Below are 57,671 nucleotides of genomic sequence, written 5' to 3' on the forward strand. Positions count from 1 at the left end.
TGTGATAGGTGGTTTTAGTTTATTAATAATATAAGCCATAATATCTCGCACGCAAATCTATTTTATTTTATATTATTCATAAAAATATTATCACTTTCATGAATATAATAGTATTCTTTGCTAAAACTATTATAAATATAGTTTATATATTATGAAAGGATGTTTTTATAATGTTTGGAAAAATAATAGATATGAGCAATACTGATGCTTTTATAAATTTTTTAAATGGGACTAGTATAAACGTAAGTGTTTCTCGTTTACCTAAAAATTCAAAAATAGGAGATACTATCGATTTAAATATTGATGCTCCTACTAATATGCTTAACGATACAATGATAAATTTTCTTTAACGACATTTCTGAAGGAAAGTCTCGCTCTTCTATAAGAGGGTTGGACACAGTCTATAACAAAGAAAAAACTTAAGCGGGAGTATAAATCTCCTTCTGAAGTCATTAGAGTCACTTAACAGAAGATGATTTAACAAAATTTTTAATAATAAAAAACTGTATTTATTCTACAAATACAGTTTTTTATTATTTTTTGGAATATTATTAAAATCCATTAGGTTTTTTATCTTCAAAAGTTTCACTCTTCCATACCCCTTTATCATATTTCGCTACTACGTAATATTTTTTTTCGTTCTCATTTGATTTATTCTTAATAGTCACAGAGGATTTGTATATAGTTGCTTTGTATCCTTCCGTTTTAACACTTATTAACTTATCATATCCTGTATTTTTATCTTTTACTAATAGTGCATTAAAATCATTTAACAGCTTACTTTTAAATGATTCTAAATCAGTTGATAGTATAAATTTAGCTACTTCATTATCTTCATTTATATCGACAAGTATTTTTTTGCTTTTATCATCATCCTTTATATACTTATCTAATACCTTTAAAATCGAATCATAATATACAGTTTCAAAATCTATAGGCTTTCTAATATTCCAAAAGTTTTCTATGATATCATTGTCGATCCTTTTAGATACAATATAACTTTTATCTGCACTATATAAATTAGCTCCATCTTTTTTATCAAGTCCCGCTATATAACTAAATTTATGGACTTTATCGACACCTTCATACATTTCAAAAATATAATCAGCCTCTAGTGTTGATTTTTCATTAACTTCCTTAGCTGAAGATAAAATTTCATACAAATCTTTTATAGCTATCTCATCCGTAACCACAAATCTAAAGCTTTTATCTCTAGTACTTTGTATTATTATTTTTTTAATTCTTCCCTGATTAATGTACTCAAAATCAACATTTTTCACTCCAAGCTTTACTTTAATTTCATTAAAGCTTTTACATCCAGTAAATATAAATGAAGATATAATTATAAAGCAAAATATAATGAGCTTGTTTTTATTTTTAATCATTTGTTATCCCCCTAGCTAATTCCTCAAATATTATTTCCACAAAGTTTCTTTTATTCTTTTAAAATTAAATATTAGAATTCCAATAATTACAATAAATAGACTAATGAATTGAGATGTGGAGAATATAGATACACTGCCTCTAGGGTCATCTCTTAAATATTCTATTAAAAATCTACCTATGCTATATACAATAAGATAAAGAGAAAATAATCTTCCATTCTTTCTTTCGCGTCTATCATACCAAAGTAAAAAAAATGCTAAAATAAAATCAAACACCGAAGAATAAATTTGCGTTGGATGAATATGCACATTCTCAGGCGCAAATAGTGAATTATGGAATTCTATTCCTATTGGTAGCGATGTAACCCTACCGTAGCAACATCCAGCTAGAAAACACCCTATCCTACCAAATCCTTGTGCCAAAGGAAGACTTGGAATTGCTAAGTCTAACACACTAAGTGTATTCCAATCTTTTTTCTTACTATATAAATGTACTGCTAATATGCCCCCCAGAATAGCTCCATAAATAACAAAACCATTCCCAATATTTTTTAATACTAAGGGGTGCCCTATTATGTACTTAATGTCTGTTATTATGTACATTACCTTTCCGCCTATTATCCCACAAATGATTACTAATATAGCCATATCCCAAATATTATCTTCACTATACTGTTTTTTCTTGCCTCTATATGATAATAAAAAAAGTGCTGCAATAATCCCTATCGTTATCATTAATCCATAACCGTAAATTTTGACAAAATAAAACTCAAATAATACTGGTTTCATTTCTATCCTCCCTATTAAAATTCATCACCCTTTTATTCGCTTTATTTAAGCTGATTAGCACAATAAAATACTAAGAGAAGCATGATTGCTCCTCTTAGCTCATAACTCGTTAAACCATCACCTGCGGTGGTGCAATATAGTAATGGACTATCTTTTAAATATCATTAAATAAATTATAATACTTTAAAAAGTTTTAAGCAACTCTAATTAATTTTATACTACATTTGGATAAATGTCTAAGCCACCTTATTGAACTTTTAAAGTCTCAACTATACTTTCAAAAATAGCTCCATAAGTTTCTTTAAAATTAACATCCCTAGTGAAAAATGAAACTCTATAAAACTCTTTTCCATCATCAATAAAATATTCATAGGCCTTGTACCAATTATCACCAGTTACATTAATTAAGTATTTCACTAAGTATGTTTTCTTGCCATTTATAATAGTGTCATCTATTTTATAATTTCTAATCGCATTTTGCTCCTGTGATATCTCTTTGCTATTACCTAAAAATGCTTTTAAGTCCTGTTTACCTTTCCAAACTTCTACAAAGCCATGAATCACTGCATCCTTTGATTGAAAATCATTATGATACATAATCTCACTACCAGAAAATTTTTTTTCTTTAGTTGTCCATCCAACCGGCAATTTATAACTTACCTTTCCGTCTATAGCTGTATAATCATTAAGCAACTTAATATTATTCTCCACAAGAATAGTAGTTTTTAACTTGTCATCAAATTGTTTTGATATCCCCAAAAGCGTGATCATCAGTCCGAGGATTATTACTATAATTCCAACTTTTTTTCTGTTTATAAGTATAACCTTCAACGTACCCCTCCACATATTAATATTAATATACTATATGATACACGTTAAAAGAATATTAAAAAATTAAATGTGCGACTAAATTATTTAGCCACACATTTAATTTTACATATATTATTTTTTTAAAGGTACAACAATTGTAGAGTTTTTAAAATCATAAAACATCAGCCAATATCCCATTTCATCATTTTCTTTATCTGAAATCCAACTTACAAAACCAGTTTTTCCTCCATAGGGTTGATGAGCTTTAGCTCTGCTTCCAGGTATTCCATAAACAATATATTTCATTTTCCCACTTGAGTCACATTTATATCCTAGCATAAATGATTTATAGTTTCTAATATACGGATAATAAGAAATCATAGGGTAATATGCTATTGAATATTTGTTATAGTCACTCAAATCATACATATTCTCTAAGTTTCTTACAGGTACTTTATACCATTTGCACCATTTAATTTCATTAGAAAAATCAGGTACTTCATCAAAATCTTGCGCTACCGCCTTGAAGAATCCTCCCATATCGCCTTTAGGATATTCCCCTTTACAAGAATTTTTCTCCTTATAATTACACTCATCTTTTTTATCTTCTTTATGTTGTTTTTTATTCATATCTCTATTTACATCCAAAACATCTTCAGGTTTCTTAACTTCAATTTTTTCCTCTAATTTGTCTGAAATCTCACCATCTTCGATATTAACCCTTTTCTTAATATCTTCTTCATTTACATTCTTTTGTTCTTCTATCGGTTCAACATTTTCAGCAATAACCTTTTGCCTAGTATCTACCTCTTTGTCAGCTTGTTTATCTACAGTTACTTGAGTTTTTAAAGGTCCAACCTTTTCGATATTAACTCTTTCCTTTGTATCTTCTTCATTTACATTCTTTTGTTCTTCTATCGGTTCAACATTTTCAGCAATAACCTTTTGCCTAGTATCTACCTCTTTGTCAGCTTGTTTATCTACAATTACTTGAGTTTTTAAAGGTCCAACCTCTTCGATATTAACTCTTTTCGTTGTATCTTCTTTTTTATCCGCTACTTCATCTACATTCTCCTGAACCTCTAAATGTTTAACTACTTCATCACTTTTCACTTTAATTAATTCAATACTTTTTTCATATTCATCAAATTCATTGCTTATATCATCTGTTCTAGTTTCCTTCTTTTCCTTATTACTCTCCGCTAGTTTATAGTTTTTCCACTCATTTGGTTTGTCTGTTGTTGAAAATCCGCTCATTATTGAAATCACATTGATATCTAAGAATTTTACAATTGCAGCCCCAATAATTCTCTCAGCAGAAATACCAGTATCTGCTATATTATCCATATCATATTCATGTGAAATATCTACCCTACCGTGATCGTCTATGTTCAATTTGCCAACTTTTATAATTTTGTTTACATCTTTTTTACCACATATTAAAATCATGTAATAAGGTTGTTTTTCCTTCCTTAGGTTTTGCACGTAGTATGAAACCTTACATTTACTGTTTTTCATTTCAAGCTTTGCATATCCAGATGGAATCTTATCAGCTTCTAATGAATAGCCTTTTTCATCTTCTTGTAATATAATAAAGTACCTACTATAATTTTTTTTAGGTGTCACCTGCATTTACCTCCATATAAAACTTATTCATTATAATATATGAAATATATTATAAAAAATGAACACTATATGGAAATTTATTTTACAAGTCCTATTTCATCCGAAAGCGTTGCAAACTCTTGCAGTGATAAAGTCTCGCCTCTCCTCTTAGGATCAATGTTTGCTCTTTCAAAACATTTCAGTAAATCTTCTTTAGGAATTCCTATATCTTTAACAGAATTCCATAAAATTTTTCTTCTCATATTAAAAGATTTTCTTACTATAGAAAAGAATAAATCTTCATCCTTCACCTTAACTTTAGGCTCTTTTAATCTATCTAATCTTATAACCATAGATTCTACTTTAGGCTCCGGCAAAAACGCTGAAGGCGGCACGAGCCGAAGTATTTTCGTGTTACAGTAGTACTGAACTAATATTGAAAAGGCTCCATAAGCTTTGCAATTTGGCTCCGAATCTATCCTCTGTGCAACTTCCTTTTGTATCATTATAGTTAAAGATTTAAAATTATAACCCCCAGTAAGTAAGTTAACAATTATTGGTGTCGTTAAATAGTATGGTAAATTAGCAACTAATTTCACAGATTTTTCATCTTTAATCAGTTCATTAAAATCGACTTTTAAAGCATCATTATGTATAAGTTCAAAATTATCGAACTCTTTTAGTTCATCTTGCAAAATCGGCAAAAGTTTTTCGTCTAGTTCTATAGCACAAACTCTTTTAGCTCTCCTTAAAAGTGCTCTAGTTAATGTTCCAAATCCTGGTCCTATTTCGATAATAAAATCTTCTTCATTAACTTCTGCCCCATCTACAACATCATCTAGCACAGAATCATCTATTAAAAAATTTTGACCTAATCCTTTTTTGAACCTAAATTCATATTTTTTGCTAACCTCACTAATCGTCAAATCTGCCATAATTCATCTCCTTGTTTATTTTTTGTACAGCATTTATAAATTCTTCTTTTATAATTCCATAATTGTTTAACCTAGTTATAAATTGCGCCGAATTACCGTATCCTATACCTAATTCGTTTCCTAGCGCATGGCGTCTTTCCTTAGCTCTAATATCGGCTGTTAACTTGAAAAATATCATATCTTGCACATCAAACTCTTTTCTTTTCTCTTGAACTTCAAATTTTGCAGTTTCGAGAGCCCTTAATATTGTTTCAGGTGATGCATTTTCAACACCTATATCTCCGTCCTTAGTACCTTCCTTTTGAGATATGTACGCATGTTTTACATTTGCTACTCTTTTGGTAATAATCTTTCTTATTTTTTCTCCAGCAAAGTCTGGGTCCGTAAATACTATTACACCTTTTCGCTTTTGAGCTTCCCTTATTTTATTAATTACCTTTTCGTTGATCCCAAAGCCGCCTACAGAAATCAGCTCAGCGTCTACCGCTCTTTTTACTGCTGTAATATCGTCTCTTCCTTCAACTACTATTACTTCTTTAATCATATTGTCCTCCTAATTCTTCATATCGCATGGCAGCACTTATTATGTGGTTATCTACCTGCTATGATAAACTAATGCATTTTCTTTATTATATATCATAAAAAACAAAAATATCCCTTAGTATTTCTTTTTATTGCCGTATCTATAATACCATTTTACTTATTAATAGTGAACTATAAAACAAAAAAAGGAGCTTGCGCTCCTATTTCACAATATAAATACTTACATTTCGTGCTCCCCAACCCCACATTTCATCACTGGAGTCGTAATATAAATCTATATGATTACCCTTTATAGCTCCGCCTATATCTTCTGCAATGCCATATCCGTACCCTTCTACGTAAATCTTGCTTCCTAATGGAATAACGCTAGGATCGACGGCTATAGTACTATACCCATCTGAGTTTCTTTTTGCCCTCACCCCAGTGCTAGTTATACCAAAGTCAGGGTCACCTGAACTCTTACCAGTGCAACTATAATCAGCAGTATATGCTGTTGCCCTAACCTTCAATTTCCTAGTATAACTAATATCTCCTCCACGGGATGGTGTATATACACTAGTAGTACCTAATGCAACTATTTCTTTAACAGGCTGTGATTTAAATTCTTCATTAACTAATTTTCTAGATACCTCTTTGCCATTTTCATAAACAACAGCTGAAGTTATAACCTTCTGACCTGTTATGCCTTTTTGAATAACTTTCTTAACACCTTTATTTAGTTCATCACTGCTTTTAGTTTCGGTTGCAAATTTCACTGCTTTAGTTTCCTTAATATTCTCAGTGTTTACTCTTGTTACCTTTACTTCGAGCCCTGATTTTAGCGAATCACTTTTTAATGGGGTAATCTTGTCTTCATCACCTAATACAATTTTTTCTGCTTTCAGCATATCTTCTACAGTCTTTTCAGCAGTTTGTATATTTAATTCTTTCCCATCAACTGTTACCTTAACATTAACAGCTTTTTTTATATATATTTTATCTCCGTCTTTTACTTTACTGTCTAAACTAACTGTTATTTGGTCTTTTGACCCTAATGCTATATTGTTACTTTTTAGTATTTGAGTAACATTACTTTTTAAAGTTATAACTTCTATAGACTTTCCATCAACAATAACAGATATAGCTTTTTTCATGTTAAACATAGTAACTGAAATGCATGTTAATAATAGCATTACTACAAAAAATGTCTTGGGACCATTTGAAAAATAGTTCTTAAAATTATTTTTCGCGTTTTTTATCATAAAAATTCCCTCCCTTAGTCAAGAATACTTGGGTATTATACCTTGAAGCAATAAATATGTCAAATTTCGACCCAATTATCCTTAATTTCGACTATTAATGCATCATTTTGCATATAATTAATTTTAAAAACATCCCAACTAGCCCGTTCTTGAGGGTAACCTAGCAAATTATTATTTACCATTAAAATTATATGCTGGAAATTTAATTTTAATTACCAATGATTTTCTGTAAATTTGTTGCACTAATTGGATTAATAACCATTCTACACTAATTGTTAATTTTTAGCAATTGTTTTGTATTATATATTGTTGCGTCTTCAATTTCTCCTATTGTTTTACCCTTAACTTCTGATATTTTTTCTATTATGTACTGAATGTAATCCGATTGATTTCTTTTTCCTCTATGTGGCACAGGCGCCATATATGGACAATCCGTTTCTACTAGTATCCTGTCCATTGGTACAACCCTTGCAACCTCTGCTGTTTTTTTTGCATTTTTAAAGGTTATAACACCAGTGAAACCTATATAATACCCTAACTTTAAACACTCCTTAGCAAATTCAACGCTTCCTGAAAAACAGTGAACTACCCCTACCACTTCCGGAAATTTCTTTAATATATCTAAAGTATCTTTATGAGCGTCCCTATCATGGATAACCACTGGTAATCCAAGTTCTTTTGCAAGCTCCATTTGAAGTTTAAAAGCCGCTTTTTGAATTTCTCTATCTGGGTTTTCGGCATAATAATAATCTAATCCTATTTCTCCTATAGCTCTAACCTTTGGGTAACGTGTTAAATTCCTTAATTCTTCAATAATTTCCTCATTAACAGTATTTGCATATTCAGGATGTATTCCTACTGCCGAGTATATAAGATCGTATTTATTCGATAATTTTACTGACATTCTTGCACCGTCCAGTGATGCACCACAGTTTAAAACCCCTATTACCCCTTTATCGTTTAACCCCTTTATTACTTCTTCTCTATCTTCATTAAAAGCCTCATCATCATAATGTGCATGTGAATCAAATATCATAATATATACTGCATTAAATCATCACCTGCGGTGCTGTATTAACGACTTCTGAAGGATATTTATACTCCCACCGAAGTTTTTGTCGTAATAGCATGCAACTCCCACTTATAAACTTGGTGACTTTCCTTCTGAAATGTCGTTAATCCGTTAATTCCAAAAGTTTAATTACAGTTCTCACCATCCTTTCTATGTAATAATAAATTCTTAAATATACTTCAAATGTCTGTTTGATATTATATCACTAATATTCAACTATTTGCAAAATTGTATAATAGATAATTTACTTAAATCATCTCCTGCGAAGCTGAAATAAGTAAAAGCCACTTTCCTACGAAAGTGACTTTTACCTATTAATTAGTAATGTACTAAAGTGACCCTAATACAGGTGATAATAATCCCATAATTGCGCCGAGCAGTGCTCCGAGCCAGGTTATAGCTCTTAACTCTTTGCTAGCAATGTCTAATATAATTTTTTCTGAAAAAGCTACATCAAATTCATTAATTTTGTCTTCAACTATTTTAGCTACATTCAACACTTCAATTACGTCAGCCGACTTGTTCTCTACGAATTTATTGTATAACTCGAGAACTACTTTAGAAATAGATTGGGATATTTTATCTCCATTTCCATCGAATATTGATTCGGTCCCCATGTGTAAGAATCTGTTAATCATTACAGATACTATTTCTGTGATTTTTATTTTTGCAGAATTGCTTTCTGCCATAGCTTCTATTCGACTTTTTATAAATTTTTCTATTTCATTTTTATAATCTATGCCTATCTTTTCGAGCAACTCCTCAATAGACATGTACTTATTAAATTTACACTCCAACTTATCAAAAGTTTCTCTAATAAATTTTTCATCTACAACCTTTGTTGTAAATAAATTAATCAAAGGCTCTATACCGTCGTCCATCCCTTTTTGGGGTAATTCAGAAAGCACACTAGATATTGAATTTTTGAGCAATTTATCTATTATATCATTAATAATTAAGGCAATATCATTATGATTTTTCGTGTCATCTAAGAATTCGTCTATTCCAATTGCTACTTTTTCATAAACACTATCCACATTCATAAACATTGCTATCATGGGGCTTAGTTTAGTACTTATTGTTTCCCCTATAATTTGTCTCAATTTCTGACTGTTTTTTTCTTCTTTCATTGTTTTTTTTATTTCCATGGCAATATTATACCTTTTCCCATAAACATATACTTTTAAATTGCTTATCATCGTACTCGGTATAACTTCCTCAAAATTCTTGTCTAAAACCACTAACTGAGCTACCTTATCTTTTAATATCTTTTGAATTTCCTTATAAAATTCTTCCGAATTTTTATACTCAATAGCCATATTTAACGTTTTATTTTTTATTGAATTATATAATTCGCTTTCACAAATGGTTTGTGGTTTAGCCTTTAGTTCTAGCATTATTTGTGCATATGCATATTTAGCAATACCTTGCTTAACATCTTCTTCATTCATATACTCTATAAGTAATTTAGAAAGATTATTGTTAGTATTCTTCAAAAAATCACAATATTCATCGCCTAATAGGGCTTTTATCTCATTTTCTACTATATTCTCGCTATTTCCCATAGTAGACACCTTACTTTGCACCCAAGAATCCAATTGCTGATTCATATCTTCGCTGCATAAGGACTTCATAATTGTTTCCTTTGTCAAAAGATGTTGCCCTATAGACTCACCCACACTTTTAGCAATTCTAGATTTTTCTTTTGGAATAAGACCTGGAGTAAATGGAACTTTAAATTTAAAAAGTCTAATCTCATTGTGAGGTCTAAACAACATTTTTATAGCTAACCAATTGGTTATGTACCCGATAACAGCTCCGATTAAAGAACCTATAATAAATTTCATATTATTTTCCTCCTTGTAATTCTTAGTAGTATTTATAACAACTAATTATAAATCTATCCTTATTAAAATTCAATAGGTTGATGTTACTCTAATAAGGCACATTCAAATGCAAAAGCATGAAGTCTAACTTACTAGCACTTCATGCTTTCTAAAATCAAATTAACTTACTGTACTTCCAGTAGGTAATTCACCCGGCACCGATATTGCAAATAGCTTGCTATCATCTTGCGACGCTGCTGCAATTATCATCCCCTGTGATAATTCACCCCTTAAAGTAACAGGCTTTAAATTAGCTACTAACACTACATACTTCCCAATTAGGTCTTCTGGCTTATAGTGCTGAGCTATTCCTGAAATTACTTGTCTTACTTCTCCACCTAAATCTACTTTTAACTTAAGAAGCTTTTTAGCTTTTTTCATTGGTTCGCATTCTAAGACTTTAACCACTCTCATATCTATTTTGTCAAAATCTTCTATAGTTATTTGTTCTTTTATTGGCTCCATAGTAGGCTTTTGCGCTACTTTTCTTTGCTCTTCTACAAGTTTGTTAAGCTCTTCTATTTTAGCTTCTACATCTATTCTTGGGAACATTATATCGCTTTTATTAACTTTTGTTCCCGCACTTGTTCCATCGAAGGATGCTAAGCTGTCCCAAGTAGTTATTTCTGCATTTATTTGATTATTTATTTTCTTACTTGTAGTTGGTAAAAATGCTGATATTAATACTGATGTTATTCTTAATGATTCTACTAAATTGTACAATACCGTACCCAATCTTCCTTTTTTTGTTTCATCTTTTCCAAGTATCCATGGGGTTGTTTCATCTATATATTTGTTCGTTCTTCTAATAAGTGTCCAAACATGATCCAATGCTTCAGAAATTTTAAGATCTTCAATAGCTTTTTCTACCTTATCTGGAACTGCAAGTGCTAGTTCTATTAATTCATTATCAACATCGGCTATATCAATAGGCGCTGGAATAACGCCGTCAAAATATTTTTCTACCATTGTTACTGTTCTTGATAATAAGTTTCCTAAATCATTAGCTAAGTCTGAATTTGTTTTCCTTATGAATATTTCGCTAGTAAATATTCCATCAGAACCAAATGGTATTTCATGAAGTAAATAATATCTTACTGCATCCACTCCAAAGTGATTAACTAGTGTTATTGGGTCGACTACATTTCCTCTGGATTTGGCCATTCTTACACCACCGTCAACAAGAAGCCATCCATGACCAAACACTTGTTTTGGAAGCGGTAGATCTAATGCCATGAGCATTATTGGCCAATAAATTGTATGGAATCTTAATATATCTTTACCTATTAAGTGTACATCCGCTGGCCAGAATTTCTCATAAAGAGATGTATCTTCGCCATTATATCCAAGGGCCGTTATATAGTTTGATAAAGCATCTACCCATACATATATAACGTGGCCTGGATCAAATTCTACCGGTATTCCCCAGTCAAAGGTTGTTCTTGAAACACATAAATCTTGAAGACCTGGTCTTAAGAAGTTATTTAACATTTCATTTTTTCTTGATTCTGGTTGAATAAATCCTGGATGGGTCTCTATATATTCTATAAGTCTGTCAGCATATTTTGACATTTTGAAAAAATACGCTTCCTCCTTTGCTTTCTCGACTGGTCTCCCACAATCAGGGCATTTCCCATCTACTGCCTGAGTTTCTGTCCAGAAAGATTCACAGGGAGTACAGTACCATCCTTCATATGCACTTTTATATATGTCACCTTGATCATATAGCTGCTTAAATAATTTTTGAACGGACTTTTTATGATACTCATCTGTAGTCCTTATAAACTTATCATAGCTTATATCCATAAGCTCCCACAATTCTTGTATGCCCGCTACTACTTTATCTACATACTGTTTTGGAGTAACCCCTTTTTCCGCGGCTATTCTTTGAATCTTTTGACCATGCTCATCTGTTCCTGTTAAGAACATTACATCATAGCCTGTAAGTCTCTTAAATCTAGCAATTGCATCCGCCGCAACAGTTGTATAGGTATTACCGATGTGCAGTTTTGCTGATGGATAATAAATTGGTGTAGTAATGTAAAAAGTTTTTTTTGTCATAATTTTCTCCTACCTCTCATATTAAATTATTTATAGTTTTCAGTTTTTAATCACATACAGATAATACAAGTATATTAACTAGATTATAATAATCTCCAAAGATTATAATTTCCCGGAAAATAAAAAAATCTCTAAACAGAAAAAAATTCTGTTTAGAGACGTATTTAACGTTTTACCACTCTAATTTATCTTTACATCACTATAAAGACCTCCATGGGTGACCATCATCACCAGTCAATATAACGGTTGCTCCCGTATTATCCTAACAATTAAATTTAAAAGTCTATTTTCAAAATAAGCTTTTAAATTTTTTACTCAGATAATATGCTTAAAGGCCATATTCATAAACTGCTTTGCTACTGATTTTCACCATTCTCAGCTCTCTTTTAACAATTAGGCTTATTACTCTTCTCATCATTGCATTTGTTTAATAACAATCATATTGCAAATAAATCACTATGTCAATATTTTTGACCTAAATTTCTAAAATTATACTTAAATAATCTTATTTTATAACCTATGACTCAATTTTCCCTAACATCCCTACCCCTTTTATTACTTCAAACTAGTACTAGAAAAAGAACTTAGCCATGTTAACCGCCATTATAATTGCTGTAATATCTGCTAATATAGCTGCCACTAGTGTGTGCCTAATTTTTTTTATATTTACAGCTCCAAAATATACTGTCAAGGTATAAAAAATGGTTTCTGTTGAGCCCATTATTATGGATGCCACGCGTCCTATGTAACTATCTGCTCCGTATTGTTTTATAATATCAGTAAATACTCCTAAAGCTCCACTTCCTGAAAGTGGTTTTATTAAAACTAAAGGAACAACTTCAGGTGGGAGTCCAATAAACACAACAACTGGTTTTACTAAATAAATAAAAAAATCTAAAGCCCCGGAAGCCCTAAATACATTAACAGCTATAATCATAGCCAAAAGATACGGAAAAATTTTCAGGCAAATAGTTATTCCATCCTTTGCTCCCTCAACAAAACACTCATATACCTTCACCTTCTTAATAACTCCATATATTACCACGAGAGTAATGATAATTGGAATTATTCCCTTTAAAATATACGATACTAAATTACCTATAATCACCCTATTTCACCTACCCCGTTTAAATTTAAATATTAAAAATACCTTTGTAGAATTTTACAATAAACTACACCTAAGACTGCAGCAGTACCCGTTGCAATTATTGCGGGTATTATAATAATTGCTGGATTTTGAGAATTATAAGCAGCTCTAATAGATATCACCGTTGTAGGTAGAAGCTGAATGCATGCAGCATTTAAAACTAAAAATAAAGCCATGTCATTACTAGCTATATCTTTTTCATTATTAATTTTCTGCATCTCTTCCATAGCTTTTATGCCAAAGGGCGTGGCTGCATTAGAAAGCCCCATCATATTGGCTGTTAAATTCATGGTAATACTAGACATCGCCTTCTGGTTTTCTCCAGCTTCTTTAAATATAATTTTTAATATTGGCCTAAGCAGCCTTGCCAATTTATCAGTTAATCCACTTTTTTCAGCAATTTTCATTATCCCACACCAAAGACACATCATTCCAACGAGTTCCATTACTAATTCCACAGCACTAGTTGTTGATGAAACAATAACCTTTGATAAAATCTCTCCTTTTCCTGTAGCAATACCAATAATTGCTCCTAACGATAAAATTAAGAACCAAATGATATTTATCATATATTTTCCTCCTAAACTTTAAATTAAATTATCATTGTTTAATTAATATATATGTAGTTATTTCTATAAAATTGCATATAATAATATTTATTCATCCCACGCACTATAAAAAAAACACTTTTTGTGTTATTATTTTCTTGTTCAATATACACTAAGCATAAAAAAGGGAGTTAATCTATGATCAATATGACTTTGTTAAATTCTAGCGTATTTGCGCTATTTTATTATTTTATTATCTATTCCTTTATGGGATGGTGTCTTGAAACAGTATATGCTACAGTTAAGAAAAAAGAATTCATTAACCGCGGCTTCCTCCATGGTCCCTTTTGTCCTATTTATGGCTTTGGTACTTTGGCAATAATTGTTTTGCTAAAACCTATTGAAACTAATTATATTTTTCTTTTTTTAGGTTCAGTATTCTTAACCTCTGCTCTAGAGTATATGACAGGTTATATTTTAGAAACTGCATTTAATAGTACTTGGTGGGATTACAGCGATGAACCATACAATCTTAAAGGTAGAATTTGCTTATCCTTTTCTATAATATGGGGCTTTGTTTCCATATTTATTTTGAAGGTAATTCATCCCTATATTATTTATATAGTAAATTTAATACCACCTACCCCAGGCATAATACTTTTTTATATTCTATTCCTATGTTTATTCATTGATTTTATAATTACGGCGAATACAATATTTAAATTAAGGTCCCTGTTAACCCAATTAAATACAGTATATTCAGAGTTAATTGATAAACTTCCAGATTTTAATTTAAACTTAGGGAATACTAAGGATATGTCTGAATTAAAAATTAAATTGGACCAGTTAATAGAAAGTGCCGAAATTAAGATGAGTAAGAAAAAATCTGACGTTGAGACTATTATAAAAGAATTGAAAGTAAAATATGATTCTTTGGTTTTCAAAAAATCCCCCGATTATTCAAGACTTATAAAAGCCTTTCCTGACGTAAAATTCAAAGGTTTCGATTCTATTTTGAAAGATGTTAAAAATAAAATTCTTAAGAATAAGAAAAGTTAATTTTTTCGATTTTACATAAAATAAAATTCGTTCTTAACTTGAAATTAGTAATTACTAATGCTAGGGTTTAAGTATATTTAACAAAATAACATAAGTTAAAGGAGATTAAAAAATGAAAGAAGATAATCTAAAACTAGCACAAAAGGGCATTGATGATGCACTCGACACTATAGACGTGTTAGAAAAAACTATAAAAGAAACTCCTCTTCCGAAAAATGTATTAAAAGAGAGTTTTTATATTCTCTCTAAAAAAGTTGATGAAATTGAAGATATATTAAAAAATGAAGGAATACTGTAGTTTGCCATCTGTAACTATATAAGGCACATTCAAATAATGATTTAACTAAAAATAAAACTTAAAAGAGGCACATAAGTTAATACTTATGTGCCTCTTTTAAATGATCACTTTTGGTGCTGTAATATTAACAATTTTATTAGTTTTTAATAGTTAACTTCTTCTAAAAACAAGCCTTTAGCTGGTGCAATATGTCCAGCATATTTTCTTTCTTTTTTATCTAAAATATCACTAATTTCATTTACAGATTTTTCACCCAAACCCACTTCAACAAGTGTTCCAACTATTAATCTTACCATATTTTTCATAAATCCATTTCCTTGAATACTAATTTCTATATTTCCATCATCATTTACAATATTTATTGTATAAATATTTCTTATAGTAGACTTTTTCTTTGTTTTAAGTGTTGTAAAACTTTGAAAATCATGTTCTCCTATTAAAATTTCTGATGCTTTTCTCATGTTTTCAATATTTAGAGGTTGTGGCACATGATAATCATATTTTCTAGTAAATACATTATGTGCTTTGTTATTACAAATATTATATACATATTTTTTAACTTTAGCATTATATCTAGCATGAAAATTGAGGTCCACTTCTTCGACTGTCTTCACTACAATGTCTTCTGGTAAATATTCATAGCAATAACTACGCATTTTATGATCAGGCATTGTACATTCTGTTCTAAAATTTGCTACTTGGTTTGTTGCATGTACTCCTGCATCTGTTCTTCCAGACCCAATAATTTCAATGTTTTCTTCTGCCATCTTACTTAAAACGGCTTCTACTTTGTGCTGAATCGTATTATCGCTATCTCCAAGTCTTTGCCATCCTTTATACCTAGTACCATCATATTCTATTACAATTTTTATATTTCTCATATTTATTATTTATCCTACTTTCTATTTTAGAATTTAATCTAATATTTTAACTATATTTTTTAATACTTAACTATATTTTTAATACAATGCTTATATTATATACATATATCGCAATTAATAAAACACACCATATAAAATAATTTTTAATTTTGACAATGCCGAATTTAATTTTACTATAGGATACCTTATTTCTGTTTTTAAAATAACCCTTCGCCTTAACATGCTCCACTTAGATAGCTTCCAAGTTATTTTTAAATCATTTTCATTTTTCCTTATAGCTTTTCTTTCTCTTTCACTACCATCATAAAATATTACAAAATCAAATTCTGCATTTTTACTATCAAATTCTTCATCAAATTTTTTAACAATATTATTAGGTGAAAGTAATAACCTGCCAGCTTTTGCTTCTAAGTTAAATGTAATCCCTTTCTTATTCCTTGAACATAAATACGACTTATAAATTAATTCACTACAAAACAAAGCATTATCTGTCATAATGTCAAAATTATAATCATATGCCTTTCCTAAAGATTCAAACGCTGTAAACAAGGCTTTTAATTTATCTTCTTTAGGTAATTTAGGACGTAATGCGGAAAAATAGTCGACTTTTGCAATAGCGTCTAGAGAATTTATTACCACACCAGGGGCAATAACTTCTATAATATATTCTCCATTCTCTTCATTGCATAAACAATCATACACTTTAGGATAAATTACTTTTACATACTCTGAAACACACAAACAATCCCCTAATGGGATGTCGTTAAAATACTTGTCCAATTTTTCTAAACAACCTATATAGATCCCAGTATGAGTCCAAAATCCTGGTAATCCCATGTTGGTTAGTTGGTAATTGTTTCTCTTTAAAAGTATATCCCCTGGTAACAATTCTTCTTTTATAATATTAATATCTTCATTACTAATATATTTCTCTTTTCTATTAGAGTAATCAACTCCAGTAATACTTATAGCAACCCATTTTTGAAATGGGAACCAAAAATCAAAAATATTTTTTCCAAAAAATTTAATCATATTATTTTTAACGATATTTCTATGATTTTTAACAAGTTTTATAACATTCAAATAATTATAACTTGCGTAATCTAATAATTCTTTTTCGCTTTCATCTCTTTCATATCCATAAACTTCATAGTGATTTACCATAAAATCAAAGTAATGCTTATTCCTAAACAAAGATATCATATAATAAATTTCTGTAATTTCTTGTGTAATATAATAATATTGTTTTTTATTAATATTGTATTCGGGCCTAGCCTCATTTAGCATTGACTCCAAATACTTATTTTTTTCTATAATATTAGCTAGCAATACAGCATTTTTACGTATCGCTATGGTAGAAGCATAAATTAATAATAAATTTTTATATTTAGTATGTGAATCTTCTGTATATTTTAATATAAGTTCATTTTTATACTTTTCCCTAATTCCATCTAATTCATTATAACATCCTACATAACTAACCCACTTATCTAATATACTTTGTTTGTTAGTTAAAGACATATTTTGAATATTAGAACCAAACAGATTTTCGCTACTTTGAATCTCATTCATCACAAGATCTAATTCTTTTATAAGCTCTAAGGATTTGTTTATTTCCTCATTAACTGTTCTATGAACTAACCCCATATCTTTATCCCCGATTCCATTTTCATTTTTAAAGTAGCATTCTAGTATAAACCTTCATGCACAAATAAAAAACAATACATATTATTAATATAATCATAAATTCAATTCAAAACATACTTCTTCACATAAATTGATTTCAGCAATTTAATTTTATTATACCATAAAACTTACTATTCCTTTAATAATATAAATTATAAAATTGAAATTTTTTAATAAAAAAAATAGATATTCTATTTTTGCATATTTTTAATGTTTTTTTATACGCTTTTATATGTATACTATCATTATAAGATAAAACGAATTTTTGGAGGCACATATGTTTACAAGTGAACTATTATTACATTTTTTAAATTTATTATTTATTATCAATATCCTCTTCGCCTTAGCAGTTGTATTTCTTGAACGCAAAAATCCTGCAAACACCTGGACTTGGCTTATGGTATTACTATTTTTACCTAGCATAGGGTTTATCCTATACCTATTTCTTGGTCAAAATTTGAAAAGAAAAAAAATATTTTCTCTAAGAAAAGAAGAAAAAGAGAATCTTACCTCGATTATTGATAAACAAAAAGATTTCTTAAATAATGAATATTTAATTAAAACCAATCCTTTTTTAAGTAAGTATTCTGACATTATGACACTTAATCTTTGCAGTGATAACTCCTTTTACACTAATAATAACAATGTAACCATATTTACTGATGGTAAATCAAAATTTGATCAACTTAAAGAAACCCTTAAAAATGCAAAAATATATATTCATATGGAGTATTATATATTTCAAAATGATAATTTAGGAAAAACTATTCTTGCAATTCTATCCCAAAAAGCTAAAGAAGGGGTGGAGGTAAAATTACTCTATGATGGCATGGGATGCCTTAAAGTGCCTAAGTGCTTTTTCGCTCCACTAATTGAGGCTGGTGGGAAAGTTGTTTGTTTCTTCCCACCCTTTGTTCCTTATATAAATCTAAGAGTAAATTTTAGAAATCATCGTAAAATATGTACTATCGATGGACAATATGGCTTTATAGGTGGTTTTAATATTGGTGATGAATATTTAGGACTTTCTAAAAAATTTGGTTTTTGGAGAGATACCCATTTATTCATACAGGGCGATGCAATAGATGCATTGGAATTGCACTTCCTAATGGATTGGAGATTTGCCGCCAATGAAAATTCAATTTTTGATAACAAGTATTTCCCTCACAGATCCCACCTTGGAAATACAGGTCTTCAAATAGTTTCAAGCGGTCCTGATTCCACTTGGATGTCTATTAGAAATGGCTATTTAAAAATGATTAGCAAAGCTGAAACCAATATTTTTATAGAAACTCCTTATTTTATTCCAGATGACAGTATATTAGAAGCTTTAAAAATAGCATCTTTATCCGGAGTCGATGTTCGTATAATGATACCGAGTAAACCAGATCATCCTTTTGTGTATTGGGCTTCTACATCTTATATGGGAGAGCTACTAGAATCAGGAGTAAAATGTTATACCTACACTAAGGGTTTTCTTCATAGTAAATTTCTTTCTATTGATAAGTCTATAAGCTCCGTAGGTACCGCTAATTTAGATATTAGAAGCTTCACTTTGAACTTCGAAATTAATGCTTTTATATATGATAAAGAAATAACTTCCGACTTAGAACGTTTTTTTATGGATGATTTAAAATTTTGTGATGAACTAACTCTTGAAAAATATACTAATAGAAGTTTTATTGTTAAATTTAAGGAATCTATTTCAAGATTACTTTCTCCTATATTATAATAAAAAATATCACAAACTTTTTTAATGTTTGTGATATTTTTTATTATAATATGCCTAATTTATTTTGCCCCTGAAATAGGTATATTAAATGAAAAATCGGTTCCCTTATCTATTTCACTTTCTACCCATAGCTCCCCACCATACTCTTCAATAATATACTTACATATAGATAATCCAAGTCCAGTACCTATAGGTTTATTTGTAAGAGCATCTCCAACTTGGCTAAATTTTTCAAATATATATTTTTTATCTTCATCCCTAATACCTACCCCTGTATCACTAATGCTTACTATTATATTTACGTGTACTCTTCTAGCTGTACATACTATACATCCTTCTTCTGTAAATTTTATAGCATTAGAAATAAGATTAATCATTCCCTGCATTAATTTATCTTTATCCGCCATAATTCTCGTAAGAGGTTCTCTTATGTTTTTTATAACTTGAAGCGATTTATTTCTAATAATTGGATTAGTTAATGTTATTACTTGAGTTATAATTTCTTTTATATCAACTTCTGCCATATTAAGGTTAATTTTTCCTGCTTCCATCCTTGATATATCTAGTAAATCATTTATGAGACATGATAATCTTTCACCTTCTGATAAAATTATATTTATATTTCTCCTTATTTTAACTACGGCACTTTGATTTTTTTCACATTCAAGATCTAGCTTGCAAACTATAGACCCTTCAAATTTTCGCTTCACCATTTCTGCAAAACCAATAATTGAAGTTAATGGCGTTCGAAGCTCATGGGAAACTGTAGACAAAAAATCCGTTTTCATCTTATCTATATCTTTTAATTTTTGAAAAAGCGTAGCATTTTCTATAGCTATGGCTACTTGACTAACAAACGAAAAAGCATTAGCCCTCTTAATTTTATTGTATGCTTACCTTTTATGATTTAGCATTATCACTAATCCATATTTCTTATCTTTATGAATTATTGGAATTATTAATAAGCTTCTCATGTGATATAATAATAATTGGAACTTAGTGCTATCCTTTGTATATTCTAATTTCCTTAAATCCTGAATATAATATGGCTTATCAGCCTCTATAATTTTTTCAATTAGTTCAATACATTTATTCTCCTGTAAATAGTTACTTAGGTTTATCTCCTCGCCATAACCATGACAGGCCATAAGTTCTAATCCATTATCATTTTTAAATATACATACAGCAGTGTCATAATCTAAAATTCATATAAATTTTTTAGTGTTTTATCGAAAATATCATGGATATCTGTTGTAGATTTAAATATATTAATAGTAGCATTAATAATTATTCCACCTTATGTCAAGGTATATTATCATATAAAAGGGGTGCCACTATGCAAAAATCCGGTAAAATAATTAATATTGAAAAAAATAAGGTCTATATCATAACGAAAAATAATGAATTTGTAACTCTTGAAAAGCATACGGCTAATCCTAAAATAGGCGAACTATATGTAGGTAAAGAATTTCGAAGCATTTCTGTTTGGAAGTACTTATTGGCAATCGCTTGCATCCTATTACTTTTATTCTCAATAAGAAAATTATATTTGGATAATAGATATAATTTTTCTGTTATAGTCGACATGAATTGTTCTCTAAAAATGGAGGTAAACGGTTCAAATAAAATCACAAACGTAGAAGGCATTAACTCTAAAGGCTATAACATAAAACGACATGTAGATTTAGAAAATAAATCCTTGGATGAAGCCTTGCATTTAATTTTAGATGAATCTCTTAAACAAAAATATCTAACTAAAGCACATGCAGATGATGGTTTTAAAATTTCTATATTTGTTTCTGAAAATAAAAATAGAACTCCAATTAACTTAACTGAGTTTAATAGATATGCTGGTACACATAATTTCAAGGTATCACTAAATAATAATGGTCAAGCTGTAATTGACTAATGGTATCCCGCTTAATATACCCTTAGAACTAATTGTATAATGATTTAAAGCTCCGCAGGAGATTATTTAACCATATAATATGAGTTGTTCACCTTAATCTTATTTTATAATTACAAAGGACGGTGCAAAATGAAAATCATACCTAATGAAAAAGAGAAGAACATTATTCAGCCCTATGAAAATAGTGCTTTAAAAATTAGATTAAATAAATTTATAAGCGAAACAGGTTTTTGCTCTAGACGTGAAGCGGATAAACTGATTGGTAAAGGCAATGTCACCTTAAATGGCAAAATCCCTGAAATGGGCACTCAAGTATCTGCAGCTGATTACATTGAAATAAATGGCAAACCATTAAAACATAAGGTGGAATTGATCTACTTAGCTTTCAATAAACCTGTTGGAATAACGTGCACTACAGAACATAAAGTTAATGGAAATATCATAGATTTTATAAATTTTAAAAAAAGAATTTTCCCCATTGGTCGTCTTGATAAACCTTCTCAAGGTCTTATATTTCTAACTAACGATGGAGACATTGTGAATAAAATTTTACGTTCAGGCAATAACCACGAAAAAGAGTATATTGTTACTGTAGATAAACCTATATCCCCTAATTTCATAAAGAGTATGGCAAATGGTATTCCTATATTAAATACTATAACTAAAAAATGTTTTGTAAAAAAAGAAAGCAAATATGTCTTTAAGATAATTTTAACAGAAGGCCTTAACCGTCAAATACGAAGAATGTGTGAGAATCTAGGCTATGCTGTTGTGAAACTCGAAAGGCTTAGAATTATGAATGTTTCTATAGATAACTTGCCCCTTGGGAAATGGAGATATCTAACGCAAAAAGAACTAGCCGGTATTAATAAGTTAATTTCTGATTCAATTAAAACTGAAAATGCTTAAACCATCAGTTTCTATGCTTAAATTTAGTTAAAAAGCACACAAATTCGTGTGCTTTTTGTCTTATATAAAAGTTATCAACATTATTCACACAGAAATTGTGGATAACTTGTTAATCTTAGTTAATAATAACTATCTTATTTAACTTCTGCTTTTTTTTGTAAACATCTCTTTAAAATCATTAGTAATTATTCCTTTATTCACCTCAACTTCAAATAATATTTTAGTCTCTTTCTATGAAAAGAATCCACAATTTTTCGTACTGATTCAAACATAATTTCTTCTATGGTCCTCCCTACAGTCTCCATCTTTTTAATTTTTTACTCCCTTGTAGCTAATACATTTTCAATTGCATTTTGTTGCTTACTCAAGCTACTAAACAATTCGTTATAGCTATCAGTAAAATACTTGATAAAATTTTCTTAATCTTTTAAAATTCTTTCTAAGTAACTATATTTCGTTTTTCTATAAATATGGCGTTATATTCCACTCTATTATTTTTATAACTTTGTTAATGATTTGAAATATTTTACTGTTTTTTATTTAGACTCACAGATTGTACACATTAAGATTTACTAATCCACAAATGCACTAAAACTATGTATATTTTTGTAAATTTTTATAAACTATTTAAGGATTATACATATTATCCACAGCTTTTTTGTGGATAATATGTGGAGTTGATGTTACTGAATACTTGCTAGTGTTAATTATAGACATTTCAAGAATAATTTTTGTAAATACTTGTATTTCGAATAAAATATTTCAAAATTTTATTATTAAGTTATGCACACTATCCACAGTTTTGTGGATAACATGTTGATAACTTATCGGCTATTTTCTCACTATCTACCTATTACTATAAGTCCGTGAGTACCTCACTGCACATTTTAATATGTTACCCTAATAAAATTTCTTGATTACCTTCTTATGGAATGCTATATTATATAAAGAAAAGCATATATTCCTACTGCTACATTTCCATATATTTAAAATATCTATAAATTAAATTGAAAAGAGGTAATTCGCTTGAGAATTGGAATGGGCTATGATGTTCATAAATTAGTTAAGGGTAGAAATTTAATACTTGGTGGAGTAACCATACCGCACGAAGCTGGATTACTAGGGCATTCAGATGCAGACGTTCTTGTTCACGCTATCATAGACGCTCTTCTAGGCGCTGCGGCTCTTGGTGACATTGGAACTCATTTCCCCGATACTGATATTAAATATAAAGGCATGTCTAGCATTGTCCTACTTAAATATGTAGGTAGTTTAATAAAAGATAAGAATTATATAATAGAAAATATTGACGCTACGATAATTGCACAGAAACCTAAAATGGCACCACATATACCCCCTATGGTAAAAAATATTGCAACTGCTCTACAATTGCCTATAGATAAAGTTAATATTAAAGCTACTACAGAGGAATGCCTTGGTTTTACTGGTCGCCTAGAGGGAATCTCTTCTAATGCCATTTGTCTTTTAAAGTAAAACTTTATAGTTTTCTATAAAATATATAAACTAAGGCCACTTTCTATAAAAGAAATGGCCTTAAATCATCTCCCGCGGAGCTGAAGTAGCTTCGCAGAAGATAAATTGACGACTTCAGAAGGAGATTTATACTCCCACTGAAGTTTTCTGCTTGTTAGGGTCTGTAACTCCCACTTATAGAACTGGGAGATTTCCTTCTGAACTGCCGTTAAAATTCTAAAATCCTTGTTTCCAAATTTCATAATCTGCATGATCAATAAGCATAGCTGAAGAAAAATATGTACCTTGTCCATATTCAACACCTAGTTCCATTAGCTTTTCCTTTTCTTCCAAAGTTCGTATTCCCTCGGCTATAATTTTCATTCCTGTCTTGATACCCATTTTAACCATATGTTCTATCATCAATGCTTTTATTTCATCTTTATGCACATCTTTTACTATTTCCTGAGAAATCCTTACAAAATGTGGCTTCATCTTTATTAATTCTACCATATTAGAGTTACCTTCTCCAAAGTTGTCCATAGCCAATTTGAATTTTAATTCATCAGCAAAATTACGCCAAAATGCACTTCTTGGTATACGTTGTGTAATTTCTAAAACTAAGTTTGTCCCTTGCAATTTCTTTATAACTTTTTTTATAGTATGCCTAGTTGTATCCGATTGGAGCTTAAAAAATAATCCTTCTTCAATGAATGGTTCAAGTTTGTTTAGATAGTTATTTAATTTGTCACAAGCTAGCATAGTAAGGTTTTCTAAATCCCCGGTAAGTCTAGCTTTTTCAAACATTTCATCCGGAAAAAATTCTAATCTTGAATCCCTGACTAGTATTTCTAATGATTTAACCTTACCACTGTTTAAGCTTATAATAGGCTCAACTGTAAGCTCTATAGACTTATTTTTTATTATACCCGAAATGTGATATGCCTTTTCATCAATTTTATATATTGAATCATTATCTAGATACTCACTTATTGAAGCTTCATCTAAAAACCACTGAACACTAGTGCTCGATAATAAACTAGGATTATATAAATCTATAAGTTCATGCTTTAAAACTGCTCTTAAGTTATACATTGTATATATCATTGCTGCCATCCTTTTATTTGCATCCTTTGTTTTACGAATGAAATTCAATCCTGCAGAAACTCCAGCTAAATAAAAAGATGGCTCATATAGTTTATTTCTAGAATCCGAGAGCAAATAGTCTATACCATGTCTTAATTCTGGTATTATATCTCTCAATATACTAGCTCCCTCTCCATCTGGTATATCAACATACTTAACATTTCTTGTTAATTCCTCGCATAAACTAATCCAAAATTTTCTTTGTTTATTGTTATCGAATTTTAAATAGTCCATTAAAGAGTGTATTTCCAAATACCTTGTATCATAAAAAATATTACTATGAAGTTGGTAACTTCCAAAATCAATAATAGACGGTTTTTTTACTGAAACAATTATATTTCCTCCGTGCAAATCACCATGTATACATGAATCTAAATATTTTATTTTACGACCACACCACACCTTTTCATCTGCAAAAAATTTATATGGATTTGGAAAAAATTTATCAACTCCATCAATAACTAACCATTTTTTATCCTCATCAATCATTAATGTTTCAAAACCCTTTATAAATTTCTCATCCATAAATCTATAACCTAAGGAAGTTTTCATTATATCAATAGGAGATTTAATTTCAGAGGTATGAGGTTTATTCCAATTATATAAAAATTTAGCTACTTGTTCTGAAGTTTGCTTAACTAATGCTAATTCATTTTCCATTGAATATTTCAATGTTTTAATCCCCAGTACATTATCTCCGCCTAATTCATATAAAACTCCAAATCTCTTTAAATTATTTTCACATTGTATTTCCACTTCATCAATAATTTTAGGAATATATCCTTCAATTCCATTCTCTATTGCTTGTAAGAATGCTTTATTATGTAATCCACTTTCATTCATTTCTTGGATCTTTAAAACTCCTAGTTTACGCGATTCACTAAATTCCACAGTATATACCGCTGCAACAGATTGTCCATCATTTAATTCATTTATTATTTCTATAGGTTGATTTTCTTCTGCAAAATTTTCTAAAATCATTATTTTCTCTTTCTGGCTTAGCATATTTTACCCCCTGCACCAATTATTATTATATCTATACTATAGATAAACATACCTTTGTCCAGACTTATTACATTTCATACATTAATTTTATAAAATTATAAACCATTTCTAGGGAAGTTAACAGTGTATAAACTATTAATTTCCCTAGAAGTTTATGATTTACACTATTTATCGATTAATTCACCCTTATATTTATAGACAATATTTTCTATTTTACAAGTTAAATCATCTTCTGCGAAGCTGTAACATCTTCATAGAAGATGCACAGCTTCGAAGAAGATGCACAGCTTCAAAGAAGATGCATTAACGACTTTAGAAGGAGATTTAGACTCCCACTGAAGTTTTCTTTTTTTTGCTATGGTAGCTACCCCTACTTATAGAAGTTAATGTACTTTCCTTCTTAAATGCTGTTAAAATATACTTGTCATTATTTGATTATACTACAAATATATAATATTACTATAAACGCAGAAAATCACACAAACTTTATTAATTATAAAGCTTGTGTGATTAAATAAATATCGTTAAAACTATGTTCAAAAATTTAGTTAACTAAACAATTTCCTAGTGCAATAATACTTATCTTCTCTTTTCTCTAAATCAAACTCACTTATAGATGTAGTTCTATCATGTTGCTCTACATGAAGCACATAACCCTCTTCATTCTTATTTTCGAAAAAAACTTTCGTGTAACTCATAACTTCTACTTTGTCCCCACACAGATCATAAATTAATGTTGGTATCTTATTTAGCATATCCATCTACCCCTTTAATATTTATTAACTATAAGTTAATAAATATTATGGTGTACTACTATTTATGCTAAAAATGTTATTAATTTTGATTTACTTGCTGATACTATTTAAACCTACATTAATTTCCTAATGTTGCAACCATAACTGCTTTGATTGTATGCATTCTGTTTTCTGCTTCATCAAATACAATAGAATGGTTACTTTCAAATACTTCATCTGTAACTTCTAAACCTTCAAGACCATATTTTTCAAATATATCTTTACCAACAAGTGTCTTTAAATCATGGAAAGCTGGCAAACAGTGCATGAATTTAACGTTTTTATTACCGGTCTTATTAAGCATTTCCATATTAACTTGGTATGGTCTTAATAGTTCTATTCTTGATGCCCAAACTTCGTCTGCTTCGCCCATAGAAACCCATACGTCTGTGTAGATTACATCTGCATTTTTAACTCCTGCATCAACGCTGTCTGTAATAGTAATTTTTGCTCCTGTTTCTTTAGCAATTTCATTACATTTTGCAACTAATGATGTTTCTGGGAATAAGCTCTTTGGTGATACAATTCTAAAGTCCATACCCATTTTAGCAGCACCTATCATCAATGCATTTGCCATGTTGTTTCTTCCGTCTCCAGCATATACAAATGAAATGCTGCTTAATGGTTTGTCAAAGTGTTCTTTTATAGTTAGAAAATCTGCAAGAATTTGTGTTGGATGGTCTTCAGTTGTTAATCCGTTCCATACAGGCACTCCTGCATATTTTGCTAGTTCTTCAACTATTTCTTGGCCATATCCTCTATATTCTATCCCATCATACATTCTTCCAAGAACTCTAGCTGTATCTGCTACAGATTCCTTTTTACCAATTTGAGTTCCTGTAGGTCCAAGGTACGTTACATGGGCTCCTTGGTCTAGTGCGCCTACTTCAAACGCACATCTTGTTCTTGTAGAACTCTTTTCAAATATTAGCGCAATGTTTTTACCTTTTAAGTTCTGTTGTTCTGTACCTGCATACTTAGCTTTTTTTAAATCCATAGCTAAATCTAAAAAGTAGTTTATTTCCTTTGGAGTAAAGTCCATCAAAGTTAAAAAGTTTCTGTTTCTTAAGTTAAACATAATAATTTCCCCTCTCTTATTTTTACTTTCTTTATTGGTTAACTTTTAGTATATTCTAAAAGTTAACAAATAACCGTTATCCCCTGCTTAAAATAATTAATATCCACTTGTTTATTTTTTAATTTTCATAATCATCTACAATTTTTCGTATTAATTTTTTTATAGCACTAGCTTGTGATACCAATGTCATTACAACTAAAAACACTGTTATTCTTTCTTCGTCACTTTCTTTTAAATCTAAAGCATTAATTATACTTTGTAATTTTGATTTATCACAAAACTGATTTTTTACAAAATGATTAAGGCTTTCCTTTTGCATATCAGCGAAAATTTTATAGGCTTTTTCCCATGAAATAATATCATCTTCCCTATCATTAATTTCATTAAAAGCTAGCCTAAATACTTTTTTAATTTCCTCTGATGTAAGTATAGGTCTCATGTAACTAAGTAACACTAATTGGGCAAGATGTAACTTTGTATAGCCTCTTTTTTTACTATCTTCTGGTTTCGATATAACTCCGCCTTTTATATAATTCTGTACTATATTATTAGTGTAATTATCAGCATCAAATTTATCATTTAAGTAATCAATCACTTGAGATAAAAACAAATCGTACTGAGGTAACTCTTCATACAGAATTATGTTGTTTTCTGATATCGATTTTGATAATGAACTTATATTATCTAGAGTAAATTTAGCCTTATCCACCATTTGTCACCTTCCAAAAATTAATATACTTAATAAAATATATTTTCTAGTCTTTAGCATATAATTATATATATAGTTATATTATAAGGTATGTATAGCCTATTACAAGTTATTTTCTTTTTTTTATAATTTGCATTATTTCCGTAGAAGTTTGAAAATGACTAACCTTACATTCGCATATAAAAACATATTCATATGTCATAGTATATTTAAATAAAAATATTACTGTGTTAATGTTATTTTTTCTTTACTCTGTAAATTTTAATAATAAATAAAGGTTAATATAAATTATCGGTTTGAAAAAACCACTAATTTTTAACATTATTTATAATACGCAATATAGTCTATTCTTTTACATGATTCTCGTTGTACAATTTGATTTAATTCACAGTTAATATTGCAAACATCCAAATTCCAATCATTATAATTAAGTTATCCACTGTTTTTAACATTTAATCAACAGAAGCTGTGGATAATTTAGTTTACACTGAAAGCCTTATTTAAAAGCATTTACATATTAAAAGTAATTTTGACAAGTTTTTTATCCACATGATATATTATCACCTGTTCATAAACTGTTAATCCTTGTGTGGAGAAAAGAGTATCAAATTATTTTTCTACTTTCAATTTTTATCTTTTTCTGCTATTTAATTTCTATCTTATTTAAATAAATTATTATAGTTTGCAAGTGATTTTAGCTACATCTGAAATCACTTGCAAACTAGCTGTTTCTATATTATCTACTCTTCCAATAAAATAGCTTACCTAATCCACTCCTACTTTAGTCAGCCATGTTTATACCCTCGAACTTATTACCCCCCTCAGCAATACCACATATCTTTTCTATTCCTTCTTTTGCTATCAATATAGTATTTGCAGATACTTAATCTAGCATTATCAATATTGCAACTTTTTTGAATTCGTTTACATTGCTATTAGGTAATTAGCCACAGAAAATATCATCCATCTTGTGTTTTCTGTGGCCAATTTACGGTCTTATAAAAATCAAATTTTACAATTTTCTTGTGAATAAAAAACAGACTATTAAAATAGCCTGTTTTCATTCATAATTACTTAACTCTTCTTGCAGTAAGGTAATCTCCTCTTGTCAATGCTGATATTTTAATCACATCTCCCGTACGAGGTGCATGAATATATGAGTTATTACCTACATACATCCCCACATGATGTGGATCTGACGATGAACCAAAGAAAATTAAATCTCCCGGTTGCAAAGCTTCTCTAGGTACATATGATCCTTCATTTATCTGTGTATAAGTAGTTCGGCTTAATGATACTCCGAAATGATTATATATATGTTGCATAAAACCAGAACAATCAAAATATTGAGGACCAGCAGCACCCCAAACATATGGTGTTCCTAAATAATTACTTGCATAAGCAACTATCGCATTAGAGCTAAGTGACGCTGATCCTGATCCTCTAGATGGAGTAGTATTAGATTGAGTAGTATTAGATTGACTAGCCTTAGCCGCCGCATCATCTCTTATTTGTTGTATTTGCTTCATAGTAGCATCTACGGTAGCCTGTCCATCATTAATCTTGCCAAAATATAATTGTTTTTTCTTTTCAGCTTCCTTGATTAATGCATCTTGTTCTTGCTTTTTTTCTTTAAGCTTGCCTATCTTATTTTCATTATCAGTTTTCAACACTAATAACTTAGTTTTTTCAGTTTCAAGCACAACCTTTTTGTTTTCAATTTTACTCTTTTCAGCTGTTAATTCTCCAATAATTTTATTATCATATTCCACAATTTTTTTAATGTTGTCAACTCTTGAAATAAAATCTTCTACTCCTTCGGAATTCAATAAAACTTCCAAATAGCTATCCACACCATTCATATACATGCTTCGCATTCTCTTATTAAATAAGTCTTCTTCTTCTTTAATATTAGCCTCTGCAACCTGTATATTTTTTGTTGTTTTTTCTATTTGCTTCTCAGTTTCACCTATTTTAGCTTTTGTTTTGTCCACTTCTATACCCATTTTTCCTATGCCCGAATCCAATTTTTCAATTGAAACTTCTATATCCGCAACATTATCTTGTATTTTCTTGTACTCGTTTTTTTGCTCCTCAAGCTGACTCTTTTGATTACTAAGCTTATCAGATAATGGATCTGCCAATACCTGTATATTTATTGTAGCAGCCAGTCCAATTGTTACTATAAGCGATATTATTTTTTTACGCAACCCAATCCCCCCATATCAAAAAATATATATATGTATTTAATTTATTTCTTCTTAAATCGACATTTTTATTATAACACTACTTTGCACAAAACCTCAATGGAAACATTGGTTAAATTTCCAATGAATACTTGTATACTTCTGATTTAGGCATAATCCTATCCTTTGCGACTTTTTTCATTGCATCTTTTTTATTTATTCCTTCATCCATATATTTTTGTATATGTTCTTCTATAGTTAATGAATCCCATTTAGCTCTTTCATCTTTATCTATAGCATCCTTACTCTTACCTTCAATTACTAATACATATTCTCCTCTTGGGGAGTTCTGCTTATAATAAGCTATAGCTTCTTCCAAATTCAGCCTAATTATTTCTTCATACATTTTTGAAAGTTCTCTACACATTGATACTTTCCTATTCCCAACATTTTCATATAAAAATTCTAAAGTTTTTAAGAGTCTGTGAGGAGCTTCATAGAAAATTAAAGTTTCACTTCTATTTATTAAATCATCAATAATAGGTTTTCTCTCTTTATTTTCCCTAGGTAAAAATCCTCTAAATATGAATTTTGTAGTATCAAGACCTGAATATACAAGTGCAGTAGTAATTGCAGTAGCTCCAGGAAGCACTACGAATTCTATGTTCTGTTCTATACACTTTAAAACTATTACACTTCCCGGGTCTGATATTCCCGGCGATCCTGCGTCACTAATTATAGCTATATTTTTACCTTCTTTTATTTGCTCAATTATATTTTGACTTTTTCCTTGTTCATTATGTTGATGATAGCTTATAAGTGGTTTTTTTATATTAAAATGATTCAGTAATTTTAAGCTTTGCCTCGTATCTTCTGCCGCTATTATATCTACATTTTGTAACACTTCTAATGCTCTGAGCGTTATATCCTTTAAATTGCCTATAGGGGTTGGAACTAAGTATAATTTTCCTGACATTCTTATCACCCTTTACTTTAATATTTGCATTAATTGGCTCTACCTTTAAATTATTTAATATTCTATTGTATTTGAATTATACATATCAACAATTTCCTGAGTATACCCACCATCCTCAGTGTGAACATAAAGAGGGGGCTCCCATTTTAGAAAGGTTCCTCCATCTCTTTGTCCCTCGATGAGTACAATGTTAGGCGCCTTATTTACACTAGGATACACCATTCTTATACGTTTAGGCTCAATTCTATGTTTTCTCATAGCACATAAAATATCAACTAATCTATCAGGCCTATGTACCATATACATCCGCCCATTATCCTTCAGCAAAGCTCTACATGCAATAATTACATCTTCTAATGTGCAACAAATCTCATGTCTTGCTATAGCGTTCTTATCATCTAAACTTATTAATCCTGAATTTTGAAGTTTATAAGGTGGATTAACTGTAACAATTTCTACCTTGGGAATGCTTTTAATGAATTCTATATCCTTTAAGTCTCCATTTATAAATTTAATTTTATGTTCTAAATCATTATATCGTGCGGATCGATTCGCCATATCAACAAATTCTTTTTGAATTTCCACACCAATTAGATTACTTGCATATGTTTTACCTGCTAATATGAAAGGAATTATTCCTGTACCAGTACATAAATCAACAACTTTAGCATTTCTTCTTACTTTAGCAAAATTAGCAAGTAATACTGCATCCACCCCAAATCGGAAAGCATGTTTTTTTTGAATAACATGAATTCCCTTTAAATTAAGATCATCTAAAGTTTCATCATTTCCTAAAAACTCCATTATGTATCTCCTTTCTATGAAATCTATATTTACTTTATACATAACAACAAAAGAAGTATACCTCAATTTTTATTGCTAAATCAAGAGAATACCGATTATAAAATAATAAATATATTTTATTTTATTTATCACTAATCTAATTAATTATAAAACTACTATTAGTAAACATTGTTGAATATATATTAATTATATAATAATCGATTATAATGAGGTTAAAAATGCAATTAATATTATATCCTTTTAAAAATATAGTTTTCAATAAAAATTCTGTTTTATTAGATGCATCCTTCTTGCTCAGCTTAATATATGATGACGATATTAAGCATAGTGATTGTTTATCATGCTTAAAGCAACTTTCTGAAGGAAGTTGTGAGTTTTACACTACCAGTATCATCTCTGCAGAAGTTTTAAATAAAATACTTTATAAATTGTTCATTAGTGACATCCAATGTAAAATAAGCAATAATAGACCCTATAACTCAGCCGTCAATATTAGATCTATAGCAAGTAGCTTTAGCCGTCATGATACAAAAATATTAAAGGAAAAGAAAAAAGACAGACTTATTCATATTCCATATAAAAGGTATTTTGATAATATTTCTAAAAATTCTATGAAAAGAAATTTATTGAATATCTATTACAATAAGTCCGTAGAAATAATTTCAGAACTAGAAAAAATTATAAATATAAAATATCTTAACATTCCTGAAGAGTGTATATCTCTAGTTAAAAAATTTATGTGTGAAAACTTATTATCTGTAAATGATGCTTTCCACATAGCTACTGCGGAGTACAATAATATAGACTTTTTATTAACTTTGGATGGTGACTTTATTTTTGCTGAAAGTAGTAAAATGCAAATACTTAGGATTTAACAAACTAATATTTGTTTCAACTTTACCGTAGTTAATTCATTTTATTCGAAGCTGTGTAACTCCACAGGATATGATTTAATCCATCAACTACTTGCACTATAAAAAAGGAGTGTATTTTGAGATAATCAAAATTACACTTCTTTTTTATAGCTATTATTTTGGAATATTAATAATTGTGCCTTCTTTTATAGCATCCTCATTTGTAATTTTATTTGTTTCTTTTAACATTTCTATCGCTTTTTTCACATTATATGAAGTCATATTATTTTTGGCAATTGAAGTTAATGTATCTTTGCTTTTAACAGTGTAGTCACCAGTTTTAGATTTTTTAACTACAGCTGTTTTATCTGTTTTATCTGCTTTAGCTTTTTCAACTACATCAGTCGAAGCTTGAATTGCTTTTTCATAAGGAATTACTATCTTCTGACCCGCTGCAATTTTGTAAGATTCATTTATACCATTCCTTCTTTTAATAAATTCAACCATTTTGCTTTTGTCCTGACTAGGTGTATACGTTTTTACTATACTAAACACTGTGTCATTTTCTTTAACAGTATACATTCCAACGTTAGTTTTGTCATTTATATAAGCAGTATCCATTTCATTAGTGCTTTTCTCTTGAGTATTTTTATTTGTTAATGTCTCATTATTATCTATAGGTATTGATTTATCGCTTTGCACTATACTATCCTCTTGTAATTTTACATTAGCTACATTCTCTCTTCCTCCAATAAATTTTATAGAAAAAAACACTCCTAACATTACTACAGCAATCGTAGATATACCAATTATTCCTTTTTTCATACTCATATTTAAAACCCCTTTCATATTTATTATCAATGATTTACATTTAAATTATTGACTTAATTTAAAATTCTCATACCTCTAATACATTTTATTGTTATTTAAACTAACTTGATTTATGTTTTTGCAAAAGTTATCAGTATGCCTTAAATGTGACTCAACGACAAAAATAGGCTGTTAACCTTTGAATATAAGTTAACAGCCTCTATATACCGATATATTACTTTTTGTTATTTACTATTTTTTTCTATTTCCTTCTTAACTTCTTCACCTGTCATTCCAGTTGCATTAATAATTGAAGTTTTTGATATAGTATCCTCTATCCCCATAATATTTTGATTCTCACCCGTAACAATAACCGCATCATACTTATTTAAAAAATTACCTGCATTCTTTTTTCTATTATCAAATTCTTTGACTGTATATCCTTCGTCACTCAAGTAATCTTTAATTGGGTTTAATCCCTTTTGCACTGCTAATTTCTTCATATTTTAAGCCTCCCTTCAAAATTATTATCTCCAATTCTAAAATGTGTATTCATATGAAGTCATTTATACTTTACTTTTTAACGACATTTCAGAAGGAAAGTTTCCCACTTCTATAATTGGGATTATAAATCTCCTTCTTAAGTCGTTAATTCATCTTCTTCGAAGCTGTGCAGCACCGTAGGTGATGATTAAATATATCAAAAAACTAAGAAAAGAAACCAGATAAAATTCCTCTGGTTTCTTTATATAACCGTATACCCGGCTACCTCAATTGACTCAATTAAATTATCCAATGAAACAAAATAATCATCATATATTATTTCTATTTCCTTACTTACACTATTTATTTGGCAAGCAACTACTCCTTGATTATTTGATATTGCTACATTAATGTTACTGATATCCCTCGAAGTATTCATATTGTATACTTTTATAACTGACTTCATCTTTACCCCCCTAGTTATCCTTAAATAATTCTTTTACAACATATGAATCCTCCTCATTTTCATCTAATTCTAATTTAATATTCTCCACAATAACAGCATCTTCATATCTTCCAGAAATTAATGTTAAGTCTTCGATTTTAACCTCTACTATTTCTTCATCGCTACCATTAAGTTTTATCTTAATTTTCACAGTTTCTTTTACAACACTATTCCCGATAACTTCTGCTCTACCATAAGGTGTGTCTACTATAGATCCTACCGTAGGTAAAGTTTTTCTTATTCTTTCATATGTGTCCTGCTCATAGTTTAGACAGCACATAAGTCTACCACAAATACCTGAAATTTTTGTAGGATTTAATGATAAATTTTGCTCTTTAGCCATTTTTATAGACACTGGTGCAAATTCACCCAAAAAGGTTGAACAACACATAGGCCTACCACACGGTCCAAGCCCACCTATCATTTTTGCCTCATCCCTAACTCCTATTTGTCTAAGTTCTATTCTGGTTCTAAATACCGCCGCTAAGTCCTTTACTAATTCACGAAAATCCACTCTTCCATCTGCTGTAAAGTAAAATATAACTTTATTATTATCAAAAGTATACTCTACATCTATGAGTTTCATATCCAGTTCATGTTTATGTATCTTATCTAAGCATATCTCATAGGCTTCCTTTTCTTTTATTTTATTTTCTAAGTCTTTTTCTGCATCTCCATCTGTAGCCTTTCTAATGACACATTTAAGAGGAGATACTATATCATCTTCTCGTATTTCCTTTATGCCAATAACACATTCTCCGAATTCTATCCCTCTTACTGTTTCAACAATAACCTTATTTTCCTTTTGAATATCTATACCATTTGGACTAAAATAATATATTTTACCAGCTTTTTTAAATCGTACTCCTATTACTGTAACCATGTTAAACCTCCTGCATTTTAAATAGCATTACTTCAAACGCCAACCCCGGGTTAACGTTCCTAACTAAATTCTCCCTAGTATCATTTATTATGCTTATAATACCATTTAATTTGATAAATGAAAATATATTAGCCAATTCTTTTATACTTAATAACTTATCTATGTTAAGAATTAAACTTTCTTCTTCAATTTCTTTATATATTATAGTATCCCTAATATACGAAAGAAATGCAGTTAATATTTCTTCAAAATTTTCTTTTTGATTAGATAATTTTTTTTCATATTTAATTAGCTCTTCAGTTCCAACTTTATTAAGATTAAGTAATATTTCCAAGGTAATATTTCTAATATCCTTGAAATTATTATCTTGAATAAACTTTTCAGCTTTTCCTGGTATTCCATCACTAAAAGCTATAATAACTCTTATCTCCTCTAAAGATAAATCATAATAATTTATTTTTAAAAACTCTTCCATCTCACCTACGTTTAAATTCTTAAGTTTATGTATTTGGCATCTTGATTTTATTGTGTCCAGTATAACTTCGAGATTTTCACATAATAAAAGTATAATCACGTTTTTAGGTGGCTCCTCAATCGTTTTTAAAAAAGCATTTTGAGCTTGCACCGTCATTTTATGAGCATTGTAAATAATAATAACTTTCTTATCACCTTCATAAGGTTTTTTGTTAATTTCTTCAATTAAAGTTCTTATAGAGTTAACCCCTATCGTACTTTTGTTCTTTTCTATTCTCCATTCCACCAAATCCACATATTGCCTATCTTGATTTTTCCCTAAAATCTTTAACCCTATATTCTTAGCTAGTATACTTTTGCCTATTCCATCCTCTCCAACTAAAAGGTGAGCATGTGATAACCTATCTGCGTCTATAGATTTACTTATTTGATTCTTTATACTATTATGACCTATTATGCTCTCAAAACTCATTTTAATCCTCCATACATAGAAGCAAGTATAGATTTATATATACTTGCTTCTAATTAGTTATACCTTTATGTACTTATCTACGTCAACTACAAATACATTTGCTCCACCTACCTCCACTTCAATAGGGAATGGCATATATACTCCAGTAGAACCAGCTACAGGTGAAGGTGATGATATTATTTGCTTTCTTTCCTTACATACTTCCTCGATAATAGCTAAAACCTCATCTACCTTTTCTTTATCAACACCCATTAGTAATGTCGTATTTCCTGATTTCAAAAACCCTCCGGTTGTAGCTAATTTTGTAACCCTAAAACCCTTGTCTGTTATTTGCTCAATTAAATCATTTGCATCATCATCTTGTACTATTGCAATAACTAATTTCATTTAACCCCATCCTTTTTATAATTTTATTTTTTTTATTCTGTTTATTATATCTTTATGTATTTCATCTACATTCCTATTACCATTTATTACTTCTATTTTACCATATTTTTTACAAATATCTAAGTAACCTTCAAAAACTTTTTTATGAAATTCATTCCCACCATTTTCTAAACGATCTAGAGTCTTTTGCAATTTTTTTCGATTTAATCCTTCTTCATAGGGGATGGTAATCATAAATATTAAATCTGCTTCTAATCCATCTAAAGCGGCTTCATTCATGCTTTTTATTCTATCCAGTCCGAGTCCGCGACCAATGCCTTGATACACCATTGAAGAATATACAAAACGATCGCATATAACTATCTTACCCAGGTCTAAGGCTGGCTTTATAACCTCACTAACTAGTTGAGCCCTAGACGCAGCATAAAGTAATGCCTCGCACATATAACTCATATTACAATTACCATTATCCAATATTATTTCTCTGATTTTCTCACTAATTTCTGTGCCGCCCGGTTCCCTAGTTCTTACTACTTCATATCCCAATTCTTTTAGATGCTTTTCTAGTAATTGTATTTGAGTAGTTTTCCCTGAACCATCTGGGCCTTCTAGTGCTATTAGACGCCCTCTTTCCATTCAATCCCCTCCACCAATATTAATAGTATCTATTTTTCTAATGTTGCTACTTTCCCATCATTAATTCCAAGCACTGTTACATTGCATTGCAAATAATATTCTATCACAGCTATAGTATCCTCATCCAGTCTTTCTCCAGGCATTACAATAGGTATTCCTGGCGGGTATGGAACTATTGCTACCGCACTTATTTTACCCTCTGAATTTTTTAACTCTACCAGAGTTTTTTCTCTATCCATTACTTCATATGGGTACATAATTGGAATTGGCATACCATAATCTATTAATTCTACATATTTCCCCTTTAAAGTGTTCATATCACAGTTTTTCAGAGCTATGTATAACTCTTCAAAATCTTGCTGATTATTAAAGGGAGAAAATATTAAAACTACATTTCTACTATCACTCATTTCAGCTTGAATTTTGTTTATTCTTAAATATTCTAATAACTTATGTCCACTATACCCCTTAGGTACATTTAATATATACCTAGTTAAATCCATAGTATACTTATTATCTTCTTCAGTATACTTCTCTGATATATCACGTAAATCTTCTTGACCTATAATGTGAAATTTGCCTAATCTATTGATTCTATCTCTATTAAACTTACATATTTTAATTAACTCTTCATAACCATTCCCACCATACTCTTGAATATAAAATCTTGCATAATCCATTGAACACAAAAACATATATGATGGACTTGTACTTAAAAACACACTTGTATAGAAATCTACCTTACTAATGTCCGTGTCTTTTCCCACATGTAAAAAAGCTGTTTGAGTTAGGCTAGGTAGAGTTTTATGTGCACTCATAACTACCATATTAGCACCCATTTTCAAGGGGTTTTCGGGTAATAACTTATTGGCACCAAAATGCGCGCCATGAGCGGCATCTACTAATACCTTAATATTATATTTTCTAGCTATGTCTATAATATATGGTAAATCAAAGCATATACCATAATAATTTGGGTAGGTAACAATAATCCCTTTAGCATCTTTGTTTTCATTAATTAAAGTGCAAAAATGCTCCTTATCTAAAGGAAAAGGAACATCATATTTTGAATGAATTTTATTTTTAATATATACCGGCTTTAGTTTTCTCATAATAATGGCATTAAATATCGAGCGATGACAATTTCTCTCTACAATGATTTTGTCACCCTCATTGAAGGATGAAAAAATCATAGCTAAATTTCCACTAGTACTACCATTCACTAGAAAATAAGATTTAATACTTCCATAGTATTCACTCAATAATTGTTGAGACTCTTTTATTATTCCTTCTGCATGGTGAAGATTATCTAATCCATCAACCTCAGTAATGTCCCCTTTTATAAAATTTTCGTAAAGCTCCTTGCCCCTTATCGTTTTAAAAAAACCAAGCCCTCCCTTATGCCCTGGCGTACAAAAGGAAACATTTTGTTCTTTTATATATTTCAACACTCCATCTACAAGTGGTAATCTTGACAATCCTTAGTCACTCCTCTTGGTATAAACTGCACCAAAGTCTTTCTTATACAGTTCTTGTAATATTCATAAAAATCAGTATTAGCCTTTGATTCTATAATTCTTCCTTCGCAATTATTGCAAATTCCTATTCCATTTATTATTATACCATCATTTAGAGGCTTTCTACATATAATACATTTTTCTTTTTTCATAATTTCCCCCTTAAACTTGCTAACTAAAAACTACCTAAATTATAGCCTCTTATACTATATTTTATTCAACTAAGTACGGTTTCTTATTTTGTCCACATAATAATTTAAAATATATTTATCTACATTTTATGCCATAAATAGCTATATAAAATTAATATTTGAACCTATAAAATTTTATTTGTTATTATCAATATATTTGTGTACCTTTGGTTATACTAAATGTGTTAATAAGTATTAAACTTTTGAAAGGGGAAAAGGCATGAAACAAGAAATTATAAGTTATATAAGCAGTATAAAAGAAGATATCCATAATTTATCAAATTACCTTTATACTAATCCAGAAACGAGTTATAAAGAATATAAATGTTATTCTTACATAATAAATATGTTAAAATCTCATGATTTTGAAATACAAGAAAACTATTGTAGTATTCCTACTTCTTTTTATGCTCAATATGGAAATGGCCACCCTAAGATATGCTATATATGCAAATACACATCTACTGAAAATGTAGGTCATATTTTTGGTAATAACGTGAATGCTAGCATTTCTATTGCGGCAGCTTTAGGATTATCAAAAGTAATATCTAAAAGCGGTGGGAGTGTAATTCTATTAGGATGCCCAGGCGAGTACACAAATGGCTCAGAATTAGCTTTAACAAAGGAAAAATGTTTTGATGATATGGATGTTATTATTGCTCCTCACTGTGATACAAGCAATGCGGAAAGCGGCACCTCCATGGCTACAATTCCAATTAAACTTAAATGTCACCAAACTATTAATAATAACAATCAAATTCTTAGTAACTTTTCATCTTTAGATGCCTATTTATTTATACTTAATACATTAAGTCAATTGTTAAAAGGATTAGACAACAGTTATTTTATTGATACCATTTCTATAGAAAATGCCTCTTCATACCTTAATGCATTTTCTGAATCAGAGGTCAAATTTTATTTGAAAGCTCCTAGCCTAAAAGAAGCTAAATCTCTAGAAAAAACTATTGTAGACTTTATTCAATCACTGTCTCAAATAATGAATATAACTGGAGAAATAAGCATATTTGAATTGCCCTCACAAGAACTTTTGACTAATAAATCTTTATCAAGAATATTTACACACAACTTAAAAGAATGTGGCATCATCGATATTGCTTGTTGTAAAAATACTCTATATGGCCTGGGAATAGGCTCTATAAGCCATATTACTCCATGCATATATCCATCCATATCTATTACAGAAGATTCCTCGATGAGTTGCCCATCACCCGTGTTTGCTCTAGAAACTCAAACAGATTTTTGTAAAAATAATATGATAAAAGCTGCAGAAGCTCTTGCCTTAACAGGCCTCGACATTATTGAGAAAGAAGATTTATTAAAAGAAATTGCACTTGAATTAAAATAACATACAAATAAAATTTGTATGTTATTTTTACAATAAAAAAGAAGTGTAATCCTAACTCAATTATACTTCTTATAATCTATTATTTATTTTTAAAATATGATTTTTCTTTTAGTAATTTAATTTTATTCATAAGACCATCACTAGGCTCAAAATAAAACTTTTTAAATTTATCTCCTACTTTATATACACAACAAAACTTACTACCAATAAACGTAGAACAAATATACTTTTTACTGCTACTAATATGAATATCTGCACTATAGTTTCTATATTTACCAATATAATCTATATCCTTTAATTTAATATCTTCTAGTATTTTAACCTCTTCACCTTTTATTTTATGAATAATGAATTGATCTGCTACAATTGAATACTTATACTTAACCTTACATTTTGAGAACTCAATATAACAAAGAGCAACCATTAGTGTATTAAAGAACATAGTTACAACCGTTTTAATATTTATTCTGCCTATACTTGCCTTAGGTAATACGTCTGATAGGCATATAAATGTAATTAATGTAATAAACAACAATATTATAGCTGGAAACTTTTTTCTTTGAACCATCTCTTTATACATGAAAGCCAGACCCCCTAAACCAATTAAAAGTGCTAGGCATACATAGTTTTGTGCCCAACATATGTGATTATACTAGCATTTCATATATTAATCTACTTGTGCTAAGCTCACTATAGTGCGTATACCATAATATATGCCCATATACATTGTTTATACTAATCCATATGCATCAATATAGATATTTCTAGCTTTTTCGCTATATTTCTTAATTTTAATAAACATTATAGATATTTTATTTATATCTACTAAAAAAATGAACTGAGCATATCTAAAATAATCAAGTAGGTAGACGTCGTGTAATTAGGTTCAAATATTTATTGTACAATCCTCCGTTAATTAGGTTACATAGCTTTTTTCAGCATATTGGCTCCAGAAACATACTGGACGCAAAAAAAACACTTTGTAAATTTACAAAGTGTTTTGGAGGCGCCACCCGGATTTGAACCGGGGAATAAAGGTTTTGCAGACCTTGACCTTACCGCTTGGCTATAGCGCCATAACTTGGTGGCTAGACCAGGAATCGAACCAGGGACACGAGGATTTTCAGTCCTCTGCTCTACCGACTGAGCTATCCAGCCACATTTACCTGGCGACAACCTACTCTTCCACAAGGTCACCCCTGCAGTACCATCGGCGCATTGAAGCTTAACCTTCGTGTTCGGTATGGGAACGGGTGTTACCTTCATGCCATAATCACCAGATTGAGAATATAAATATTCTCTGAAAATTGCACAGTGAATTCGCTTTTTTATTTATTTAGGTCAAGCCCTCGACTTATTAGTATTAGTCAGCTGAACATGTTACCATGCTTACACCTCTAACCTATCAACCTGGTGGTCTTCCAGGAGTCTTACTAACTTGTGTTAAAAACACGCGTTATGGGAAATCTCATCTCAGGGTGGGCTTCACGCTTAGATGCTTTCAGCGTTTATCCCTTCCAAACATAGCTACCCAGCGATGCCACTGGCGTGACAACTGGTGCACCAGAGGTTTGTCCATCCCGGTCCTCTCGTACTAAGGACAGCTCCCTTCAAATTTCCTACGCCCGCGACGGATAGGGACCGAACTGTCTCACGACGTTCTGAACCCAGCTCGCGTGCCGCTTTAATGGGCGAACAGCCCAACCCTTGGGACCTACTTCAGCCCCAGGATGCGACGAGCCGACATCGAGGTGCCAAACCTCCCCGTCGATGTGGACTCTTGGGGGAGATCAGCCTGTTATCCCCGAGGTAGCTTTTATCCGTTGAGCGATGGCCCTCCCACGAGGTACCACCGGATCACTAAGCCCGACTTTCGTCCCTGCTCCACTTGTAAGTGTCGCAGTCAGGCTCCCTTCTGCCTTTGCACTCTTCGCGCGATTTCCAACCGCGCTGAGGGAACCTTTGGGCGCCTCCGTTACTTTTTTGGAGGCGACCGCCCCAGTCAAACTGCCCACCTAACAATGTCCTGTGACCAGATTCATGGCCTCCAGTTAGAACCTCAGTACTGTCAGGGTGGTATCCCAAGGATGACTCCACACAGGCTGACGCCCATGTTTCTCAGTCTCCCACCTATCCTGTACAGACAATACCGAAATTCAATGCTAAGCTACAGTAAAGCTCTACGGGGTCTTTCCGTCCAATCGCGGGTAGCAAGCATCTTCACTTGCACTACAATTTCGCCGGATGTGTTGTTGAGACAGTGCCCAAATCATTACGCCATTCGTGCGGGTCGGAACTTACCCGACAAGGAATTTCGCTACCTTAGGACCGTTATAGTTACGGCCGCCGTTTACTGGGGCTTAAGTTCATACCTTCGCTTGCGCTAAGTAATCCCCTTAACCTTCCAGCACCGGGCAGGCGTCAGCCCCTATACATCAGCTTTCGCTTTAGCAGAGACCTGTGTTTTTGCTAAACAGTTGCTTGGGCCTATTCTCTGCGACCTACTTACGTAGGCACCCCTTCTCCCGAAGTTACGGGGTCAATTTGCCGAGTTCCTTAACAACAATTCTTCCGATGGTCTTAGGATTCTCTCCTCACCTACCTGTGTCGGTTTGCGGTACGGGCACCAATATCCTCGATAGAGACTTTTCTTGGCAGCGTGGAATCAGATACTTCGGGAATAAATTCCCTTCCCCATCACATCTCAGCGTTAAGAGCAAACGGATTTGCCTGCTTGCTCCGCCTAAATGCTTAGACACACATCCAATAGTGTGCACATCTTATCCTCCTGCGTCATCCCATTTCTAATAACGTCCATTGGTGGTATCGGAATATCAACCGATTGTCCATCACCTACGCCTTTCGGCCTCGGCTTAGGTCCCGACTAACCCTGAGAGGACGAGCCTTCCTCAGGAAACCTTAGGTTTTCGACCGTTAAGATTCTCACTTAACTCTCGCTACTCATGCCAACATTCTCACTTCTGTACCGTCCACCACTCCTTACGGTATGACTTCAGCCAGTACAGAAAGCTCCTCTACCGCGTACACAATTGTGTACACCCATAGCTTCGGTGGTAAGTTTTAGCCCCGGACATCTTCGGCGCAGGATCTCTTGACTAGTGAGCTATTACGCACTCTTTAAATGAGTGGCTGCTTCTGAGCCAACATCCTAGTTGTCTTAGAAATCCCACATCCTTTTCCACTTAACTTACACTTTGGGACCTTAGCTGATGGTCTGGGCTGTTTCCCTTTTGACTACGGATCTTATCATTCGCAGTCTGACTGCCGAAATAAAAGTATATGGCATTCGGAGTTTGATAGGGTTCAGTAACTGTTGTCAGCCCCTAGCCCATTCAGTGCTCTACCTCCATTACTCAATTAATCGACGCTAGCCCTAAAGCTATTTCGAGGAGAACCAGCTATCTCCGAGTTCGATTGGAATTTCTCCGCTATCCACAGCTCATCCCATGGTTTTTCAACACCAACGTGGTTCGGACCTCCACGGAATTTTACTTCCGCTTCATCCTGGCCATGGATAGGTCACCCGGTTTCGGGTCTACGACATGCAACTTCGTGAACTTGCGTTCACAACGCCCTATTCAGACTTGGTTTCCCTTCGGCTCCGTACCTTAAGTACTTAACCTTGCTACATATCGTAACTCGTTGGCTCGTTCTACAAAAAGCACGCCGTCACACATATAAAGTGCTTCGACCGGTTGTAGGCACACGGTTTCAGGTTCTATTTCACTCCCCTTCCGGGGTTCTTTTCACCTTTCCCTCACGGTACTTCTTCACTATCGGTCACTAGGTAGTATTTAGCCTTGGGAGGTGGTCCTCCCAGCTTCCCACAAGGTTTCACGTGTCTCGTGGTACTCTGGATTAGATCTGACTGTTTTTCCTTTTCATTTACAGGCCTATTACCTTCTGCGGAGCAGCTTTCCAGCTATCTTCAATTAAGGAATTGCAGTATTTATGATCTATCCTCAACCCCCAGGTCAAAGACCTGGGTTTGGGCTCTTTCCCTTTCGCTCGCCGCTACTTAGGAAATCGATATTTCTTTCTCTTCCTCCGGGTACTTAGATGTTTCAGTTCCCCGGGTCTACCTCTGCATACCTATTTATTCAGTATGCAGTACATAGTTGTTACTATGTGGGTTCCCCCATTCGGAAATCTTTGGATCACAGGCTATTTGCGCCTACCCAAAGCTTATCGCAGCTTAACGCGTCCTTCTTCGGCTCCTAGTGCCAAGGCATTCGCCATGCGCCCTTTGTAGCTTGACCTTGATTCTGTCTATTTACATAGACGGTTATATTAATTTTGCGAAATTGTATTAAATCAATTCATAAACTATTTTCATAGTTTTAATTTTTTTAAAACAACTTTTTTCACTGTGCAATTTTCAAAGAACATTTTAAGAAAAACTATTAATTAGCTAACTCCTAAGAGTTAACTAAAATTAGTCTCTCAAAATTAAACAGAGAACTAGGTACGATTAATTACAATAGATATTGCATCGACCGAAGTCAATACATCTACTCCCTAGAAAGGAGGTGATCCAGCCGCAGGTTCTCCTACGGCTACCTTGTTACGACTTCACCCCAATCATCAATCCCACCTTCGGCCGCTGGCTCCTTACGGTTACCTCACGGACTTCGGGTGTTACCAACTCTCATGGTGTGACGGGCGGTGTGTACAAGGCCCGGGAACGTATTCACCGCGACATGCTGATTCGCGATTACTAGCAACTCCGGCTTCATGTAGGCGAGTTGCAGCCTACAATCCGAACTGGGATGAGTTTTTGAGTTTGGCTCCACCTTGCGGTCTTGCATCTCTTTGTACTCACCATTGTAGCACGTGTGTAGCCCTAGACATAAGGGGCATGATGATTTGACGTCATCCCCACCTTCCTCCCGGTTAACCCGGGCAGTCTCACTAGAGTGCTCAACTTAATGGTAGCAACTAATGATAAGGGTTGCGCTCGTTGCGGGACTTAACCCAACATCTCACGACACGAGCTGACGACAACCATGCACCACCTGTCACCCTGTCCCGAAGGACTTCACCCATCTCTGGGTTATGCAGGGGATGTCAAGTCTAGGTAAGGTTCTTCGCGTTGCTTCGAATTAAACCACATGCTCCGCTGCTTGTGCGGGCCCCCGTCAATTCCTTTGAGTTTTAATCTTGCGATCGTACTCCCCAGGCGGAATACTTAATGTGTTAACGGCGGCACCGAGGTTCGACCCCCGACACCTAGTATTCATCGTTTACGGCGTGGACTACCAGGGTATCTAATCCTGTTTGCTCCCCACGCTTTCATGCCTCAGCGTCAGTTACAGTCCAGTAAGTCGCCTTCGCCACTGGTGTTCTTCCTAATCTCTACGCATTTCACCGCTACACTAGGAATTCCACTTACCTCTCCTGCACTCTAGACACCCAGTTTCAAATGCAGCACCCAAGTTAAGCTCGGGTATTTCACATCTGACTTAAATGTCCGCCTACGCATCCTTTACGCCCAGTAAATCCGGACAACGCTTGCCACCTACGTATTACCGCGGCTGCTGGCACGTAGTTAGCCGTGGCTTCCTCCTCTGGTACCGTCATTATCGTCCCAGAAGACAGAACTTTACAACCCGAAGGCCTTCATCATTCACGCGGCGTTGCTGCGTCAGGGTTTCCCCCATTGCGCAATATTCCCCACTGCTGCCTCCCGTAGGAGTCTGGACCGTGTCTCAGTTCCAATGTGGCCGATCACCCTCTCAGGTCGGCTACGCATCGTCGCCTTGGTGAGCCGTTACCTCACCAACTAGCTAATGCGCCGCGGGTCCATCTCAAAGTGGAATTTTCCGAAGAAAAATCCTTTGATGTTTCGATCATGCGACCAAAACATATTATGCGGTATTAATCTCCCTTTCGGGAGGCTATTCCCCTCTTTGAGGCAGGTTACCCACGTGTTACTCACCCGTCCGCCGCTAATCAACGTCTCCCGAAGGAGACGAATCATCGCTCGACTTGCATGTGTTAGGCACGCCGCCAGCGTTCGTCCTGAGCCAGGATCAAACTCTCAATTTAAAAGTTTACACTTTTTTAGTTGAAATGATTAATCTGCGCCAACTGTTAAGCTGGTTAGCAAGCTCATTACATACTTTTAGTCTTACGACTAAATTTTACTTTATACTAAAGTAATTAACTGGTTTAACGAAATATTATTTCGCTATCTTTACCTATTTCTCTGTTTAATTTTCAAAGACCAATTTGTTATTCGTATCTACCGTCACTGTCTTTCAGCGACAAGAATTATTTTACCATAATAAAATAATTGTATATTTGAATTATGGTTCATATATTCAATTTATTCTCATTTATCTCCGCTATTCACTATTAATTCTAACAATATCACATATTGATACACTAGGATAAGTATATAGTTTTTTACTATATTTATAAATTTTGAATTCTCCTATTATATTTTATTTTCTTATTAATAACAACTAACTTTTTTTAGACTGTTATACTATAGTTAAGGAGTTGAGGTTATGTGTTATGAATTATTAAAAACAATTATAAAAAATACTACTAATATAGTTTTTTTTGGAGGTGCAGGCGTATCTACAGAAAGTTGTATTCCTGATTTCCGTTCTGCAAAGGGTTTATATAAACTAGAAAATGATTTGAAATTTCCTCCTGAAGTTATTTTAAGTCATTCTTTTTTTGTAAATCATACCGAGGACTTTTTTAAATTTTATAAATCTAATATGATTTTTGCAGATGCAATTCCCAATGATGCACATATTGCATTATCTAAACTAGAAAAAAAGAATAAATTAAAAGCTGTAATCACTCAAAATATTGATGGTTTGCATCAAATGGCAGGTTCCAAAAATGTATATGAACTTCATGGATCTATACATAAAAATTACTGCATGGAATGTAATAATTTTTTTAACTTGAATTATATGTTAAATAGTAAACCCATAGTTCCTAAATGTAATGTCTGTGGTGGTATTATTAAACCAGATGTAGTTCTTTATGAAGAAAGTTTAGATATAGATGTCTTAAACTGTTCTATTAAAGCAATAAGTATTGCTGATACACTGATTGTGGGTGGAACTTCTCTTGTGGTATATCCCGCTGCAAATCTCATAAAATATTTTAGAGGAAATAATTTAATTCTTATTAACAAGTCTTCTACCCCTTATGACAAACAAGCAAATTTAGTAATTCATGATAGCATAGGTAAAGTTTTAAGTACAGTATGTAAATTTTAATTTAGTTGAAAATGAATTTATATTTTTAACCAAAATAAACAGACTGTTGACAAACAATCGAGTAGGAGCTAAATAATTAATTTATTTAGCGACCTCTCACACCACCGTGCGTACCGTTCGGTACACGGCGGTTCAATAAGAATTACCTAATCATAAATTTTCCCGTTAATGATATAAACCCTTGTTCTTTAAGATGTTTATTAGTTAAAGTTCTTGCTAAGATAGGGCTATGGGATATTCTCCAATAGCCTTTTCTTGTATTCGCATATTCCCAAGCTTTGTATTCATCAATACCAAGCCTTTTGAGATTATCATGTTTTGTTTTAATACTCTTCCATTGTTTCCAATAGCATAAGCGAATTCTTCTTCTTAGCCACTCATCTAAGGTTTTAAGTGTACTTTTCATGTCTGCTAATTTAAAATAGTTTACCCATCCAACTATAACTTGTCTTAGTTTAATAGCACGAAGTTCCATACTCATAGCATTACCTCTTCCTGTTATTTCTTTAAGCTTGCATTTAAGTTTCTCAACAGAATTTGGATGTACTCTTATTCCCATTTCACCTTTTTGAGAGGTATTAAAAATGCCTCTTTCCATTACTCCTGCTTGAAGATATTTTCTTATAAGGGCTATTACCCTAACATCTTTTACTTCTTTATAAAGCAAGCCTATTAATTTATCATGATTTACAGTATCGAAGTATTTCTCCAAATCAATATCTACTGCCCACTTGTAACCTTTATCCATGTATTCTTTGCATTTTTGAATTGCTTGGTGTGCACTTCTGTTCGGTCTAAATCCATAACTATTATCTGAAAATTTCTCTTCAAATATTGGATTTAAAACTTGAGCGATAGCTTGTTGTATTACTCGGTCTACAGCTGTTGGTATTCCTAGTGGTCGTTTCTTTCCATCAGGCTTAGGTATTTCTACCCGCCTTACTGGATTAGGTTTATAACTACCTTCCAATAGTGATTGCCGAAGGCTGGCGCCATTTTCTCTTAGTTATTGTAGAAGTTCATCTACTTTCATACCATCAACTCCATGACTACCTTTATTGGCTTTAACTTTCTTAAATGCTTGATTTAAGTTGTTTCTGTCAATAATCCTTTCAAACAATCCATTGGTGTATTTATTTTCGGCGTTCTGTCGCTTTTCTATCGTCAATGAAATGCTCGGCGCTCCTACATACTCTTCGAGTTCCACTCTATCCTTTTGTAGGTAACCTTCATCATGAAGTCGTCTGCTGTTATCACATTTCTTTGTGTTTTTCAAAGTTTCAAAACCTCCTATCGTTCAGTCCTTCACATAAGATTCATGAAGCTTATGCTACTATGACGTCTGCTGACTTCTTAGATTTCAGCTTTACATCACTGCAAAGTTTGTCATTTCAAAATTCATTTCTATAACGTAATGACAGTGGATATATGATGAGAGATGGCAAGCCGGAAGGCTTCTCATATTTAGATCACAGAACTGTCGATAGCAGACATAATATAATTACTGATGTGTATGTTACTCCTGGAAACATAAATGATGTTGATCCTTATATCGATAGATTAGATGTGCAAATAAAAAAGTTTAATTTTAATACAAAATATGTTGGTGCAGATGCTGGTTATGCTACAAATATTATATGTAAAGAACTATATGAGAGGGAATTAAAATCTGTAATGGGATACCGTAGGTCTCCACATACAAAAGGAATGTACACAAAAAATAAATTCCAATATGTTAAAGTTACGTATGCCCTGACTTAAGGGCTTTACATTATAAAACGATAACAAGAGAAGGATATAAAGAATATGTTGGTAAAGTTCACCAGAACAGATAAAGGCAGAAATATATATAGAAGAAGAAAAGAAACTATAGAGCGAAGCTTCGCAGATTCAAAACAACTACATGGGCTTCGCTATTGCCATATGCGTGGATTAGAAAATGTGCAAGAGCAGTGTCTGCTTACAGCAGCAGTGCAGAATATGAAAAAGATAGCTAGCCTGCTATCTTTAAGTTTTTTTGATTTTCTAACTAAGAACATAGTTGTTATTTTAGATTTATCCATAACTCAAAATGCTACCGGATAATTGCATGTAAAAAACCCAGTATAATAAAAAAATTATACTGGGTTTGTAAACAACCTGAATTTATATTTTTAACCAAAATAAAAACCGCTAAGTTATACTTAGCGGTTCTTTTCTTACCTGGCGACAACCTACTCTTCCACAAGGTCACCCCTGCAGTACCATCGGCGCATTGAAGCTTAACCTTCGTGTTCGGTATGGGAACGGGTGTTACCTTCATGCCATAATCACCAGATTGAGAATATAAATATTCTCTGAAAATTGCACAGTGATTTAGTCTTCTCGCTTACGCTCGAAGCTTCGCTTTACTTTTAATTATTTAGGTCAAGCCCTCGACTTATTAGTATTAGTCAGCTGAACATGTTACCATGCTTACACCTCTAACCTATCAACCTGGTGGTCTTCCAGGAGTCTTACTAACTTGTGTTAAAAACACGCGTTATGGGAAATCTCATCTTAGGGTGGGCTTCACGCTTAGATGCTTTCAGCGTTTATCCCTTCCAAACATAGCTACCCAGCGATGCCACTGGCGTGACAACTGGTGCACCAGAGGTTTGTCCATCCCGGTCCTCTCGTACTAAGGACAGCTCCCTTCAAATTTCCTACGCCCGCGACGGATAGGGACCGAACTGTCTCACGACGTTCTGAACCCAGCTCGCGTGCCGCTTTAATGGGCGAACAGCCCAACCCTTGGGACCTACTTCAGCCCCAGGATGCGACGAGCCGACATCGAGGTGCCAAACCTCCCCGTCGATGTGGACTCTTGGGGGAGATCAGCCTGTTATCCCCGAGGTAGCTTTTATCCGTTGAGCGATGGCCCTCCCACGAGGTACCACCGGATCACTAAGCCCGACTTTCGTCCCTGCTCCACTTGTAAGTGTCGCAGTCAGGCTCCCTTCTGCCTTTGCACTCTTCGCGCGATTTCCAACCGCGCTGAGGGAACCTTTGGGCGCCTCCGTTACTTTTTTGGAGGCGACCGCCCCAGTCAAACTGCCCACCTAACAATGTCCTGTGACCAGATTCATGGCCTCCAGTTAGAACCTCAGTACTGTCAGGGTGGTATCCCAAGGATGACTCCACACAGGCTGACGCCCATGTTTCTCAGTCTCCCACCTATCCTGTACAGACAATACCGAAATTCAATGCTAAGCTACAGTAAAGCTCTACGGGGTCTTTCCGTCCAATCGCGGGTAGCAAGCATCTTCACTTGCACTACAATTTCGCCGGATGTGTTGTTGAGACAGTGCCCAAATCATTACGCCATTCGTGCGGGTCGGAACTTACCCGACAAGGAATTTCGCTACCTTAGGACCGTTATAGTTACGGCCGCCGTTTACTGGGGCTTAAGTTCATACCTTCGCTTGCGCTAAGTAATCCCCTTAACCTTCCAGCACCGGGCAGGCGTCAGCCCCTATACATCAGCTTTCGCTTTAGCAGAGACCTGTGTTTTTGCTAAACAGTTGCTTGGGCCTATTCTCTGCGACCTACTTACGTAGGCACCCCTTCTCCCGAAGTTACGGGGTCAATTTGCCGAGTTCCTTAACAACAATTCTTCCGATGGTCTTAGGATTCTCTCCTCACCTACCTGTGTCGGTTTGCGGTACGGGCACCAATATCCTCGATAGAGACTTTTCTTGGCAGCGTGGAATCAGATACTTCGGGAATAAATTCCCTTCCCCATCACATCTCAGCGTTAAGAGCAAACGGATTTGCCTGCTTGCTCCGCCTAAATGCTTAGACACACATCCAATAGTGTGCACATCTTATCCTCCTGCGTCATCCCATTTCTAATAACGTCCATTGGTGGTATCGGAATATCAACCGATTGTCCATCACCTACGCCTTTCGGCCTCGGCTTAGGTCCCGACTAACCCTGAGAGGACGAGCCTTCCTCAGGAAACCTTAGGTTTTCGACCGTTAAGATTCTCACTTAACTCTCGCTACTCATGCCAACATTCTCACTTCTGTACCGTCCACCACTCCTTACGGTATGACTTCAGCCAGTACAGAAAGCTCCTCTACCGCGTACACAATTGTGTACACCCATAGCTTCGGTGGTAAGTTTTAGCCCCGGACATCTTCGGCGCAGGATCTCTTGACTAGTGAGCTATTACGCACTCTTTAAATGAGTGGCTGCTTCTGAGCCAACATCCTAGTTGTCTTAGAAATCCCACATCCTTTTCCACTTAACTTACACTTTGGGACCTTAGCTGATGGTCTGGGCTGTTTCCCTTTTGACTACGGATCTTATCATTCGCAGTCTGACTGCCGAAATAAAAGTATATGGCATTCGGAGTTTGATAGGGTTCAGTAACTGTTGTCAGCCCCTAGCCCATTCAGTGCTCTACCTCCATTACTCAATTAATCGACGCTAGCCCTAAAGCTATTTCGAGGAGAACCAGCTATCTCCGAGTTCGATTGGAATTTCTCCGCTATCCACAGCTCATCCCATGGTTTTTCAACACCAACGTGGTTCGGACCTCCACGGAATTTTACTTCCGCTTCATCCTGGCCATGGATAGGTCACCCGGTTTCGGGTCTACGACATGCAACTTCGTGAACTTGCGTTCACAACGCCCTATTCAGACTTGGTTTCCCTTCGGCTCCGTACCTTAAGTACTTAACCTTGCTACATATCGTAACTCGTTGGCTCGTTCTACAAAAAGCACGCCGTCACACATATAAAGTGCTTCGACCGGTTGTAGGCACACGGTTTCAGGTTCTATTTCACTCCCCTTCCGGGGTTCTTTTCACCTTTCCCTCACGGTACTTCTTCACTATCGGTCACTAGGTAGTATTTAGCCTTGGGAGGTGGTCCTCCCAGCTTCCCACAAGGTTTCACGTGTCTCGTGGTACTCTGGATTAGATCTGACTGTTTTTCCTTTTCATTTACAGGCCTATTACCTTCTGCGGAGCAGCTTTCCAGCTATCTTCAATTAAGGAATTGCAGTATTTATGATCTATCCTCAACCCCCAGGTCAAAGACCTGGGTTTGGGCTCTTTCCCTTTCGCTCGCCGCTACTTAGGAAATCGATATTTCTTTCTCTTCCTCCGGGTACTTAGATGTTTCAGTTCCCCGGGTCTACCTCTGCATACCTATTTATTCAGTATGCAGTACATAGTTGTTACTATGTGGGTTCCCCCATTCGGAAATCTTTGGATCACAGGCTATTTGCGCCTACCCAAAGCTTATCGCAGCTTAACGCGTCCTTCTTCGGCTCCTAGTGCCAAGGCATTCGCCATGCGCCCTTTGTAGCTTGACCTTGATTCTGTCTATTTACATAGACGGTTATATTAATTTTGCGAAATTGTATTAAATCAATTCATAAACTATTTTCATAGTTTTAATTTTTTTAAAACAACTTTTTTCACTGTGCAATTTTCAAAGAACATTTTAAGAAAAACTATTAATTAGCTAACTCCTAAGAGTTAACTAAAATTAGTCTCTCAAAATTAAACAGAGAACTAGGTACGATTAATTACAATAGATATTGCATCGACCGAAGTCAATACATCTACTCCCTAGAAAGGAGGTGATCCAGCCGCAGGTTCTCCTACGGCTACCTTGTTACGACTTCACCCCAATCATCAATCCCACCTTCGGCCGCTGGCTCCTTACGGTTACCTCACGGACTTCGGGTGTTACCAACTCTCATGGTGTGACGGGCGGTGTGTACAAGGCCCGGGAACGTATTCACCGCGACATGCTGATTCGCGATTACTAGCAACTCCGGCTTCATGTAGGCGAGTTGCAGCCTACAATCCGAACTGGGATGAGTTTTTGAGTTTGGCTCCACCTTGCGGTCTTGCATCTCTTTGTACTCACCATTGTAGCACGTGTGTAGCCCTAGACATAAGGGGCATGATGATTTGACGTCATCCCCACCTTCCTCCCGGTTAACCCGGGCAGTCTCACTAGAGTGCTCAACTTAATGGTAGCAACTAATGATAAGGGTTGCGCTCGTTGCGGGACTTAACCCAACATCTCACGACACGAGCTGACGACAACCATGCACCACCTGTCACCCTGTCCCGAAGGACTTCACCCATCTCTGGGTTATGCAGGGGATGTCAAGTCTAGGTAAGGTTCTTCGCGTTGCTTCGAATTAAACCACATGCTCCGCTGCTTGTGCGGGCCCCCGTCAATTCCTTTGAGTTTTAATCTTGCGATCGTACTCCCCAGGCGGAATACTTAATGTGTTAACGGCGGCACCGAGGTTCGACCCCCGACACCTAGTATTCATCGTTTACGGCGTGGACTACCAGGGTATCTAATCCTGTTTGCTCCCCACGCTTTCATGCCTCAGCGTCAGTTACAGTCCAGTAAGTCGCCTTCGCCACTGGTGTTCTTCCTAATCTCTACGCATTTCACCGCTACACTAGGAATTCCACTTACCTCTCCTGCACTCTAGACACCCAGTTTCAAATGCAGCACCCAAGTTAAGCTCGGGTATTTCACATCTGACTTAAATGTCCGCCTACGCATCCTTTACGCCCAGTAAATCCGGACAACGCTTGCCACCTACGTATTACCGCGGCTGCTGGCACGTAGTTAGCCGTGGCTTCCTCCTCTGGTACCGTCATTATCGTCCCAGAAGACAGAACTTTACAACCCGAAGGCCTTCATCATTCACGCGGCGTTGCTGCGTCAGGGTTTCCCCCATTGCGCAATATTCCCCACTGCTGCCTCCCGTAGGAGTCTGGACCGTGTCTCAGTTCCAATGTGGCCGATCACCCTCTCAGGTCGGCTACGCATCGTCGCCTTGGTGAGCCGTTACCTCACCAACTAGCTAATGCGCCGCGGGTCCATCTCAAAGTGGAATTTTCCGAAGAAAAATCCTTTGATGTTTCGATCATGCGACCAAAACATATTATGCGGTATTAATCTCCCTTTCGGGAGGCTATTCCCCTCTTTGAGGCAGGTTACCCACGTGTTACTCACCCGTCCGCCGCTAATCAACGTCTCCCGAAGGAGACGAATCATCGCTCGACTTGCATGTGTTAGGCACGCCGCCAGCGTTCGTCCTGAGCCAGGATCAAACTCTCAATTTAAAAGTTTACACTTTTTCAGTTGAAATGATTAATCTGCGCCAACTGTTAAGCTGGTTAGCAAGCTCATTACATACTTTTAGTCTTACGACTAAATTTTACTTTATACTAAAGTAATTAACTGGTTTAACGAAATATTATTTCGCTATCTTTACCTATTTCTCTGTTTAATTTTCAAAGACCAATTTATTTTGTCATCATGTGACGACTTCTACTATATTACTAGGTATTTCTTATTTTGTCAACATTTTTTTTAAAATATTTTTAAAACATTAAATGTTAACTTATCAACCTTTATCGTTACCTGTTTGTGACGACAAGGAGTATTCTATCATAATAATAAAATCCTATACTTAACCTACCATTTACATAATAGAATTATTATTCATTTGCTGTATATTACTCCAATAACCTAAGAATTAACTATGCTGACACACGTGAATAAGTGTCTGCGTATTTTTTACCTTGGTAACATTTGTTAAAATAATATTTTATTACATATTCCATAATTAGCTAACGATATAAATTAATATATGGATGATTATATTATTTATTTTAAATTTCTTTTGAAATATATCATTCTTAAATAAAAAAAAGAATTTACATAAATATTATATGTAAATCTTTTTTCAATATAAATAAATATAAATTTCAAATATTAGACTTAGCTTTATATCTTCGCTTTCATAAACATATTGCATTTAATATAAACTATATTAACAGTTATACCAAATGAATTCACATTATCCACAGGTGTTCGCCTATTTATGTTAATAAAACCATATCATTTTTAATATTATGTAACTACATATTAACTCCAATATTTTTAGTGAAATAAAAATAACAGTCCTAATAGGACTGTTATTTGGTGGACCTTCAGGGACTCGAACCCCGGACCGACCGGTTATGAGCCGGTAGCTCTAACCAGCTGAGCTAAAGATCCATGTATTGACCTGGCGACAACCTACTCTTCCACAAGGTCACCCCTGCAGTACCATCGGCGCATTGAAGCTTAACCTTCGTGTTCGGTATGGGAACGGGTGTTACCTTCATGCCATAATCACCAGATTGAGAATATGAATATTCTCTGAAAATTGCACAGTGAATTAATCTTCTTCTTTTTCAGAAGCTTAGTTTCTTTCTTACGAAAGAAATAGTTCCTGCGAAAGAAGTATATATCGCTTTACTTTTAATTATTTAGGTCAAGCCCTCGACTTATTAGTATTAGTCAGCTGAACATGTTACCATGCTTACACCTCTAACCTATCAACCTGGTGGTCTTCCAGGAGTCTTACTAACTTGTGTTAAAAACACGCGTTATGGGAAATCTCATCTCAGGGTGGGCTTCACGCTTAGATGCTTTCAGCGTTTATCCCTTCCAAACATAGCTACCCAGCGATGCCACTGGCGTGACAACTGGTGCACCAGAGGTTTGTCCATCCCGGTCCTCTCGTACTAAGGACAGCTCCCTTCAAATTTCCTACGCCCGCGACGGATAGGGACCGAACTGTCTCACGACGTTCTGAACCCAGCTCGCGTGCCGCTTTAATGGGCGAACAGCCCAACCCTTGGGACCTACTTCAGCCCCAGGATGCGACGAGCCGACATCGAGGTGCCAAACCTCCCCGTCGATGTGGACTCTTGGGGGAGATCAGCCTGTTATCCCCGAGGTAGCTTTTATCCGTTGAGCGATGGCCCTCCCACGAGGTACCACCGGATCACTAAGCCCGACTTTCGTCCCTGCTCCACTTGTAAGTGTCGCAGTCAGGCTCCCTTCTGCCTTTGCACTCTTCGCGCGATTTCCAACCGCGCTGAGGGAACCTTTGGGCGCCTCCGTTACTTTTTTGGAGGCGACCGCCCCAGTCAAACTGCCCACCTAACAATGTCCTGTGACCAGATTCATGGCCTCCAGTTAGAACCTCAGTACTGTCAGGGTGGTATCCCAAGGATGACTCCACACAGGCTGACGCCCATGTTTCTCAGTCTCCCACCTATCCTGTACAGACAATACCGAAATTCAATGCTAAGCT

General features: G+C 33.4%; 45 protein-coding genes, 3 tRNA genes, 8 rRNA genes and 1 pseudogene (1 of these 57 running past the window's edge). 11 read left to right on the plus strand and 46 right to left on the minus strand.

Annotated elements, in window-relative coordinates; all coding sequences use genetic code 11:
* The first annotated feature begins 170 nt into the window (after positions 1-170).
* Complete coding sequence (locus ACWJJ7_RS10895) at positions 171-350, plus strand: hypothetical protein (RefSeq protein ID WP_165412906.1); 180 nt, start codon at positions 171-173, stop codon at positions 348-350.
* A 201-nt stretch (positions 351-551) separates the two neighbouring features.
* Here ACWJJ7_RS10895 and ACWJJ7_RS10900 read toward each other — a convergent pair whose 3' ends face one another.
* The 12 genes from ACWJJ7_RS10900 to ACWJJ7_RS10955 all read right to left on the minus strand — a co-directional run bounded on the left by ACWJJ7_RS10900 (position 552) and on the right by ACWJJ7_RS10955 (position 14,043).
* Entirely contained in the window at positions 552-1,385 is an 834-nt protein-coding gene (locus tag ACWJJ7_RS10900) for a hypothetical protein (protein WP_462962158.1), read from the minus strand.
* A gap of 30 nt (positions 1,386-1,415) precedes the next feature.
* On the minus strand, positions 1,416-2,174 hold the full coding sequence (locus ACWJJ7_RS10905; protein ID WP_462962159.1) for a prolipoprotein diacylglyceryl transferase: 759 nt from the start codon (positions 2,172-2,174) through the stop codon (positions 1,416-1,418).
* Positions 2,175-2,420: 246 nt separating this feature from the next.
* On the minus strand, positions 2,421-3,005 hold the full coding sequence (locus tag ACWJJ7_RS10910) for a hypothetical protein (protein WP_462962160.1): 585 nt from the start codon (positions 3,003-3,005) through the stop codon (positions 2,421-2,423).
* A gap of 111 nt (positions 3,006-3,116) precedes the next feature.
* Positions 3,117-4,610, minus strand: coding sequence for a DUF7922 domain-containing protein (locus ACWJJ7_RS10915; protein ID WP_462962161.1), 1,494 nt, complete (start codon positions 4,608-4,610; stop codon positions 3,117-3,119).
* A 77-nt stretch (positions 4,611-4,687) separates the two neighbouring features.
* Positions 4,688-5,524 carry a 16S rRNA (adenine(1518)-N(6)/adenine(1519)-N(6))-dimethyltransferase RsmA gene (rsmA, locus tag ACWJJ7_RS10920; RefSeq protein WP_462962162.1) on the minus strand — a complete coding sequence of 279 codons (837 nt, stop codon included), beginning with the start codon at positions 5,522-5,524 and terminating at the stop codon, positions 4,688-4,690.
* Complete coding sequence (rnmV, locus tag ACWJJ7_RS10925; RefSeq protein ID WP_462962163.1) at positions 5,505-6,068, minus strand: ribonuclease M5; 564 nt, start codon at positions 6,066-6,068, stop codon at positions 5,505-5,507. The genes rsmA and rnmV overlap by 20 nt, the downstream gene beginning before the upstream one ends.
* A gap of 199 nt (positions 6,069-6,267) precedes the next feature.
* Positions 6,268-7,308, minus strand: a complete 1,041-nt coding sequence (locus tag ACWJJ7_RS10930) for a ubiquitin-like domain-containing protein (protein WP_462962164.1) — start codon at positions 7,306-7,308, stop codon at positions 6,268-6,270.
* Between the two features lie 268 nt (positions 7,309-7,576).
* Positions 7,577-8,344 (minus strand): TatD family hydrolase, encoded by a 768-nt coding sequence (locus ACWJJ7_RS10935; RefSeq protein WP_462962165.1) that lies wholly within the window; start codon positions 8,342-8,344, stop codon positions 7,577-7,579.
* Between the two features lie 365 nt (positions 8,345-8,709).
* A complete protein-coding gene (locus ACWJJ7_RS10940) occupies positions 8,710-10,227 on the minus strand; it encodes a DUF445 family protein (RefSeq protein ID WP_462962166.1) in 1,518 nt (505 codons plus the stop codon).
* Positions 10,228-10,386: 159 nt separating this feature from the next.
* Positions 10,387-12,327, minus strand: a complete 1,941-nt coding sequence (metG, locus tag ACWJJ7_RS10945) for a methionine--tRNA ligase (RefSeq protein ID WP_462962167.1) — start codon at positions 12,325-12,327, stop codon at positions 10,387-10,389.
* Positions 12,328-12,898: 571 nt separating this feature from the next.
* The gene (locus ACWJJ7_RS10950; RefSeq protein ID WP_462964982.1) at positions 12,899-13,429 is read right to left on the minus strand and encodes a spore maturation protein; all 531 of its coding nucleotides are present in this window, start codon (positions 13,427-13,429) and stop codon (positions 12,899-12,901) included.
* Between the two features lie 38 nt (positions 13,430-13,467).
* Complete coding sequence (locus ACWJJ7_RS10955; protein WP_462962168.1) at positions 13,468-14,043, minus strand: nucleoside recognition domain-containing protein; 576 nt, start codon at positions 14,041-14,043, stop codon at positions 13,468-13,470.
* 177 nt (positions 14,044-14,220) lie between these two features.
* Between ACWJJ7_RS10955 and ACWJJ7_RS10960 the strand changes: the two genes are divergently transcribed.
* Entirely contained in the window at positions 14,221-15,081 is an 861-nt protein-coding gene (locus tag ACWJJ7_RS10960; protein WP_462962169.1) for a putative ABC transporter permease, read from the plus strand.
* 112 nt (positions 15,082-15,193) lie between these two features.
* On the plus strand, positions 15,194-15,379 hold the full coding sequence (locus tag ACWJJ7_RS10965; protein ID WP_462962170.1) for a hypothetical protein: 186 nt from the start codon (positions 15,194-15,196) through the stop codon (positions 15,377-15,379).
* Positions 15,380-15,522: 143 nt separating this feature from the next.
* Here ACWJJ7_RS10965 and truA read toward each other — a convergent pair whose 3' ends face one another.
* Positions 15,523-16,260: a tRNA pseudouridine(38-40) synthase TruA gene (truA, locus tag ACWJJ7_RS10970; RefSeq protein WP_462962171.1), complete on the minus strand. Its 738-nt coding sequence runs from the start codon at positions 16,258-16,260 to the stop codon at positions 15,523-15,525.
* Between the two features lie 114 nt (positions 16,261-16,374).
* Positions 16,375-17,907: a YiiX/YebB-like N1pC/P60 family cysteine hydrolase gene (locus tag ACWJJ7_RS10975; protein WP_462962172.1), complete on the minus strand. Its 1,533-nt coding sequence runs from the start codon at positions 17,905-17,907 to the stop codon at positions 16,375-16,377.
* A 316-nt stretch (positions 17,908-18,223) separates the two neighbouring features.
* Here ACWJJ7_RS10975 and cls point away from each other — a divergent pair, with 316 nt between their 5' ends.
* Positions 18,224-19,678 (plus strand): cardiolipin synthase, encoded by a 1,455-nt coding sequence (gene cls / locus ACWJJ7_RS10980; protein WP_462962173.1) that lies wholly within the window; start codon positions 18,224-18,226, stop codon positions 19,676-19,678.
* Positions 19,679-19,737: 59 nt separating this feature from the next.
* Here cls and ACWJJ7_RS10985 read toward each other — a convergent pair whose 3' ends face one another.
* A complete protein-coding gene (locus tag ACWJJ7_RS10985; RefSeq protein ID WP_462962174.1) occupies positions 19,738-20,466 on the minus strand; it encodes a sensor histidine kinase in 729 nt (242 codons plus the stop codon).
* Between the two features lie 105 nt (positions 20,467-20,571).
* Positions 20,572-20,826: a hypothetical protein gene (locus ACWJJ7_RS10990; protein ID WP_462962175.1), complete on the minus strand. Its 255-nt coding sequence runs from the start codon at positions 20,824-20,826 to the stop codon at positions 20,572-20,574.
* Between the two features lie 188 nt (positions 20,827-21,014).
* Here ACWJJ7_RS10990 and ACWJJ7_RS10995 point away from each other — a divergent pair, with 188 nt between their 5' ends.
* The 3 genes from ACWJJ7_RS10995 (at position 21,015) to ispF (ending at position 23,990) form a co-directional block, all read left to right on the plus strand.
* Positions 21,015-21,587, plus strand: coding sequence for an anti-sigma-I factor RsgI family protein (locus ACWJJ7_RS10995; RefSeq protein ID WP_462962176.1), 573 nt, complete (start codon positions 21,015-21,017; stop codon positions 21,585-21,587).
* A 129-nt stretch (positions 21,588-21,716) separates the two neighbouring features.
* The gene (rluF, locus tag ACWJJ7_RS11000) at positions 21,717-22,496 is read left to right on the plus strand and encodes a 23S rRNA pseudouridine(2604) synthase RluF (protein WP_462962177.1); all 780 of its coding nucleotides are present in this window, start codon (positions 21,717-21,719) and stop codon (positions 22,494-22,496) included.
* 1,026 nt (positions 22,497-23,522) lie between these two features.
* Positions 23,523-23,990: a 2-C-methyl-D-erythritol 2,4-cyclodiphosphate synthase gene (gene ispF, locus ACWJJ7_RS11005; RefSeq protein WP_462962178.1), complete on the plus strand. Its 468-nt coding sequence runs from the start codon at positions 23,523-23,525 to the stop codon at positions 23,988-23,990.
* A gap of 216 nt (positions 23,991-24,206) precedes the next feature.
* Here ispF and ACWJJ7_RS11010 read toward each other — a convergent pair whose 3' ends face one another.
* The 7 genes from ACWJJ7_RS11010 to ACWJJ7_RS11040 all read right to left on the minus strand — a co-directional run bounded on the left by ACWJJ7_RS11010 (position 24,207) and on the right by ACWJJ7_RS11040 (position 32,667).
* Complete coding sequence (locus ACWJJ7_RS11010) at positions 24,207-26,120, minus strand: EAL domain-containing protein (RefSeq protein ID WP_462962179.1); 1,914 nt, start codon at positions 26,118-26,120, stop codon at positions 24,207-24,209.
* 548 nt (positions 26,121-26,668) lie between these two features.
* The gene (locus ACWJJ7_RS11015; RefSeq protein ID WP_462962180.1) at positions 26,669-26,875 is read right to left on the minus strand and encodes a hypothetical protein; all 207 of its coding nucleotides are present in this window, start codon (positions 26,873-26,875) and stop codon (positions 26,669-26,671) included.
* A gap of 118 nt (positions 26,876-26,993) precedes the next feature.
* A complete protein-coding gene (argF, locus tag ACWJJ7_RS11020) occupies positions 26,994-27,992 on the minus strand; it encodes an ornithine carbamoyltransferase (protein ID WP_462962181.1) in 999 nt (332 codons plus the stop codon).
* A 118-nt stretch (positions 27,993-28,110) separates the two neighbouring features.
* Complete coding sequence (locus tag ACWJJ7_RS11025; RefSeq protein ID WP_462962182.1) at positions 28,111-28,704, minus strand: DUF1836 domain-containing protein; 594 nt, start codon at positions 28,702-28,704, stop codon at positions 28,111-28,113.
* A 1,067-nt stretch (positions 28,705-29,771) separates the two neighbouring features.
* Positions 29,772-30,911, minus strand: a complete 1,140-nt coding sequence (locus tag ACWJJ7_RS11030) for a C40 family peptidase (RefSeq protein ID WP_462962183.1) — start codon at positions 30,909-30,911, stop codon at positions 29,772-29,774.
* A 109-nt stretch (positions 30,912-31,020) separates the two neighbouring features.
* Positions 31,021-31,863, minus strand: coding sequence for a 16S rRNA (cytidine(1402)-2'-O)-methyltransferase (gene rsmI / locus ACWJJ7_RS11035; protein ID WP_462962184.1), 843 nt, complete (start codon positions 31,861-31,863; stop codon positions 31,021-31,023).
* 54 nt (positions 31,864-31,917) lie between these two features.
* Complete coding sequence (locus ACWJJ7_RS11040) at positions 31,918-32,667, minus strand: tRNA1(Val) (adenine(37)-N6)-methyltransferase (protein ID WP_462962185.1); 750 nt, start codon at positions 32,665-32,667, stop codon at positions 31,918-31,920.
* Positions 32,668-32,885: 218 nt separating this feature from the next.
* Here ACWJJ7_RS11040 and ACWJJ7_RS11045 point away from each other — a divergent pair, with 218 nt between their 5' ends.
* A complete protein-coding gene (locus ACWJJ7_RS11045) occupies positions 32,886-33,542 on the plus strand; it encodes a PIN domain-containing protein (protein ID WP_462962186.1) in 657 nt (218 codons plus the stop codon).
* A 153-nt stretch (positions 33,543-33,695) separates the two neighbouring features.
* On the opposite strand, the gene ACWJJ7_RS11050 is transcribed toward ACWJJ7_RS11045, so the two are convergent.
* The 9 genes from ACWJJ7_RS11050 to ACWJJ7_RS11090 form a co-directional block, all read right to left on the minus strand.
* Positions 33,696-34,352 (minus strand): LysM peptidoglycan-binding domain-containing protein, encoded by a 657-nt coding sequence (locus ACWJJ7_RS11050; protein ID WP_462962187.1) that lies wholly within the window; start codon positions 34,350-34,352, stop codon positions 33,696-33,698.
* A 224-nt stretch (positions 34,353-34,576) separates the two neighbouring features.
* Positions 34,577-34,834, minus strand: coding sequence for a YkuS family protein (locus ACWJJ7_RS11055; protein ID WP_462962188.1), 258 nt, complete (start codon positions 34,832-34,834; stop codon positions 34,577-34,579).
* A gap of 242 nt (positions 34,835-35,076) precedes the next feature.
* Positions 35,077-35,280, minus strand: a complete 204-nt coding sequence (locus ACWJJ7_RS11060; protein WP_462962189.1) for a heavy-metal-associated domain-containing protein — start codon at positions 35,278-35,280, stop codon at positions 35,077-35,079.
* A 10-nt stretch (positions 35,281-35,290) separates the two neighbouring features.
* Positions 35,291-36,202: a PSP1 domain-containing protein gene (locus ACWJJ7_RS11065; RefSeq protein ID WP_462962190.1), complete on the minus strand. Its 912-nt coding sequence runs from the start codon at positions 36,200-36,202 to the stop codon at positions 35,291-35,293.
* A 1-nt stretch (position 36,203) separates the two neighbouring features.
* The gene (locus tag ACWJJ7_RS11070; RefSeq protein ID WP_462962191.1) at positions 36,204-37,148 is read right to left on the minus strand and encodes a DNA polymerase III subunit delta'; all 945 of its coding nucleotides are present in this window, start codon (positions 37,146-37,148) and stop codon (positions 36,204-36,206) included.
* A 57-nt stretch (positions 37,149-37,205) separates the two neighbouring features.
* A complete protein-coding gene (locus tag ACWJJ7_RS11075; RefSeq protein WP_462962192.1) occupies positions 37,206-37,535 on the minus strand; it encodes a cyclic-di-AMP receptor in 330 nt (109 codons plus the stop codon).
* Positions 37,536-37,550: 15 nt separating this feature from the next.
* Positions 37,551-38,171 carry a dTMP kinase gene (gene tmk / locus ACWJJ7_RS11080; RefSeq protein ID WP_462962193.1) on the minus strand — a complete coding sequence of 207 codons (621 nt, stop codon included), beginning with the start codon at positions 38,169-38,171 and terminating at the stop codon, positions 37,551-37,553.
* Between the two features lie 29 nt (positions 38,172-38,200).
* Positions 38,201-39,649, minus strand: a complete 1,449-nt coding sequence (locus ACWJJ7_RS11085; RefSeq protein WP_462962194.1) for an aminotransferase class I/II-fold pyridoxal phosphate-dependent enzyme — start codon at positions 39,647-39,649, stop codon at positions 38,201-38,203.
* Entirely contained in the window at positions 39,628-39,840 is a 213-nt protein-coding gene (locus ACWJJ7_RS11090; RefSeq protein ID WP_462962195.1) for a sigma factor G inhibitor Gin, read from the minus strand. Before ACWJJ7_RS11090 ends, ACWJJ7_RS11085 begins: the two co-directional genes overlap by 22 nt.
* 259 nt (positions 39,841-40,099) lie before the next feature.
* Here ACWJJ7_RS11090 and ACWJJ7_RS11095 point away from each other — a divergent pair, with 259 nt between their 5' ends.
* A complete protein-coding gene (locus ACWJJ7_RS11095; RefSeq protein ID WP_462962196.1) occupies positions 40,100-41,245 on the plus strand; it encodes a zinc-binding metallopeptidase family protein in 1,146 nt (381 codons plus the stop codon).
* Positions 41,246-41,324: 79 nt separating this feature from the next.
* On the opposite strand, the gene ACWJJ7_RS11100 is transcribed toward ACWJJ7_RS11095, so the two are convergent.
* The 6 genes from ACWJJ7_RS11100 to ACWJJ7_RS11125 form a co-directional block, all read right to left on the minus strand.
* Positions 41,325-41,825 (minus strand): hypothetical protein, encoded by a 501-nt coding sequence (locus tag ACWJJ7_RS11100; RefSeq protein WP_462962197.1) that lies wholly within the window; start codon positions 41,823-41,825, stop codon positions 41,325-41,327.
* A gap of 421 nt (positions 41,826-42,246) precedes the next feature.
* Positions 42,247-42,321, minus strand: a tRNA-Cys gene (locus ACWJJ7_RS11105).
* A 6-nt stretch (positions 42,322-42,327) separates the two neighbouring features.
* Positions 42,328-42,403: transfer RNA gene (locus ACWJJ7_RS11110), tRNA-Phe, on the minus strand.
* A 6-nt stretch (positions 42,404-42,409) separates the two neighbouring features.
* Positions 42,410-42,526 (minus strand): 5S ribosomal RNA (gene rrf, locus ACWJJ7_RS11115).
* A 56-nt stretch (positions 42,527-42,582) separates the two neighbouring features.
* A 23S ribosomal RNA gene (locus ACWJJ7_RS11120) occupies positions 42,583-45,525 on the minus strand.
* Between the two features lie 263 nt (positions 45,526-45,788).
* Positions 45,789-47,314: ribosomal RNA gene (locus tag ACWJJ7_RS11125) — 16S ribosomal RNA — on the minus strand.
* The 16S, 23S and 5S rRNA genes sit together here with 2 tRNA genes alongside, the layout of an rRNA operon.
* A 464-nt stretch (positions 47,315-47,778) precedes the next feature.
* On the opposite strand from ACWJJ7_RS11125, the gene ACWJJ7_RS11130 reads away from it, so the two are divergent.
* Positions 47,779-48,510 (plus strand): NAD-dependent protein deacylase, encoded by a 732-nt coding sequence (locus tag ACWJJ7_RS11130; protein WP_462962198.1) that lies wholly within the window; start codon positions 47,779-47,781, stop codon positions 48,508-48,510.
* 142 nt (positions 48,511-48,652) lie between these two features.
* On the opposite strand, the gene ACWJJ7_RS11135 is transcribed toward ACWJJ7_RS11130, so the two are convergent.
* Positions 48,653-49,480 (minus strand): reverse transcriptase domain-containing protein, encoded by an 828-nt coding sequence (locus tag ACWJJ7_RS11135; protein ID WP_462962199.1) that lies wholly within the window; start codon positions 49,478-49,480, stop codon positions 48,653-48,655.
* Between the two features lie 36 nt (positions 49,481-49,516).
* Positions 49,517-49,786: a hypothetical protein gene (locus tag ACWJJ7_RS11140; protein ID WP_462962200.1), complete on the minus strand. Its 270-nt coding sequence runs from the start codon at positions 49,784-49,786 to the stop codon at positions 49,517-49,519.
* 155 nt (positions 49,787-49,941) lie between these two features.
* On the opposite strand from ACWJJ7_RS11140, the pseudogene ACWJJ7_RS11145 reads away from it, so the two are divergent.
* Positions 49,942-50,595: pseudogene (locus ACWJJ7_RS11145) on the plus strand (transposase).
* Between the two features lie 115 nt (positions 50,596-50,710).
* On the opposite strand, the gene rrf (ACWJJ7_RS11150) reads toward ACWJJ7_RS11145, so the two are convergent.
* The 6 genes from rrf (ACWJJ7_RS11150) to ACWJJ7_RS11175 all read right to left on the minus strand — a co-directional run.
* Positions 50,711-50,827 (minus strand): 5S ribosomal RNA (gene rrf / locus ACWJJ7_RS11150).
* An 85-nt stretch (positions 50,828-50,912) separates the two neighbouring features.
* Positions 50,913-53,855: ribosomal RNA gene (locus ACWJJ7_RS11155) — 23S ribosomal RNA — on the minus strand.
* 263 nt (positions 53,856-54,118) lie between these two features.
* Positions 54,119-55,644, minus strand: a 16S ribosomal RNA gene (locus ACWJJ7_RS11160).
* A gap of 863 nt (positions 55,645-56,507) precedes the next feature.
* Positions 56,508-56,584, minus strand: a tRNA-Ile gene (locus ACWJJ7_RS11165).
* Between the two features lie 8 nt (positions 56,585-56,592).
* A 5S ribosomal RNA gene (gene rrf / locus ACWJJ7_RS11170) occupies positions 56,593-56,709 on the minus strand.
* 130 nt (positions 56,710-56,839) lie between these two features.
* Positions 56,840-57,671 (minus strand): 23S ribosomal RNA (locus tag ACWJJ7_RS11175); it runs 2,111 nt beyond the window's last position.

This window comes from Clostridium sp. CM042, from assembly GCF_055080995.1.

Excerpts from the sequence above, each read along its gene's own strand:
- tmk (WP_462962193.1), bottom strand. The coding sequence starts at position 38,171 with ATGGAAAGAGGGCGTCTAATAGCACTAGAAGGCCCAGATGGTTCAGGG.
- truA (WP_462962171.1), bottom strand. The coding sequence starts at position 16,260 with ATGAGAAATATAAAAATTGTAATAGAATATGATGGTACTAGGTATAAA.
- ACWJJ7_RS10930 (WP_462962164.1), bottom strand. The coding sequence starts at position 7,308 with ATGATAAAAAACGCGAAAAATAATTTTAAGAACTATTTTTCAAATGGT.
- ACWJJ7_RS11060 (WP_462962189.1), bottom strand. The coding sequence starts at position 35,280 with ATGAAGTCAGTTATAAAAGTATACAATATGAATACTTCGAGGGATATC.
- cls (WP_462962173.1), top strand. The coding sequence starts at position 18,224 with ATGTTTACAAGTGAACTATTATTACATTTTTTAAATTTATTATTTATT.
- ACWJJ7_RS10905 (WP_462962159.1), bottom strand. The coding sequence starts at position 2,174 with ATGAAACCAGTATTATTTGAGTTTTATTTTGTCAAAATTTACGGTTAT.
- ACWJJ7_RS11015 (WP_462962180.1), bottom strand. The coding sequence starts at position 26,875 with ATGCTAAATAAGATACCAACATTAATTTATGATCTGTGTGGGGACAAA.
- ACWJJ7_RS11070 (WP_462962191.1), bottom strand. The coding sequence starts at position 37,148 with ATGAGTTTTGAGAGCATAATAGGTCATAATAGTATAAAGAATCAAATA.
- ACWJJ7_RS10985 (WP_462962174.1), bottom strand. The coding sequence starts at position 20,466 with ATGAAAACGGATTTTTTGTCTACAGTTTCCCATGAGCTTCGAACGCCA.
- ACWJJ7_RS11045 (WP_462962186.1), top strand. The coding sequence starts at position 32,886 with ATGCAATTAATATTATATCCTTTTAAAAATATAGTTTTCAATAAAAAT.
- rnmV (WP_462962163.1), bottom strand. The coding sequence starts at position 6,068 with ATGATTAAAGAAGTAATAGTAGTTGAAGGAAGAGACGATATTACAGCA.
- ACWJJ7_RS10940 (WP_462962166.1), bottom strand. The coding sequence starts at position 10,227 with ATGAAATTTATTATAGGTTCTTTAATCGGAGCTGTTATCGGGTACATA.
- ACWJJ7_RS11010 (WP_462962179.1), bottom strand. The coding sequence starts at position 26,120 with ATGCTAAGCCAGAAAGAGAAAATAATGATTTTAGAAAATTTTGCAGAA.
- ACWJJ7_RS11090 (WP_462962195.1), bottom strand. The coding sequence starts at position 39,840 with ATGAAAAAAGAAAAATGTATTATATGTAGAAAGCCTCTAAATGATGGT.
- ACWJJ7_RS10955 (WP_462962168.1), bottom strand. The coding sequence starts at position 14,043 with ATGATAAATATCATTTGGTTCTTAATTTTATCGTTAGGAGCAATTATT.
- ACWJJ7_RS10975 (WP_462962172.1), bottom strand. The coding sequence starts at position 17,907 with ATGGGGTTAGTTCATAGAACAGTTAATGAGGAAATAAACAAATCCTTA.
- ACWJJ7_RS11075 (WP_462962192.1), bottom strand. The coding sequence starts at position 37,535 with ATGAAATTAGTTATTGCAATAGTACAAGATGATGATGCAAATGATTTA.
- ACWJJ7_RS11055 (WP_462962188.1), bottom strand. The coding sequence starts at position 34,834 with ATGAAGAAATTAGCAGTGCAAAAGGGATTAAACCCAATTAAAGATTAC.
- argF (WP_462962181.1), bottom strand. The coding sequence starts at position 27,992 with ATGTTTAACTTAAGAAACAGAAACTTTTTAACTTTGATGGACTTTACT.
- ACWJJ7_RS11040 (WP_462962185.1), bottom strand. The coding sequence starts at position 32,667 with ATGGAGTTTTTAGGAAATGATGAAACTTTAGATGATCTTAATTTAAAG.
- ACWJJ7_RS10960 (WP_462962169.1), top strand. The coding sequence starts at position 14,221 with ATGATCAATATGACTTTGTTAAATTCTAGCGTATTTGCGCTATTTTAT.
- rluF (WP_462962177.1), top strand. The coding sequence starts at position 21,717 with ATGAAAATCATACCTAATGAAAAAGAGAAGAACATTATTCAGCCCTAT.
- metG (WP_462962167.1), bottom strand. The coding sequence starts at position 12,327 with ATGACAAAAAAAACTTTTTACATTACTACACCAATTTATTATCCATCA.
- ACWJJ7_RS10895 (WP_165412906.1), top strand. The coding sequence starts at position 171 with ATGTTTGGAAAAATAATAGATATGAGCAATACTGATGCTTTTATAAAT.
- ACWJJ7_RS10990 (WP_462962175.1), bottom strand. The coding sequence starts at position 20,826 with ATGGCCTGTCATGGTTATGGCGAGGAGATAAACCTAAGTAACTATTTA.
- ACWJJ7_RS10965 (WP_462962170.1), top strand. The coding sequence starts at position 15,194 with ATGAAAGAAGATAATCTAAAACTAGCACAAAAGGGCATTGATGATGCA.
- rsmA (WP_462962162.1), bottom strand. The coding sequence starts at position 5,524 with ATGGCAGATTTGACGATTAGTGAGGTTAGCAAAAAATATGAATTTAGG.
- ACWJJ7_RS11130 (WP_462962198.1), top strand. The coding sequence starts at position 47,779 with ATGTGTTATGAATTATTAAAAACAATTATAAAAAATACTACTAATATA.
- ACWJJ7_RS10995 (WP_462962176.1), top strand. The coding sequence starts at position 21,015 with ATGCAAAAATCCGGTAAAATAATTAATATTGAAAAAAATAAGGTCTAT.
- ACWJJ7_RS11065 (WP_462962190.1), bottom strand. The coding sequence starts at position 36,202 with ATGGTTACAGTAATAGGAGTACGATTTAAAAAAGCTGGTAAAATATAT.
- ACWJJ7_RS11100 (WP_462962197.1), bottom strand. The coding sequence starts at position 41,825 with ATGTATAAAGAGATGGTTCAAAGAAAAAAGTTTCCAGCTATAATATTG.
- ACWJJ7_RS10935 (WP_462962165.1), bottom strand. The coding sequence starts at position 8,344 with ATGATATTTGATTCACATGCACATTATGATGATGAGGCTTTTAATGAA.
- rsmI (WP_462962184.1), bottom strand. The coding sequence starts at position 31,863 with ATGTCAGGAAAATTATACTTAGTTCCAACCCCTATAGGCAATTTAAAG.
- ACWJJ7_RS11095 (WP_462962196.1), top strand. The coding sequence starts at position 40,100 with ATGAAACAAGAAATTATAAGTTATATAAGCAGTATAAAAGAAGATATC.
- ACWJJ7_RS11050 (WP_462962187.1), bottom strand. The coding sequence starts at position 34,352 with ATGAGTATGAAAAAAGGAATAATTGGTATATCTACGATTGCTGTAGTA.
- ACWJJ7_RS11025 (WP_462962182.1), bottom strand. The coding sequence starts at position 28,704 with ATGGTGGATAAGGCTAAATTTACTCTAGATAATATAAGTTCATTATCA.
- ACWJJ7_RS10900 (WP_462962158.1), bottom strand. The coding sequence starts at position 1,385 with ATGATTAAAAATAAAAACAAGCTCATTATATTTTGCTTTATAATTATA.